This window comes from Lactobacillus sp. W8093, from assembly GCF_016100925.1.
GTDB classification, from domain to species: Bacteria; Bacillota; Bacilli; order Lactobacillales; family Lactobacillaceae; genus Lactobacillus; species Lactobacillus helsingborgensis.
Window position 1 is genome coordinate 173,015 of sequence record NZ_JACFRL010000003.1, and the last position, 57,671, is coordinate 230,685.

55 protein-coding genes, 1 other RNA gene and 1 riboswitch (2 of these 57 running past the window's edge) are annotated in these 57,671 nt (G+C 36.5%); of the genes, 30 read left to right on the top strand and 26 right to left on the bottom strand.

Features of this window, described 5'->3' with window-relative positions; translation table 11 throughout:
- The 9 genes from scpB to H3T47_RS03180 all read left to right on the top strand — a co-directional run.
- Positions 1-173, top strand: the 3' portion of a protein-coding gene (gene scpB / locus H3T47_RS03140) for an SMC-Scp complex subunit ScpB (protein ID WP_199282505.1). It extends 436 nt beyond the left edge of the window; 173 of the gene's 609 nt are visible here — the last part of the coding sequence; its start codon lies beyond the left edge, outside the window; its stop codon occupies positions 171-173.
- Positions 173-892, top strand: a complete 720-nt coding sequence (locus H3T47_RS03145; RefSeq protein WP_199282506.1) for a pseudouridine synthase — start codon at positions 173-175, stop codon at positions 890-892. Before scpB ends, H3T47_RS03145 begins: the two co-directional genes overlap by 1 nt.
- 27 nt (positions 893-919) lie before the next feature.
- Positions 920-1,034: riboswitch (FMN riboswitch) on the top strand.
- A gap of 87 nt (positions 1,035-1,121) precedes the next feature.
- Entirely contained in the window at positions 1,122-1,802 is a 681-nt protein-coding gene (locus H3T47_RS03150) for an ECF transporter S component (protein WP_046327088.1), read from the top strand.
- Positions 1,803-1,905: 103 nt separating this feature from the next.
- A complete protein-coding gene (locus H3T47_RS03155) occupies positions 1,906-2,397 on the top strand; it encodes a LysM domain-containing protein (protein ID WP_046327089.1) in 492 nt (163 codons plus the stop codon).
- A gap of 51 nt (positions 2,398-2,448) precedes the next feature.
- The gene (cmk, locus tag H3T47_RS03160; RefSeq protein WP_109918347.1) at positions 2,449-3,123 is read left to right on the top strand and encodes a (d)CMP kinase; all 675 of its coding nucleotides are present in this window, start codon (positions 2,449-2,451) and stop codon (positions 3,121-3,123) included.
- Positions 3,124-3,195: 72 nt separating this feature from the next.
- Complete coding sequence (rpsA, locus tag H3T47_RS03165) at positions 3,196-4,401, top strand: 30S ribosomal protein S1 (RefSeq protein WP_187159026.1); 1,206 nt, start codon at positions 3,196-3,198, stop codon at positions 4,399-4,401.
- A gap of 60 nt (positions 4,402-4,461) precedes the next feature.
- A complete protein-coding gene (gene der, locus H3T47_RS03170) occupies positions 4,462-5,772 on the top strand; it encodes a ribosome biogenesis GTPase Der (RefSeq protein WP_199282507.1) in 1,311 nt (436 codons plus the stop codon).
- Between the two features lie 183 nt (positions 5,773-5,955).
- Complete coding sequence (locus tag H3T47_RS03175; protein ID WP_038522511.1) at positions 5,956-6,231, top strand: HU family DNA-binding protein; 276 nt, start codon at positions 5,956-5,958, stop codon at positions 6,229-6,231.
- Between the two features lie 95 nt (positions 6,232-6,326).
- Positions 6,327-7,586, top strand: a complete 1,260-nt coding sequence (locus H3T47_RS03180) for a tetratricopeptide repeat protein (protein WP_199282508.1) — start codon at positions 6,327-6,329, stop codon at positions 7,584-7,586.
- Positions 7,587-7,652: 66 nt separating this feature from the next.
- On the opposite strand, the gene H3T47_RS03185 is transcribed toward H3T47_RS03180, so the two are convergent.
- A complete protein-coding gene (locus H3T47_RS03185) occupies positions 7,653-8,540 on the bottom strand; it encodes a YitT family protein (protein WP_199282509.1) in 888 nt (295 codons plus the stop codon).
- A gap of 86 nt (positions 8,541-8,626) precedes the next feature.
- Here H3T47_RS03185 and H3T47_RS03190 point away from each other — a divergent pair, with 86 nt between their 5' ends.
- Positions 8,627-9,826 carry a CCA tRNA nucleotidyltransferase gene (locus H3T47_RS03190; protein WP_199282510.1) on the top strand — a complete coding sequence of 400 codons (1,200 nt, stop codon included), beginning with the start codon at positions 8,627-8,629 and terminating at the stop codon, positions 9,824-9,826.
- Between the two features lies 1 nt (position 9,827).
- Here H3T47_RS03190 and H3T47_RS03195 read toward each other — a convergent pair whose 3' ends face one another.
- Positions 9,828-10,493 (bottom strand): hemolysin III family protein, encoded by a 666-nt coding sequence (locus H3T47_RS03195; RefSeq protein ID WP_187159021.1) that lies wholly within the window; start codon positions 10,491-10,493, stop codon positions 9,828-9,830.
- Positions 10,494-10,613: 120 nt separating this feature from the next.
- Here H3T47_RS03195 and H3T47_RS03200 point away from each other — a divergent pair, with 120 nt between their 5' ends.
- The 11 genes from H3T47_RS03200 to H3T47_RS03250 all read left to right on the top strand — a co-directional run bounded on the left by H3T47_RS03200 (position 10,614) and on the right by H3T47_RS03250 (position 21,603).
- Positions 10,614-11,474, top strand: a complete 861-nt coding sequence (locus H3T47_RS03200; RefSeq protein ID WP_199282511.1) for a DegV family protein — start codon at positions 10,614-10,616, stop codon at positions 11,472-11,474.
- A 3-nt stretch (positions 11,475-11,477) separates the two neighbouring features.
- Positions 11,478-11,708 (top strand): YozE family protein, encoded by a 231-nt coding sequence (locus H3T47_RS03205; protein ID WP_038522527.1) that lies wholly within the window; start codon positions 11,478-11,480, stop codon positions 11,706-11,708.
- Between the two features lie 46 nt (positions 11,709-11,754).
- A complete protein-coding gene (ylqF, locus tag H3T47_RS03210; RefSeq protein WP_199282559.1) occupies positions 11,755-12,594 on the top strand; it encodes a ribosome biogenesis GTPase YlqF in 840 nt (279 codons plus the stop codon).
- Positions 12,591-13,346 carry a ribonuclease HII gene (locus H3T47_RS03215; RefSeq protein ID WP_199282512.1) on the top strand — a complete coding sequence of 252 codons (756 nt, stop codon included), beginning with the start codon at positions 12,591-12,593 and terminating at the stop codon, positions 13,344-13,346. The genes ylqF and H3T47_RS03215 overlap by 4 nt, the downstream gene beginning before the upstream one ends.
- A gap of 44 nt (positions 13,347-13,390) precedes the next feature.
- On the top strand, positions 13,391-14,242 hold the full coding sequence (gene dprA / locus H3T47_RS03220; protein ID WP_199282513.1) for a DNA-processing protein DprA: 852 nt from the start codon (positions 13,391-13,393) through the stop codon (positions 14,240-14,242).
- Positions 14,243-14,302: 60 nt separating this feature from the next.
- Positions 14,303-16,414, top strand: coding sequence for a type I DNA topoisomerase (gene topA, locus H3T47_RS03225; protein ID WP_199282514.1), 2,112 nt, complete (start codon positions 14,303-14,305; stop codon positions 16,412-16,414).
- Between the two features lie 85 nt (positions 16,415-16,499).
- Positions 16,500-17,816 carry a methylenetetrahydrofolate--tRNA-(uracil(54)-C(5))-methyltransferase (FADH(2)-oxidizing) TrmFO gene (gene trmFO / locus H3T47_RS03230; protein ID WP_109919004.1) on the top strand — a complete coding sequence of 439 codons (1,317 nt, stop codon included), beginning with the start codon at positions 16,500-16,502 and terminating at the stop codon, positions 17,814-17,816.
- Positions 17,817-18,746, top strand: a complete 930-nt coding sequence (gene xerA / locus H3T47_RS03235) for a site-specific tyrosine recombinase/integron integrase (protein ID WP_199282515.1) — start codon at positions 17,817-17,819, stop codon at positions 18,744-18,746.
- The gene (gene hslV, locus H3T47_RS03240; RefSeq protein WP_038522540.1) at positions 18,743-19,267 is read left to right on the top strand and encodes an HslVU peptidase proteolytic subunit; all 525 of its coding nucleotides are present in this window, start codon (positions 18,743-18,745) and stop codon (positions 19,265-19,267) included. Before xerA ends, hslV begins: the two co-directional genes overlap by 4 nt.
- Before the next feature lie 17 nt (positions 19,268-19,284).
- A complete protein-coding gene (hslU, locus tag H3T47_RS03245; RefSeq protein ID WP_199282516.1) occupies positions 19,285-20,694 on the top strand; it encodes an ATP-dependent protease ATPase subunit HslU in 1,410 nt (469 codons plus the stop codon).
- An 18-nt stretch (positions 20,695-20,712) separates the two neighbouring features.
- Positions 20,713-21,603 (top strand): aldose 1-epimerase family protein, encoded by an 891-nt coding sequence (locus H3T47_RS03250; RefSeq protein ID WP_199282517.1) that lies wholly within the window; start codon positions 20,713-20,715, stop codon positions 21,601-21,603.
- 138 nt (positions 21,604-21,741) lie between these two features.
- Here H3T47_RS03250 and plsY read toward each other — a convergent pair whose 3' ends face one another.
- The gene (gene plsY / locus H3T47_RS03255) at positions 21,742-22,377 is read right to left on the bottom strand and encodes a glycerol-3-phosphate 1-O-acyltransferase PlsY (protein WP_199282518.1); all 636 of its coding nucleotides are present in this window, start codon (positions 22,375-22,377) and stop codon (positions 21,742-21,744) included.
- Between the two features lie 97 nt (positions 22,378-22,474).
- Here plsY and parE point away from each other — a divergent pair, with 97 nt between their 5' ends.
- The 4 genes from parE to H3T47_RS03275 all read left to right on the top strand — a co-directional run bounded on the left by parE (position 22,475) and on the right by H3T47_RS03275 (position 29,027).
- The gene (parE, locus tag H3T47_RS03260) at positions 22,475-24,433 is read left to right on the top strand and encodes a DNA topoisomerase IV subunit B (RefSeq protein WP_038522552.1); all 1,959 of its coding nucleotides are present in this window, start codon (positions 22,475-22,477) and stop codon (positions 24,431-24,433) included.
- Between the two features lie 11 nt (positions 24,434-24,444).
- Complete coding sequence (gene parC / locus H3T47_RS03265) at positions 24,445-26,898, top strand: DNA topoisomerase IV subunit A (protein ID WP_199282519.1); 2,454 nt, start codon at positions 24,445-24,447, stop codon at positions 26,896-26,898.
- A 140-nt stretch (positions 26,899-27,038) separates the two neighbouring features.
- On the top strand, positions 27,039-27,971 hold the full coding sequence (locus tag H3T47_RS03270; protein WP_199282520.1) for a LysR family transcriptional regulator: 933 nt from the start codon (positions 27,039-27,041) through the stop codon (positions 27,969-27,971).
- Positions 27,972-28,097: 126 nt separating this feature from the next.
- The gene (locus H3T47_RS03275) at positions 28,098-29,027 is read left to right on the top strand and encodes a manganese-dependent inorganic pyrophosphatase (protein WP_109918362.1); all 930 of its coding nucleotides are present in this window, start codon (positions 28,098-28,100) and stop codon (positions 29,025-29,027) included.
- A gap of 48 nt (positions 29,028-29,075) precedes the next feature.
- Here H3T47_RS03275 and H3T47_RS03280 read toward each other — a convergent pair whose 3' ends face one another.
- From H3T47_RS03280 to H3T47_RS03295, 4 genes are all read right to left on the bottom strand, one after another.
- A complete protein-coding gene (locus H3T47_RS03280; protein ID WP_034979176.1) occupies positions 29,076-29,435 on the bottom strand; it encodes a helix-turn-helix domain-containing protein in 360 nt (119 codons plus the stop codon).
- Positions 29,436-30,574: 1,139 nt separating this feature from the next.
- Positions 30,575-31,417 (bottom strand): hypothetical protein, encoded by an 843-nt coding sequence (locus H3T47_RS03285; protein WP_199282521.1) that lies wholly within the window; start codon positions 31,415-31,417, stop codon positions 30,575-30,577.
- A gap of 68 nt (positions 31,418-31,485) precedes the next feature.
- Entirely contained in the window at positions 31,486-32,769 is a 1,284-nt protein-coding gene (locus tag H3T47_RS03290) for a PTS sugar transporter (protein WP_199282522.1), read from the bottom strand.
- Positions 32,770-32,802: 33 nt separating this feature from the next.
- Entirely contained in the window at positions 32,803-33,048 is a 246-nt protein-coding gene (locus H3T47_RS03295; protein WP_199282523.1) for a hypothetical protein, read from the bottom strand.
- 249 nt (positions 33,049-33,297) lie between these two features.
- Between H3T47_RS03295 and H3T47_RS03300 the strand changes: the two genes are divergently transcribed.
- Together H3T47_RS03300 and xerS are read left to right on the top strand one after the other, a co-directional pair.
- Positions 33,298-33,813, top strand: a complete 516-nt coding sequence (locus H3T47_RS03300; protein ID WP_199282524.1) for a MurR/RpiR family transcriptional regulator — start codon at positions 33,298-33,300, stop codon at positions 33,811-33,813.
- A gap of 237 nt (positions 33,814-34,050) precedes the next feature.
- Positions 34,051-35,160, top strand: a complete 1,110-nt coding sequence (gene xerS / locus H3T47_RS03305; protein WP_199282525.1) for a tyrosine recombinase XerS — start codon at positions 34,051-34,053, stop codon at positions 35,158-35,160.
- Between the two features lie 5 nt (positions 35,161-35,165).
- On the opposite strand, the gene H3T47_RS03310 is transcribed toward xerS, so the two are convergent.
- The 3 genes from H3T47_RS03310 to H3T47_RS03320 all read right to left on the bottom strand — a co-directional run bounded on the left by H3T47_RS03310 (position 35,166) and on the right by H3T47_RS03320 (position 37,218).
- Positions 35,166-35,801, bottom strand: coding sequence for an NUDIX hydrolase N-terminal domain-containing protein (locus H3T47_RS03310; RefSeq protein WP_199282526.1), 636 nt, complete (start codon positions 35,799-35,801; stop codon positions 35,166-35,168).
- A gap of 49 nt (positions 35,802-35,850) precedes the next feature.
- On the bottom strand, positions 35,851-36,729 hold the full coding sequence (locus H3T47_RS03315) for a DegV family protein (RefSeq protein ID WP_199282527.1): 879 nt from the start codon (positions 36,727-36,729) through the stop codon (positions 35,851-35,853).
- A 75-nt stretch (positions 36,730-36,804) separates the two neighbouring features.
- On the bottom strand, positions 36,805-37,218 hold the full coding sequence (locus tag H3T47_RS03320) for a MarR family winged helix-turn-helix transcriptional regulator (protein WP_199282528.1): 414 nt from the start codon (positions 37,216-37,218) through the stop codon (positions 36,805-36,807).
- Positions 37,219-37,590: 372 nt separating this feature from the next.
- On the opposite strand from H3T47_RS03320, the gene H3T47_RS03325 reads away from it, so the two are divergent.
- The gene (locus tag H3T47_RS03325) at positions 37,591-39,279 is read left to right on the top strand and encodes an NFACT family protein (RefSeq protein WP_199282529.1); all 1,689 of its coding nucleotides are present in this window, start codon (positions 37,591-37,593) and stop codon (positions 39,277-39,279) included.
- A gap of 38 nt (positions 39,280-39,317) precedes the next feature.
- Here the strand turns inward: H3T47_RS03325 and H3T47_RS03330 are convergent, their stop codons facing one another.
- From H3T47_RS03330 to H3T47_RS03380, 11 genes are all read right to left on the bottom strand, one after another.
- Complete coding sequence (locus tag H3T47_RS03330; protein ID WP_199282530.1) at positions 39,318-42,494, bottom strand: carbamoyl phosphate synthase large subunit; 3,177 nt, start codon at positions 42,492-42,494, stop codon at positions 39,318-39,320.
- A 2-nt stretch (positions 42,495-42,496) separates the two neighbouring features.
- The gene (locus tag H3T47_RS03335; protein ID WP_038522593.1) at positions 42,497-43,552 is read right to left on the bottom strand and encodes a carbamoyl phosphate synthase small subunit; all 1,056 of its coding nucleotides are present in this window, start codon (positions 43,550-43,552) and stop codon (positions 42,497-42,499) included.
- Between the two features lie 4 nt (positions 43,553-43,556).
- Positions 43,557-44,462, bottom strand: a complete 906-nt coding sequence (locus tag H3T47_RS03340; RefSeq protein WP_199282531.1) for an RluA family pseudouridine synthase — start codon at positions 44,460-44,462, stop codon at positions 43,557-43,559.
- Positions 44,455-44,919 carry a signal peptidase II gene (gene lspA / locus H3T47_RS03345; protein ID WP_199282532.1) on the bottom strand — a complete coding sequence of 155 codons (465 nt, stop codon included), beginning with the start codon at positions 44,917-44,919 and terminating at the stop codon, positions 44,455-44,457. Before lspA ends, H3T47_RS03340 begins: the two co-directional genes overlap by 8 nt.
- 8 nt (positions 44,920-44,927) lie before the next feature.
- Entirely contained in the window at positions 44,928-46,604 is a 1,677-nt protein-coding gene (locus H3T47_RS03350) for a formate--tetrahydrofolate ligase (protein ID WP_199282533.1), read from the bottom strand.
- A gap of 210 nt (positions 46,605-46,814) precedes the next feature.
- Positions 46,815-47,147 (bottom strand): acyltransferase, encoded by a 333-nt coding sequence (locus H3T47_RS03355; protein ID WP_199282534.1) that lies wholly within the window; start codon positions 47,145-47,147, stop codon positions 46,815-46,817.
- Between the two features lie 14 nt (positions 47,148-47,161).
- Positions 47,162-48,391, bottom strand: a complete 1,230-nt coding sequence (locus H3T47_RS03360; protein ID WP_199282535.1) for a metallophosphoesterase — start codon at positions 48,389-48,391, stop codon at positions 47,162-47,164.
- The gene (locus tag H3T47_RS03365) at positions 48,378-49,511 is read right to left on the bottom strand and encodes a class I SAM-dependent RNA methyltransferase (RefSeq protein WP_199282536.1); all 1,134 of its coding nucleotides are present in this window, start codon (positions 49,509-49,511) and stop codon (positions 48,378-48,380) included. Before H3T47_RS03365 ends, H3T47_RS03360 begins: the two co-directional genes overlap by 14 nt.
- A gap of 66 nt (positions 49,512-49,577) precedes the next feature.
- Positions 49,578-49,990, bottom strand: an RNA gene (rnpB, locus tag H3T47_RS03370) — RNase P RNA component class B.
- 26 nt (positions 49,991-50,016) lie between these two features.
- Complete coding sequence (locus tag H3T47_RS03375) at positions 50,017-50,457, bottom strand: DivIVA domain-containing protein (protein WP_199282537.1); 441 nt, start codon at positions 50,455-50,457, stop codon at positions 50,017-50,019.
- Positions 50,458-50,551: 94 nt separating this feature from the next.
- The gene (locus H3T47_RS03380) at positions 50,552-51,118 is read right to left on the bottom strand and encodes a DUF1273 domain-containing protein (RefSeq protein WP_187158996.1); all 567 of its coding nucleotides are present in this window, start codon (positions 51,116-51,118) and stop codon (positions 50,552-50,554) included.
- A gap of 69 nt (positions 51,119-51,187) precedes the next feature.
- Between H3T47_RS03380 and recU the strand changes: the two genes are divergently transcribed.
- Positions 51,188-51,820 (top strand): Holliday junction resolvase RecU, encoded by a 633-nt coding sequence (recU, locus tag H3T47_RS03385; RefSeq protein ID WP_187158995.1) that lies wholly within the window; start codon positions 51,188-51,190, stop codon positions 51,818-51,820.
- The gene (locus H3T47_RS03390) at positions 51,810-54,185 is read left to right on the top strand and encodes a transglycosylase domain-containing protein (protein ID WP_199282538.1); all 2,376 of its coding nucleotides are present in this window, start codon (positions 51,810-51,812) and stop codon (positions 54,183-54,185) included. Before recU ends, H3T47_RS03390 begins: the two co-directional genes overlap by 11 nt.
- A gap of 38 nt (positions 54,186-54,223) precedes the next feature.
- Here H3T47_RS03390 and H3T47_RS03395 read toward each other — a convergent pair whose 3' ends face one another.
- The 5 genes from H3T47_RS03395 to H3T47_RS03415 all read right to left on the bottom strand — a co-directional run.
- Complete coding sequence (locus tag H3T47_RS03395) at positions 54,224-54,424, bottom strand: DUF3923 family protein (RefSeq protein ID WP_038522621.1); 201 nt, start codon at positions 54,422-54,424, stop codon at positions 54,224-54,226.
- A gap of 87 nt (positions 54,425-54,511) precedes the next feature.
- Complete coding sequence (gene nth, locus H3T47_RS03400) at positions 54,512-55,141, bottom strand: endonuclease III (RefSeq protein WP_199282539.1); 630 nt, start codon at positions 55,139-55,141, stop codon at positions 54,512-54,514.
- The gene (locus H3T47_RS03405; RefSeq protein WP_199282540.1) at positions 55,141-55,782 is read right to left on the bottom strand and encodes a DnaD domain protein; all 642 of its coding nucleotides are present in this window, start codon (positions 55,780-55,782) and stop codon (positions 55,141-55,143) included. The genes nth and H3T47_RS03405 overlap by 1 nt, the downstream gene beginning before the upstream one ends.
- Before the next feature lie 73 nt (positions 55,783-55,855).
- Entirely contained in the window at positions 55,856-57,154 is a 1,299-nt protein-coding gene (asnS, locus tag H3T47_RS03410; protein WP_199282541.1) for an asparagine--tRNA ligase, read from the bottom strand.
- Between the two features lie 66 nt (positions 57,155-57,220).
- Positions 57,221-57,671: the 3' portion of a hypothetical protein gene (locus H3T47_RS03415; RefSeq protein ID WP_199282542.1), read on the bottom strand. Its footprint extends 32 nt past the window's final position; the window shows 451 of its 483 coding nt (coding positions 33-483); its start codon lies off the right edge, out of view; its stop codon occupies positions 57,221-57,223.

The window sequence follows — 57,671 nt, forward strand, 5'->3', positions numbered from 1 at the left end:
ATGTGACCAGTGACTACTTTTTACAATATTTTGGTTATCACAGTCTGGCAGACTTGCCCTTAATTGAAGACTTTGAGGATGATAGTGTAAACGCTGAAGGCGAAATAGATTTATTTGCGGCCAAGGGACAGGCTGATAAAAATATTGCAAAAACTCAAAAAGGAGAAAAATAATGGTTTTAGAACGGTTGCAAAAAGTAATTGCGGAAGCTGGGATTGCTTCACGCCGCAAGGCTGAAAAGATGATTGTAGAAGGACGAGTAACGGTTGATGGGAAAGTCGTTACTCAGCTAGGAACTAAAGTTAACACTTTTAGTAACGTTACTGTTGATGGTGAGCCAATTGAGCGTGAGAGTCTACATACTTATTTGTTTTATAAACCACGCGGCGTAGTTTCTACTGCCAGTGACGATAAAGGCAGGAAAACAGTAGTTGATTATTTTAAAAACTTACCGTACCGGCTATATCCAATCGGAAGACTTGACTATGACACTTCAGGGTTGCTGCTGATGACTAATGATGGAGAATTAGCTAACTTGTTAATGCACCCACGTAATAATGTGGCCAAGGTTTATGTGGCAAAAATAACAGGTCAGCTTACGCCTGAAGAAATTGGTCAACTGAAAAATGGTGTCAAAATTGATCGGCATAGATGTGCACCTGCCAAAGTAAAAATCATTAAGACCGATCGCAAAAAGAATAACCAAATTGTGCAGTTAACAATTCATGAAGGACAATATCATCAAGTCAAAAGAATGTTTAAGTCTGTAAACCATCAAGTTAAAAAATTAGCCCGTGAAAAATATGCTTTTCTAACTCTTGCTTCTTTAGTTTCTGGCACATATAGAGAATTAACTCATGAAGAAGTTGACAGATTAAAGGACGTAGATTAACATATATGTGGAAATTAAAAATAAGTTTGTTGTCTTCATGGCAGGGTGAAAATCCCGACCGGTGGTGTAAGTCCACGACCCACGATAGTGGTGGAATCTAATGAGATACCGATAGTTAAAGTCTAGATGAAAGAAGACAGACTGAACTAAAAGCCAAGATCTATAGCTTACTTTTACATGGTCTGTTGCTAGGAGCAACAGACCATGTATTTTTTTGGAGGTAAGAATCTTGCATAAAAAGAAATCTAGTAATTTAGCTAACATAGTAGCCTATACTTTAATTGGAACGATTGCATATATATTAATGCTGCTTGAATTTCCACTGCTGACTAGTTTTTTAAAATTTGATTTTTCAGACGTAGTCATTACAATTGGTACATTTTTATTTGGACCAGGACCCGGTGCGTTCATTGCATTTGTGCGGATGTTAATCAATTTAATTTATAAGGGCTTTGCTTTACCAAGTATAGTTGGACAAACGGCAGCTTTTCTTGCTTCACTTTCTTTTGCTTTGCCATTTTATTATTTAACTAAAAATATTAGTAAAGATGAAAAGAATTTCTCGAAAAAATTTTTACAACCAATAGTAGGAATTGTTTTGGGAATTGTGGCGATGACTATAGTTTTATCCGTACTCAATGCTCTAGTGTTAACACCTTTTTATGCGGTGACTACAGTTCCTAACTTACCGGCAATCCATGGCTATACTGGTTTGCTTGCCTTTACAGAAAAGGTTTATTTAGGTCAATTGTTACATATTCCTTCTATGAGTGCTTATATTTTTGGCATTATTGTGCCATTTAATCTGTTAAAAGGAACAATTAATGGTGTAGTTGTTTACTTATTATTTGAAACGGTTTTACGAACATTTAAGCCTTTTGTACGCAGAAACTTTAATTTAAAAAATTAATATAGAAAAAAACCAAAATCAGTCTATTAAATGACTGATTTTTTTGTCCACTTAAATAGCAAATATGCTAAAATTAAGCAGGTTAGGTAAGGAGGTTTTCACGATGAATCATAATCAAGAGGGTCCATATCATCATTATGAACGTCCTCAGGAATCAAGGGTCAGGACATATAAGTCTGTATCAAAAGGCTGGCTTGCCCTAATAGTTTTGTTGGTTGTTGTTTTAGTAGCTCTTGTTCCTGTAGTTCATCATTTGGCTGGAAATAATAATTCTGCCAGCAAAGTTGTTGAAGTACGTAAAACAAGTAAAAAAACAATTAAGCATACCAAAGCTAAAAACTTGCCTGCTAAAAATAAAAAAGTTATAAATAAAAGTAAAACTAAGACTAAAACTGAGACAAAGTCAAAGAAAAAATCTCAGACTAAGCCTCAAAAGAAACGTGCAGTTGTAAAACAATACGTTGTAAAAAGTGGTGATTCGTTAACAAGTATTGCCAACCGATTTAATATGTCTGTAGGCTATTTAGCACAGTTAAATCAACTTGATCCCTATAGTCAAGTTGATATAGGACAAACATTAAAGATTAGACAATAATAATATAGAAAGGAATAGGGACTAATAGTCAATAGTCCCTTTTTTATTGGAATGCAAGTAGCAATTGATGGTCCAGCATCTGCTGGTAAAAGTACAGTAGCAAAAATTATCGCTCAAAAGTTAAATTTCACTTATATTGATACGGGGGCAATGTACCGCGCATCTACGTGGTTGGCGCGGGAACACAAACTTAGTTATGGTGATGAAAAGGGCATATTGGCTGCTATTGATCAGGAAAATATTGAACTGAAGTCTGTTGCGGGTCAACAAAAGGTCTTTGTGGGTACAAAAGATATTTCACAAGAAATTCGCACGCCAGATATTTCAGCTCATGTTTCTCAAGTATCAGCTCTTGCTGGGGTAAGGGAAAAGATGGTCAAATTACAAAGGCAGATGGCTGGCAAAATGAATGTGGTGATGGACGGTCGTGATATTGGTACCACTGTTTTACCAAATGCTGCTGTAAAAATCTTTTTGATTGCTTCTGCTCATTCCCGTGCTGAAAGAAGAATGAAGGACTTTAAAGAGAGAGGCATTAAAGTAGATCAATCACTTGCAGAAATTGAACATGACATTGCGGAAAGGGATTATAAAGATTCCCATCGTAAAATCTCACCATTAAAAAAAGCACAGGACGCTATCGAAATTGACACGACTGCAATGACGATTGAGCAAGTTGTTAATGCAATTTTATTTGAAATTAAAAAAAGTCAAAAAAAACTATAAAAAAGGGGATAAAACAGTAGAAAAATCTCTAACTTTCATTTAAAATTAGAGTATGATATTGGGAGGTAAATAATGTCAGAAAACAGTAATCAATTTTTAGATGCATTAAAGCAAATGCAAGGAGTTGAGGTCGGAGATATCGTAGATGTTGAAGTATTAGACGTTGAAGAAGGTCAAATTGATGTTGGTGTTGTAAATGCCGGCGTTGAAGGTGTGATTCCTCGTCGTGAATACACTTCAGATCGCAATGTTGACCTGCGTGAAGCCGTTAAGCCAGGCGACAAGTTCAAAGCTTTGGTTTTGAGAAAAGCTGGCGGTGACAAAGAAAACGGAGAATTCTTCTTCTCAGTTACCCGCTTAAAGGAAAGAGAAGCTTACGATGAATTACAAAAGGACTTCGAAGAAGGTAAGACTATCGAAGGTACTGTAACTTCATCTGTACGTGGTGGTTTGTTAGTTGATGTTGGTACAAGAGGTTTCTTGCCAGCTTCACTGATTTCTAACCGTTACGTTTCAGATCTTAAGCCTTTCATTGGCAAGACCATGAAACTTAAGATTACCGAAATTGATCCAAGTAAGAATCGCTTAATTCTTTCTCACAAGGACTTAATTGAAGAAGAACGTGAAGAAGCTTTTGATAAGGTAGCATCTCAATTAGTTGTTGGTGATGTTGTTGAAGGCAAAGTTTCTCGTTTAACTAATTTCGGAGCTTTTGTTGATGTTGGTGGTGTTGACGGTTTAGTCCACATATCCGAGATTTCATATAAGCATGTTGATAAGCCAAGCGATGTTTTGAAGGCTGGTCAAGATGTTAAAGTTAAAGTAATTGGTATTGATGATGATAGACATCGCATCTCCCTTTCGATTAAGCAAACTGAACCTTCTCCATTCGAACAAGCCACAGCTGACTTACACGAAGGAGATGTGTTTGAAGGCGAAGTAAAATCTTTAACTAACTTCGGTGCCTTTGTTGAAGTAGCTGATGGCATTCAAGGTTTGGTACATGTTTCAGAAATTTCTTATAAGCATGTTGATAAGCCAAGTGATGTGTTAAAGGTTGGTCAAACAGTTAAAGTCAAAGTTTTAAACATTGACCCTAATGAACGTCGTATTTCACTTTCGATGAAGGCCGCTGAGCCTAAGAGTTCTGAAAATGAAGGCAACCAATCACGCGGTTCATACAATCGCAACTCGGTTAACAAGAAGTACATGAACAATGATGATAATGGCTTTGCTTTAGGTGATATCATAGGTGACCAATTAAAAGATCGTCGTTAATTTTTAATGAAGAGACCGACTTTTTAAGTCGGTTTTTTTATTTATGAAGGAGGCTGAAAAATGGTTTTACCCGTTGTTGCAATAGTTGGACAGCCAAATGTTGGTAAATCAACGCTTTTCAACCGGATTATTAATCAACGTTTAGCAATAGTCGAAGATAAGCCAGGTGTAACTAGAGATCGCAATTATGCTCAAGCAGAATGGTTGGGTCATAAATTCGATTTAATTGACACTGGCGGTATAACTTGGTCAGGCAGCAATATTGAAGATGAGATTAGGGCTCAAGCAGAAATAGCGATTGAAGAAGCTGATGTAATTGTCATCTTAACTAGTGTGACCAACCACTTAACTAGTCTTGATGAACGAATTGCGCAAATGCTCTATCAAACTAAGAAGCCGGTAATCTTAGCTGTCAATAAGGCTGATAATCCTGAACAGCGCATGGATATATATGATTTTTACAGCTTAGGATTTGGTGAACCTATCCCAATTTCAAGTATTCATGGGACTGGTATTGGTGATTTGCTGGATCGCATTGTTGCTAGCTTGCCGCAGGATTTAGATCAAAACGAAAACAAACAAATATCTTTTAGTGTTATTGGTCGACCAAATGTCGGAAAATCTTCCATTGTAAATCAACTTGTGGGAGAAAAACGGGTCATCGTTAATAACGAAGAGGGTACTACCCGGGATGCAGTAGACACGCCATTTGAAACGGCTGATGGTACTAAATTTAGAATCGTAGACACAGCCGGTATCAGAAAAAGGGGCAAAGTTTACGAAAAAACTGAAAAGTACTCAGTTATGAGAGCGATGGGCGCTATTGAACATTCCGATATAGTTTGTTTGGTACTGGATGCCGATACCGGCATCAGAGAGCAAGATAAGCACGTTGCGGGTTATGCCCATGAAGCAGGACGCGGCATCATTATCGTGGTCAATAAATGGGATCTACCAAAAAAGAATAGCAATAGTGCCAAAGAGTTTGAGCAAACTATTCGAACAGAATTTCAATATTTAGATTATGCTCCAATTTTATTTGTTTCAGCTAAAACCGGACAGAATTTGGCAAAAATTCCAGAAATGGTTAAGCAAGTTTATCGCAATCAGCAGCAAAGAATTAAGTCAAGTGTCTTGAATGACTTGCTTTTAGAAGCAAGTAAGTTAGTTCCTACACCTATGATTAAGGGTAAGAGACTGCGTGTTTATTACATGACCCAAGTTGCCACTAATCCGCCCACTTTTGTTGTTTTTGTGAATGACCCTGAATTAATGCACTTTTCTTATGAGCGGTTTTTGACTAATCAGTTAAGAGCCAACTTTGACTTTTCTGGAACACCAATTAAAATTATTCCACGTAAGAGAAAATAGTTTGTATCTAGCAAATGCATAAAAAACACATTTTTAGATTAAATTGCTTGTTGTAGCAGGGCTTTTGTGCTATTTTGAATTCAAGGAAATAGTGATCTAGATAATCATTTATTCCTTGTTCCTTTGTTGAGGAACTAGTTAGGAATCTTTTTAGAGATTCATGTTTCAGGAGGTGAATTCCCAATGGCAAATAAAGCAGAATTAGTTAGTGAAGTTGCATCAAAGACAAAGTTAACAAAAAAAGACGCAGCTACAGCTGTTGATGCAATTTTTAGCTCAATCCAAGAAGATCTTTCTAAAGGTAAGAAAGTACAATTGATTGGCTTTGGAACTTTTGAAGTGCGTAAGCGTGCAGCCCGTAAAGGACGTAATCCACAAACTGGCGCTGAAATTAAAATTCCAGCAAGTGTTGTACCAGCATTTAGACCTGGTAAGGCTCTTAAAGAAGCTGTTAAATAGCTTAATAGTTTTTACTTAAAAGATGGTGGCTAATTCGCCATCATCTTTTTTGTTTGTTATTATTTTAAATGTAGATTAATCATGGAGGAATTAAAATGAGCTATTCAGAACAACTTCTTGATGCCATTGATCGGCAAGATTTTTCCCAGGAAAAAATTTTATTGAAAAAAGCCTTAGACAGCGATGAACCTGAAATTTTAGCATCATTAGCAGAAAACCTTGTAGGATTAGGTTTTACTGACTTAGCTAAGGAAGTATACCGCAGTCTGATTGCTCGTTTTCCCAAAGAGGACCTATTCAAAATCTATTTAGCTGAAATTTTATTAAATGACGGCAAAGACGAAGATGCCTTGACTTTACTTTATGGTGTTAAACCAGACTCTGCTGCATACCTTGACAGCTTATTAGTGCAGGCAGATTATTATCAAAGTAATGGTTTGCTCGAAACAGCCTATAAAAAGCTCTTAGAGGCTGCTAAAATTTCACCTGATGAAGATGTCGTCAAGTTTGGTTTAGCCGAACTGGATTATCTCAGCGGGCGTTACGAGCAGGCACTGTCTAGATACCAAGATCTATTAAAGCGCCATAAAACATTTAGCGAAGTAAATTTGAATGATCGGTTATTTCAAACTTTAGCCAAATTAGGCCGCTACGAAGAAGCTAGCAGAGTTATTTCCCAAAACGGCAACGAAATCTTGGATATTGACAGTAAATACCAGGCTGCCTTAGTAATGCTTGCTGTTCATAAAGATGAGCAGGCTATTAAATACTTGAATGAAGTAATTGATCAAAGTCCTGATTACGTAAACGCATACCGTCTGTTAGTTGACGCATACGAGCAGCAGCATAATAATGAGCAGGAACTGCGGTCAGCTCAAGCTGGAATAGCCTATAATGAGCTTGACCCAGTTTTGTATAAAAAAGGCGCCCAAGCTGCACTAAGAATGAATGATTTTAAAACTGCTGAAGAATTATTGCAAAAGGGAATAAAATTTTTACCTGAAAATATCGCATTGCGCATCCAATTATCTAATCTTTATGTAAAAGAAAATAAAGACGAAGAAAATATTGCCCTGTTTAAGCAATTGGATGATGAAGATCTTGAACCACAAGTGCACTGGAATCTGGCAATTTCCTATCAAAATTTAGATCAAAGTGCAAAGGCCAAAAGTGAATTTTTATTAGCCTATCCTGAATTTAAAGATAATAGTGCATTTTTAAAACAAATGATCCGCTTTTTCAATACAGAGCCTAATGCCAAAGAAATTGTCAAAGAACTGCTCGAAAAGTATCTGAAACTTGAACCTGAAGATACAGAAATGCAGGAAATGTATGACAACTTGAATTTTAAATAAAAAAGTATCGTAATAAAAAAGCCCGTTTAAGGGCTTTTTATGTGCTTAAATTTAAACCAGTTAAAACTATTTTCTAATTAGTAAATGGTGCCTTTTTTGCTTGTAAGTAAAGCCTTCGCCTAAAACCTCGTGTACTTCAATTACACTGACAAAAGCTTGCTGATCCTCGGCGGCTATCAGTTCTTTAACTAAAGGTATTTCTCTAGGAGAAACTACCAGGTAAATCACTGGTCTCTTTGTTTTTTTATAACCACCACGAGCTTCAAAATAAGTAAAGCCGCGATCTAATTTCAGGTCAATCATTTGGGCTATTTCTTGGTAATGATCCGAAATAATTAATAGTCCGCGAGCAGAATAGGCACCTTGTTGCACAGCATCCATTACTCTGGAAAGAATAAAGGCGGCTACCAGAGTATACATAATATGCTTAATGTCTAAATATGATAAAGATGACAGCAAAATGATGGTGTCGCAGAAAAGAAGCACTTTTCCAGAAGAAAAGCCATATTTTATTTGCATAATTCTTGCTATAATATCGGTTCCGCCCGAAGTTCCATTGTAGCGAAAAACTAGTCCTAAACCAATACCGGAAAGCGTTCCTGCTAAAATTGCCGACAAGAAGAGGTCGTGTTCTAGGTTTAATTGATATATAATAGGGATTAAGCGCCAAAACCACAGGAAAAATGATAACCATAGAGTTCCCCAAATGGTATAGGCTAGTGGCCTTTTACCCATGAAACGATAACCCAAAATTATTAAGGGGATGTTAAGTAAAAGGGATGATAATCCCATATTTATTCCCCAAAAATGTCTCAGCAGCAATGTAATACCGCTAATTCCACCGTCTGTAAGCTTGTTCGGAACAGAGATCATATCCAGACTAAGTGCGTAAATCGCGCAACCAATTGCTATCATAATCAGATCTATGACATTTTTCTTGTTGATTTTCTGCATAATACATAATCTTTCTTTGATAAATATTATCTTTAAACTAACATAAATTAAATAAAAAAAACACTAATAAATGAGTTGACTAAAAAATGAAAAAAATAAACAATTTACCACCAATTTTTACTGCGGCATTTCCCGTGCTTGATAAATTAAATGAGGCTGGATATGAAGCATATTTTGTAGGCGGTTCTATTCGTGATTTGCTTTTAAAGCGATCTATCCATGATATTGATATTGCCACCAGCGCGTATCCTGCCGAAGTGAAAAATCTTTTCCCTAAATCTATCGATACGGGTATCAAACACGGAACAGTGACGGTTTTAAATGATGGTGCCAGTTACGAAATTACTACTTTTAGAACCGAATCGGGTTACCAAGACTTTCGCAGACCTGATCACGTCACGTTTGTGCAAAATCTTGCAGAAGATTTAAAAAGGCGTGACTTTACGATTAACGCTTTAGCGATGAATACAAAAGGGGAGATAATTGATCTCTTTAACGGTTTAAGTGACTTAAAAAAGCATCTGATAAAAGCTGTTGGTGATCCAGCAACCAGATTTCATGAAGACGCCTTAAGAATGATGAGAGCCGTGCGCTTTATGAGTCAGCTGGACTTCAAGCTTGAAAGTAAAACTAAAAAAGCGGTCAGTGAATTTCATGATTTGTTGCCGAAAATTTCAGTTGAACGCATCCGTGATGAGTTTGTCAAAATGGGAACAGGGGCTAATTCACGGGCAGCCTTTCAGGTCTTTTTAGATACTGAGTTAAGTGAAGGGGTCCCAGATTTTGCCGGCAAAAAAGATTTGTTGGCAATTTATCCCCAGTTAAAGTTTAATCCCAGTATGGAAACCAGCCTGTGGGCAGTGATCATTATTCTTTTAAAAATACCTAATAACGAAATTGGGCACTTCATGCGTGACTGGAAGAATTCCAATGCGATGACGGAAAAGGTAAAAAAGATAGTAGCTCTATTTGATCTGCTCTCTGAAAAATCACCATCTGATTTTGAATTGTTTTCTGCAGGGAAAAATATTTTGCTTAACACAATTGATGTCGCTCACATATTAGGTCAGCCAGTTAATTCCGAAGCTTTGGTTGACCGCTACACTGCCTTACCAATCAAAGCGGATGCAGAATTAGCCGTTGACGGTCAATTTTTAATTGCTAATGGCATTAAACCGGGGCCAAAATTAGGTCAGATTCTTTTGTTAATTAAACAAAAAGTGATTGCGGGTGAAGTAGAAAACACTCAAGAGGCAATTCAGGACTATCTCAACCAGATAGAATAACTTAAACATAAAATAAGACAGAGAAATACATTAAAGCTGAACCTAATATCACAAACAAGTGCCAGATTACATGAATGAAGGGAATTCTTTTCATTGTGTATAAAAAAGCACCCACTGTGTAAGCCACGCCACCACCAACAAGGAGCCAGAAACCGACGGGACTGAGCCTAACGTATAGATAGTTGCCAGCTAAGATTACGAGCCAGCCCATCGCGACGTATAAAACGGTATCTAATATGACGTGTTTTCCTCTATTGAAAATGTAGTAAACAATGCCAAAAATAGCAATTAGCCAGACTAAGCTGAATAATAAAATACCCCACATGCCACCAATTGCTACCAAAGAGTAGGGGGTGTAAGAGCCGGCAATCAGGAGGTAAATTGATGAGTGGTCAAAAATTTGGAATACATTGCGCGCTCTAGTAAAAATCAGACTGTGAAAAAGCGTAGAAAAGAGATACAAAAGAAGTAGACATGAACCATAAATGATAAAGGTAACTATTCTAAGTGGACTATGTGTAGCAGCAGCTTTGATAATCAGCAGCACCAAGCCGGCTACAGCCAGACAAAAGCCAATCCCATGGGTAACTGCACTGAGTGTATTGTCTAAAATATAGTAGCTTTTCGGTCTTTGTTCAGGTTCTTGCCAAATTTTTTGCATTTTCATTATGAAACAGATTGTTCGCTTTCTTTTTTTTACTAGTTTTTTTGCTATAATGATTATAATTAATACAGTTCACATTCTATCATAAATGAGAACAGCAAAGCAGAATTGAGGGCGAGAACGTTGTCAGAAATTAAAATTTTGACAGATTCTTCCGCGCAATTAACGCCGGAAGAAATTAAAAAATATCATATTACCGTTGTGCCTTTGTCGGTTACAATTGATGGAGAGACATACTTAGATGGTGTGGAAATTACCAGGCAACAATTTGTACAAAAAATGAGCGAGTCGGAGCAATTACCGAAAACCAGTCAACCACCTATTGGCACTATGGTTGATACGATTAATGAGCTCACAAAAGATGGCAGCGAAGTTATTGGGATTTTCTTGGCAAAAGTATTAAGCGGTACGATTGATGCCGCTCGACAAGCGGTCAAACTAACTGGTAAAGCGGATCAAGTACATATAGTAGATTCAGAATTAACAGACAGGTCTGAGGGCTTTCAAGTTCTGGCGGCTGCACGAGATATTGCTGCTGGTAAGACTATCCCCGAAATTTTAAGTCATATTGAAAAAATCAAAAAAACGCAGCGTTTGCATCTTTTAATTGTTAATTTGGAAAATGTTATTAAGGGCGGACGTTTAGGACCTTTGGCAGGGAAAATCGCCAGTATGCTTAATATTAGAATTGAATTGCAAATGCCAAATGGTCAGCTGAAAATCGCTAAAAAGGGTCGAGGCAAGAAATTTTCTTTGGCTTTTGACAGACGTGTTTTAGATGATATTGAAGCAAATAAAGAAAAGATTAAAGAAGTGGGCATTTCTTATGTTGCCACTGGCGAGACACCCCAAAAACTGCTTGACTTTGCTCAAAAAATCAAAGATATTAATTCTAAAATAGACGTTTTGGTCCGCGAAACCAGTCCTATTATTGCTACACATGCTGGAATGGATGCGTATGCAATACTTTATTATACGGAGTAAAAATTGGCATACAGAGAGAGCTTTTACCGTTTTTTAATGACCCAACGTGATGCGGACTCAAAGGATGAGGTGGCTCAGTTCGCAAATAACGCACAAAATGATCAGACTTTTCCTAAGCAAGAACAAAGCTATGAAAAATTATCTGATTATCTCGAACTTAATGCTGGTTATTTACCGAGCATGAGCATTTTTGATAGGGCATATCAAATGTATCGCGATAAAATGTCGTATTAAATTGAGCTCCAATTTGGGAGCTTTTTTAGTGTTTGAAAGGCAAATTATGGTTAACATTCAGTGGTACCCCGGACATATGAACAAGGCACGCAATCAACTGGAAGATAAAATGGGATTGATTGACGTAATTGTTGAAGTTTTGGATGCACGTATTCCGCAATCGTCACGCAATCCTATGATTGAAGAATTAGTGGGCGATAAACCGCACTTAATTATTTTAAACAAAGCTGATTTGGCTGATCCAATTATGACCAAAAGGTGGCAGAAAGAATTTACCAGTCAGGGTAAATTCGTCATGGCATTAGATTCGCTTCACAATACCAACATGCAAGTATTGGTGCGCATGATTAAGAAAGCCGCGGCTGCTAAAATTAAAAAATTAACAGCTAAAGGTGCAAGTCAGCCAGTTATTAGGATTGCTTTGGCCGGCATCCCCAACTGCGGTAAATCAACTATTATCAATCGTTTAGTTGGGCGCAATGTAGCTCAAGTAGGTAATAAACCAGGAGTTACGAAAGGACAAAATTGGCTTAAAACGACTGATAACATTCAGATTTTAGACACGCCGGGTATCTTATGGCCTAAGTTTGAAGATCAAACGGTTGGGTTGAAACTAGCAGCTCTAGGTGCAATTAAGGACAGCGTGTTTAGTGCCGATGATGTTGCTTTGTTTATACTGGCAAAATTGCGCATGCATTATCTTAAAGACTTAAGTAAATTTGCACGGACCACTAAAGAAGAAATTACCAAAATTAATGATACCGATTTATTGTTGGCGCTGACAGAAGAATATGGCATGAGAGATGATTATGATCGTTTTGCTACATACATGCTGCAACGGCTACGCAAAGGAAAAATAGGAAGGATCACCCTTGACCGATTATGACCATAGGCGAAATTAAAAAATTACTGCAAAATGGCACGGTAAGCGCTGAAGACCTTGCTCTTTTGGAAAATGATTCTCGGGTTGGTGTTCAAAAACTTGTACTTAGTTATCGTAACCGCCAGCAAAAATTAGCAAAGAAAAAAGCTGCTTTTTTAAAACGCTTTGCCTATGAAAAAGCCTTTTGGGCTAAAAGGCAAGTGGTAGCTGGTGTAGACGAAGTGGGCAGAGGCCCCTTGGCTGGCCCGGTAGTTACAGCTGCAGTAGTCATAGATGACAGTTTTGATTTAGTTGATGTCAATGATTCTAAAAAATTAAGTGCCAGGCGGCGTTTAGAATTATATCCGTTAATTTTACAAAAAGCGGTCAGTGTGGCAGTGGGTGTGAAAAGCGCGCAAATTATTGATCAGATCAATATATATGAAGCTGACCGGTTAGCGATGGCTGAAGCAGTGAGAAATTTAGACGTTAAACCTGATGCTTTATTGGTTGACGCCATGCAGGTGCCGGTCAACCTGCCGCAAGTGCGGTTAATTAAAGGGGATGCAAAATCGAATTCAATTGCCGCTGCCTCAATTGTTGCTAAGGTATTCAGGGATCAATTAATGGCGGATTATGGTTTAATTTACCCAGAATACCACTTTGCTGAAAATGCCGGATATGGCACTAAAGAACATCTTGCAGCAATTAAAAAATATGGCGCTACCCCGATTCACCGTAAAACTTTTGCGCCGATTAACTCTTTAACTAAATAAAAATTTTACCTCCTTTTTACGTACATGTATTTAGGAGGTTTTTTATGAAACTTACAGACTTTCTTTTGCATCTTAAATTACAAAAAGGAATGGGATATGTTAAGATATTACGAGTTGCAAGTCAATTAAATGCTGCAGATGTGACAATTCAGACTATTAAAGACTTAGATCTGCCAACTAATTTAATCAATTTGTGTATTAATGCTTATAATGATAGTAAGAGCAGTAAAATGATTGAACGGATAAAAAAACAATGTCACGTTATTAGTTTTTTTGATCCCGAATATCCTGAAAAATTGCGTCAGATTTATCAACCACCCTTGATTTTGTTTTTGCAGGGTAATACTGCTTTGTTAGGGCGTAAAATCGCGACGATTGTTGGTTCCAGACAGGCAACTAATTATAGTCAATTAGTAATCAATCAACTCGTACCCAATTTAATTAGAAAAGACTATGTTATTGCCAGCGGTCTGGCGCAGGGTGTCGATGTCATGTCGCATAAAGCAGCTTTAAGATATGCTGGACAAACGATTGCTGTGATAGGTAATGGTTTAAATCATTTTTATCCTATGACAAATTGTCATGTTCAAGAACAAATAGCACAAAATGGCTTATTAATTAGCGAATATTTACCGGATACGCCGCCGCGACCATTTCGCTTTCCGCAGAGAAATAGAATTCTGGCTGGCATTGCTGAATGTGTGATTGTCACTGAAGCTAAACAAAAGTCTGGTTCTTTGATCACTGCCAACTTGGCTTTACAGGAAAATCGCGATGTTTTTGCTATTCCTGGTCCAATTACAAGTGATCTTTCTCAAGGACCAAATAAACTGATTGAGGCTGGTGCCTTTCCCATCACTGATTTTGATTTGCAACTTGAAAGATTTGACAATTAGCAGTTAAATATTCTATTCTCAATTGAGTATTTAAAAAAGAATTAAATGAGGAGGCTTTTGATGCCTACTAAATCAAAGCCAAAGAAACGTAAGAAAACATTAGTAATAGTTGAGTCTCCGGCAAAGGCTAAAACTATTGAAAAGTATTTAGGGCGTAATTACCGTGTAATAGCATCTAAAGGTCATATTCGTGACTTGCCTAAATCGCAAATGGGGATTGATTTTGACAATAATTACAAGCCAAAATACATTTCGATTCGCGGTAAAGGTGACACCATTAAGGAATTGAAGGCGGAAGCAAAAAAAGCAAAAGATGTTTATTTAGCATCCGACCCTGATCGTGAAGGTGAAGCTATTGCCTGGCATGTTGCCCATGTGCTCAATTTAGACCAAAATGATAAAAATAGGGTGACATTTAACGAAGTCACTAAAGATGCTGTCAAAAACAGTTTTAAAAATCCTAGAACCATTGACATGGATACTGTTAATGCCCAACAAGCTCGGAGAATTTTAGATAGAATTGTCGGTTATTCTCTTTCGCCAATTTTATGGGATAAAGTCAAAAAAGGTTTGAGTGCTGGTCGAGTTCAATCGGTCGCCTTAAAGCTGGTGATTGATCGCGAAAAGGAAATTAAAAACTTCAAACCACAGGAATACTGGACAATTGATGCTGAATTTAAGAAATCCCGTCAGACTTTTAAAGGTCAATTTTGGGGCGTAGATGGCAAAAAAGTCGATTTGCCGAATAATGATGCGGTTCAAAACATTTTGGCTAAAATTGATAAGAAGAAAGACTTTCAGGTAGAAAATGTTCTAAAACGTGAGCGCAGACGGCAACCGGCGGCACCTTTTACAACTTCAACTATGCAGCAGGAAGCAAATAAACGCTTAAATTATCGCACCCGCAGAACGATGAGTATTGCGCAGCAATTGTATGAAGGGATTAGTTTAGGCAAACAGGGTATTGTTGGTTTAATTACTTATATGAGAACTGATTCCAAACGGACATCACCAGTTGCTCAAGCTGAGGCTTCAAAATTTTTAAATGAAAACTACGGTAAAGAATACGCTGCTAAGGGAGCACGGCACTTTAAGAACCAAGAAGATGCTCAAGACGCGCATGAAGCTATTCGTCCTACCAGTGTTTATCGCACGCCAGAATCACTCAAGTCAGTTTTAACGACAGAACAGTACCGTCTTTACCAATTAATCTGGTCCAGATTTTTGGCTAGTGAAATGACACCCGCCGTTTATGACACGGTCAGAGCAGATATCACTCAAAATGGGGTAGTATTTAGAACTACCGGTTCTAAAATGAAATTTGCTGGCTTTACTAAGGTTTATGATAACCAGCAGGAAAAAAATGTTGAGTTGCCTGAGTTAAATGATGGCGATAAAGTTAAATTGGCCAAGTCTGATAATAAACAGCACTTTACCATGCCACCAGCAAGATATACCGAAGCAAGTCTAGTGCATTCTTTAGAAGAAAATGGCGTGGGTCGACCTTCTACCTATGCACCTACTATTGATACAATTCAACGGCGTTATTATGTTAAGTTAGATGGTAAATCTATCGTGCCGACAGAATTAGGTGAAATAGTCGATAATCTGATTGAAAAATTCTTCCCTGATATTGTTAATATTGACTTTACCGCCCAATTGGAAAATGACTTAGACGGAATTGAAGAAGGTAAGAAAAACTGGGTAAAGGTAATTGATGATTATTATCATCCCTTTAAAAAGGAATTAGACAAGGCAGATGCCGGCATTAAAAAGGTGCAGATTAAGGATGAGCCTGCTGGCTTTAACTGTGATATCTGTGGTGCTCCCATGGTGATTAAAATGGGGCGCTACGGCAAGTTTTATGCCTGCTCACGCTTTCCTGATTGTCGCAATACCAAGGCAATTGTTAAGAAAGTTGGTGTTACTTGTCCTAAGTGCGGTAAGGGTGACGTAGTCGAAAAGAAGTCTAAGCGTAACCGCAAGTTTTACGGTTGTTCTCGTTATCCTGACTGTGACTTTGTTTCTTGGGATAAGCCGATTAATCGCAACTGCCCTAATTGTGGTCATTTCTTAGTGGAAAAGAGAAATAAAAAAGGACCTGTAATTCTTTGTCCTAATGGAGATTACAAAGAAGAACAAAGCTCTGAAAAAGAGGCTGCAGAAAGTTAAATTTATATTAATATCATCAGATCACTTTTGGTTTGATGATATTCTTATATATAAATAAATATTTTTAGTAGAGGAATATGATAATATGCCTGAAAAAGTTACTGTAATTGGCGGGGGATTAGCCGGAAGTGAAGCTGCTTGGCAGCTGGCTAAACGGGGAATTACCGTTGATTTATTTGAAATGCGCCCGCAAAAAATGACCCCAGCGCATAAAACTGACCAGTTTGCTGAATTAGTTTGTACAAATTCTATGCGTTCCAACCAATTATCTAATGCGGTGGGGTTGTTAAAAGAAGAAATGCGTCAGCTTGATTCACTGATCATGCAAGCTGCTGATCATTCTCAGGTGCCAGCTGGTGGGGCGTTGGCAGTTGACAGGGATGAATTTAGCGGTTATGTCACAGATAAGCTGCATTCAATGCCGAATATCAATTTTCATACAGAAGAAATTACTGCTATTCCCACTGATGGTATCACGATAATAGCAACCGGTCCTTTGACTAGTGACAAGTTAGCGGCAGAGATACAACAATTTTCGGGTAAGGAAAGCCTGCATTTCTTTGACGCTGCGGCCCCTATTATTGCTGCAGCTTCAATTGATATGGATATTGTTTATAAAAAATCGCGCTATGATAAAGGTGAAGCTGCTTATTTAAATTGTCCCATGACTAAAGAGCAATATGAGAATTTTACTCACGAACTAGTCAATGCGGAAACCGCAGAGGTTCATAGCTTTGAAAACAGTGACGTTTTTGAAGGGTGCATGCCAATTGAAGTAATGGCACAAAGAGGCATTAAAACAATGCTGTTTGGCCCCCTGAAACCTGTAGGGTTAGAAAACCCGGCAACAGGCAAGACACCGTATGCTGTGGTTCAGCTGAGACAAGATAATGCTGTTGCCTCAATGTACAATATTGTCGGCTTTCAAACACACCTGAAATATGGTGAACAAAAACGGGTTTTCTCAATGATTCCGGGTCTTGAAAACGCCCGCTTTATTAGATATGGTAAAATGCACCGCAATACCTATATGGCTTCTCCCGGAGTTTTGTCAGCTACATACGAGGCAAAAAAACAAGCCGGCTTATTTTTTGCTGGTCAAGTCACTGGCGTTGAAGGTTATGTTGAAAGCGCGGGTAGTGGCTTGGTAGCAGGAATTAATGCATCTCGCAGAGCTTTAGGTCTTGAACCGGCAGCTTTTCCCAAGTTAACAGCATTGGGTTCAATGGCTAACTACGTCACTACTGCAGATATCAAACACTTTCAACCAATGAATGCCAGTTTTGCATTAATTCCCGGGCTTGAAGGTCCTAAAGTGCGTAATAAAAAAGAACGTCATCTTAAAATTAGTCAGCGCGGTTTGGATTGTTTAAAAGAATTTCAAGAGAAAGTGCTAAATTAAATGGCTCCCAATCAAGACGATTTATTAAAGCTTTTTATTTCTTATTTACAAAATGAGAGGCATTACAGTCCAAAAACAATTCTGTCTTATCAAACAGACCTAACCGAAGCAAAAAAATTTTGGCTAGAAAATGGCGGCTTTAATGGGTGGAATAACATAGACAGAAGGGATGTAGAAATTTACCTTCAAAACCTGTCAGATCGAAAACTAGCGCGCACCACTCAATCTCGCAAAATGTCCAGTTTGAGATCTTTTTATCACTTTTTAACTAAAAGAAATATTGTTAAAATAGATCCAACGCAGACGATAGTTCTGCGGGCAAGGGAACGTAAACTGCCACAATTTTTTTACGCACCTGAAATTAAGCAGGTTTTTGATTCATTAACCGGAAATGACCCTTTGACCTTGCGTAACTTAGCTTTATTTGAATTGTTTTATACCACCGGTATGAGGGTGAGTGAGGTAAGAAACCTCAAAATTAAGCAAATTGATTTAGATTTAAAAATAATTCTGGTTCATGGTAAGGGCAACAAAGATCGTTATGTTGCTTTTGATGAGCAAACAAAATCTGCTTTAACTCGTTATTTTGATAATAGTCGTCAAAAACTCTTGGGCAATCAAGAGGATTTAAACTATGTTTTTCTCAATAATGCGGGTAAACAGTTATCTGACCGCGGTATCGAATATATCATGCAAAAAGTTTTTAATGGTGCTGGTATTAATGGTAAGGTACATCCACATGAGTTGCGGCATTCCTTTGCGACTGCAATGTTAAATAATGGTGCTGATTTACGTAGTGTACAGGAATTATTAGGACACGATAATTTATCCACTACTCAAATCTATACTCACGTAACAATGAGTCATTTACAGGCAAACTACGAAAAATATTTTACCCGTAATGACAAGAAAGACGAGGCAAAAAAATGACAACAATTTGTTCAGTAAAATTCAATGGTAAAACAGCAATAGCTGGTGATGGTCAAGTTACTCTTGGTGAAAAAGTAATTGCCAAAGCCACTGCTAAGAAAATTAGACGCATTTACCACGACAAAGTAGTTATTGGCTTTGCTGGTGGCGTAGCTGACGCTGTCAGTTTGCAGGACATGCTTGAAGGTAAATTAGAAGCTTTTGGCGGCGACTTGCGCAGAGCTGCTGTTGAAATGGCACAAGCTTGGAGAAAAGATGCTACTTTGCAAAAGCTTGAGGCAATGCTCATTGCTTTTAATGAAAAAGACTTGTTACTTATTTCAGGTAATGGTGAAGTGCTCGAGCCTGACGAAAATGTTGTAGCAATTGGTTCTGGTGGTAATTTCGCTCAGGCGGCAGCGATCGCGTTGACTAGACATTCAGCCAACATGTCTGCTAGTGAAATTGCCCATGAAGCTGTGGAAATCGCATCTGGAATTGATATCTTTACTGATGACCAGATAATTACAGATGAATTGTAAAAACGGAGCGGAAAGAAATGGAAACAAAAACACCGAAACAAATAGTTAGCCTGCTTAATGAATATATTATTGGGCAGGATGAAGCCAAAAAAGCCGTTGCTGTGGCTTTGTATAACCGCTACCGGAGAATGCAGCTGCCTAAAAAAATGCAAGAAGATATCACACCTAAGAACCTCTTAATGGCTGGTCCTACTGGTGTCGGTAAAACTGAAATTGCGAGAAGACTGGCAGCAATTGTTAATGCTCCGTTTGTTAAAGTAGAGGCGACTAAATTTACCGAAGTTGGTTACGTTGGTCGTGATGTAGAATCAATGGTGCGGGATCTGGTGAATGAAGCTGTCCGCATGGAAGAAAAAGACCAATTTGACCGCGTTCGCGCCCAAGCGACAAAAGAAGCCAATAAAATTTTGGTTCGTTTGCTGGTCCCTGGTGTTAAGCGTGATCGCAGGAAAAATCAAATGCAGGAATGGCAAGACATGATGTCAATGTTAATGGCTGGGGGCCAGGGAGATAACCAGTCTGCAGATTCTGATCAAGAAGAGATCACTGATGATGTCCGCAATGAACGATTGAGTGTAGCCGAACAATTAGGTAAAGGTTTGCTTGAAAATCGTGAAGTCACAATCGAAGTTGAACAAGCGCCAAAAGTTAATCCTATGGGTGATATGATGGGGCAAATGGGGATTGATATGAGCTCCATGCTTAACGGTTTAGTACCTAAGAAAAAAATCAAGCGTACATTGCCGGTAAAAGATGCCCGAGAAATTTTGATACAGCAAGAATCGCGCAAAATGGTCGACTATGACTCCCTTTACCAAAAGGCAATTGAACGTACAGCCAATAACGGCATCATTTTTATCGACGAAATTGATAAAATTACTGCGGGCAATAAAAATACTTCCGGTGAAGTCTCGCGTGAAGGTGTGCAAAGAGATATTCTGCCAATTGTTGAGGGTTCTACCGTTCAAACTAAATACGGACCTGTAGCAACAGACCATATTCTCTTTATTGCTGCTGGTGCCTTTTCTGAATCTAAGCCGAGTGACCTGATTCCTGAACTGCAAGGACGTTTTCCGATTAGGGTAGAGCTTAATGCACTGACTAAAGATGACTTTGTCAAAATTTTGAAGGATCCTGAAGATTCCCTTTTAGAGCAATATGTTGCTTTGATGAAAGCCGATGGGATCAAGTTAATTTTTACACAAGAAGCTGTCGATCGCATAGCTCAAATTGCTTATGATGTAAACCAAGGCACAGACAATATTGGTGCCAGACGTTTATCAACTATTTTGGAAAAACTGCTCGAAGATGTCCTGTATGAAGGCCCTGATATGACAATGGGCGAAATTACAGTGACTGAAGCATACGTTAATGAAAAACTTAGTGATATAATTACAAATAAGGATTTAACTAAGTTCATTCTTTAACAAAGGTGATGATCAAACATGGACTACATTATCAAAAACAGCTTTTTACAGGTTAAAATTGCCAGTAAAGGTGCTGAGGTCCAAAGTGTTAAAAGTTTACATAGCGGGTATGAATACATTTGGCAGGCTGATCCAAAGATATGGCAGAGGCATGCGCCTATTCTCTTTCCCATTGTAGGTAGACTGAAAAATGATGAATATACTTATCAAGGTAAAACCTATCATTTAACTCAGCATGGTTTTGCCCGAGACTCGGAATTTTCCGTTGAGCAGCAAACTGCTGAAAGTATCACTTTTTTGCTGACAGATAATGAGCAAACCAGAAAAATGTATCCGTTTAGTTTTGAATTACGGGTAAATTACAATCTGCTTAATAACTTACTGGAAGAAAATTTTAGCGTGCATAACAGGTCTGACGGAGAAATGATTTTTGGTATTGGGGGGCATCCTGGTTTTAATATTCCAACGAGCGCAGATTTGACTAAGGAAGATTTTTATTTCAGTACCAAACCTTCAAGAGCTCGCGTGCGGATACCTCTTAACGGTCAGTTCTTAGATTGGGCTAATAGATCGCTAGCTTCAACCAATAGTTTGATTACTCTGAGCGATCATCTGTTTAAAGATGACGCATTGATTTTTCAAATGCGCGGCCATGATAACCGTATCTCATTAAAAACAGATGCGAATAATTTTCACGTCAATGTGTGGCTAAGGGATGCTCCGTTTGTGGGAGTCTGGTCACAATATCCTCAAACAGCTGACTTCGTGTGTATTGAGCCTTGGTGGGGGATTGCTGACCGCACTGACACTAATCAAAAGCTCGAAGAAAAATACGGCATGAATCATCTTGAAGCTGGAGCTACTTTTACCGCTAGGTTTAGTATGGCATTCCATGATCAAGATGAATGAAAAAGTTTCAATATGATGAAAGAGAAAGCATGAGCTTTCTTTTTTTATGACATAAATCAGATGTGGCGAACTAATGTTCTAACAATTATAATAAAATAGCTAGCAGTTGAGCTAGCTAAAAATACTAATAAATAGGAGTTATAACTTATTGTGCTTTTTCTTGTACCAATACCATAGACCAAAGGGGATGATATTTTCTTGATGGTGCAGCAAGCGAACGATATTTGTTCTATGGCGGATAAATAAGATGACCATGATGCAGCCGACGATGATTTCAAGAAAAACATCATGAAAAAAGAAAGTAACAATAAATATTAATACTACCGCAATTAAACTGGCTAAACTGACATAAGATGTTATGAAAACCAGTGGCAAAAATATTAGGGCGCAAACACCAAAGAATTTTAAATTATAGCCCAAGAATAGGCCGGCACTGGTAGCTACTGCCTTACCACCTTTGAATTTAAGAAAAATAGAAAAAGTGTGCCCTAAGATAGCCAACCCACCGGAAATTAATAGTAAGTATTTAGGACCATTAATATGAAATAGCCGCGGCAGGTTGGTTGCTAATGTGCCCTTGAGAACATCAATCACTAACACTACGCTTCCTGCAACGGGACCAAAAACGCGAAAAGAATTAGTAGTGCCGATATTGCCGGAACCATAATTTCTAATGTCCTCAGAAAAAAATATCTTGCCTACGATAACACCAGTAGGAAACGATCCTATTAAATATGCTAGAATAAATATCAGAATTAAATTTAGATTTATCATTTATATCCTACTCTCTTAACATCTAAGGCTATTTTATCAGAGATTACTAAGTATGAGGATGAAAATAAATAAATGATTTTAAACTGGAGGAGTCTATTTGACTAAAACAAGTAAAAAAACGAATTCTTATGATGATTCAGCGATTCAGATTCTTCACGGTTTGGAAGCTGTGCGGAAAAGGCCGGGGATGTATATCGGCTCAACCGATGTACACGGACTGAATCAGTTAGTCTACGAAATCGTAGACAATTCAGTTGATGAAGCAATGGCCGGATTCGGTAAAGAAATTGACGTGACAATTCATCAAGACAATAGCGTCACCGTACGCGATTTTGGTCGCGGTATGCCAACTGGGATGCATAAATCAGGTAAACCGACAATTGAAGTTATTTTAACTGTCTTGCATGCCGGGGGTAAATTTACCGAGCAAAATTATAAAACATCCGGTGGTCTACACGGTGTCGGCTCTTCCGTTGTTAATGCTCTTTCCAGTTACATGGATGTGAAAGTCGTGCGTGATGGTATAGAGTACGAAGAAGAATTTAAAGATGGCGGTCATCCCATTGGGACTTTAAAACGTTTAGGAAAGACTAAAGAAAAAACAGGTACGACCATCACATTCAAGCCTGATGAAAAGATATTTTCAACCATTAAATATAAATATGAAACTATTCAAGAACGTATTCGTGAATCGGCTTTTTTGCTTAAAGGTGTCAGGTTCGTTTTAACCGATGAACGTGAGCCGGAACATCACGATGACTTCAAGTATGACGATGGTATTAAAGCCTTCGTCTCCTACCTTAATGAAGGTAAAGATACTCTGAATGATGTTTTTTATTTTGCCGGCAAACAAGATGAAATTGAAGTTGAATTTAGCGGTCAATACAGCGACAGTTATTCTGAAAATCTGGTTTCTTTTGTAAATAATGTTCGTACAGCAGACGGCGGTACCCATGAGGTGGGTGCAAGAAGCGGTTTTACCCGCGCTTTTAACGATTATGCCAAAAAACAAGGTTTGCTTAGTAAAAAAGACAAAAATATTGACGGTTCTGATTACCGGGAAGGTTTAAGTGCTGTCTTATCAGTTAAAATTCCAGAAGAATTATTGGAATTTGAGGGTCAGACCAAAGGCAAGCTGGGTACCCCTCAAGCTAGGTCAGTAGTTGATGCTATTGTCTATGAAAAAATGTCTTATTACTTAATGGAAAAAGGCGAACTGGCGCAGGAACTGGTTAAAAAAGCCCAAAGAGCCAGGGATGCCCGTGAAGCTGCCAAAAAAGCCCGTAACGAAAGTAGAAACGGTAAAAAAAGACGCAAAAAAGAGGTCCTTTCCGGTAAATTAACACCAGCGCAATCACGCAACCCTAAGAAAAATGAATTATTCTTAGTTGAGGGTGACTCTGCCGGTGGTTCAGCAAAACAGGGCCGTGACCGTAGATTTCAAGCTATTTTGCCTTTACGGGGTAAAGTTTTAAATACCCAAAAGGCTAAATTACAAGACATTTTTAAAAACGAAGAAATTAATACTATGATCTACACGATTGGTGCGGGTGTTGGGACTGAGTTTAAAGTGGCAGATTCAAATTACGATAAAGTAATTATTATGACGGACGCTGATGACGATGGTGCCCATATTCAGATACTTCTGCTTACCTTTTTCTATCGTTACATGAGACCAATGATTGAACACGGTAAGGTTTATATTGCGTTGCCGCCCCTTTACCGCTTGCAAAAAGGGCGAGGCAAAAAAGCACAGGTCAAATATTCCTGGACCGATGAAGAATTAGCAGCTGATGAAAAGAAAATGGGCCGGGGATATACCCTGCAAAGGTTTAAAGGACTTGGTGAAATGAATGCTGAACAGTTATGGCAAACGACCATGGATCCTGAAACCAGATTACTGATCCGCGTTAAGATTGATGATGCTGCTTTAGCAGAACGCCGTGTGACTACATTAATGGGTGACAAGGCGGGAGCGCGTAGAAAATGGATTGAAGAAAACGTTAAATTCAGAATGGGCGAAAATGCTTCAATTTTAGAGGAAGAAAATGAATAGGGGTTTGATTAATGGCAACTAAAGAGCGAATTCGTGAAATGCCGCTTGAACAAGTTATGGGTGAGCGCTTTGGCAGATATTCTAAATATATAATTCAAGAACGTGCCTTACCGGATATTCGTGATGGCTTAAAACCTGTGCAGCGCAGAATTTTATATGCTATGTATCAGGATAATAACACTTATGATAAACCGTTTAAAAAGGCAGCTAAGGCTGTGGGTAATATCATGGGTAATTTTCATCCTCATGGTGACAGTTCAATTTATGGTGCTTTAGTTCACCTTTCTCAAGATTGGAAAATGCGTGAGCCGTTAATAGAAATGCACGGTAATAATGGTTCTATGGACGGGGATGGTCCTGCAGCTATGCGTTATACCGAGTCGCGCTTAAGCAAGATTTCAAACATGTTGCTGCAAGATATTGATAAAGACACCGTCAGCATGGTACTTAATTTTGATGATACCGAGTACGAGCCTACAGTATTACCAGTTCGTTTTCCTAATTTGTTAGTTAATGGTTCTACCGGTATTTCAGCAGGATATGCTACCGAAATTCCACCTCACAATCTCTCTGAGGTTATCGACGCTACTATTTATTTGCTGAAAAATCCGGCTGCGACTTTAGATGACCTGATGAAATTTGTCAAAGGTCCTGACTTTCCGACAGGGGCTATTGTCTTAGGAGAAAAAGGATTACGTGAAGCTTATGAAACTGGCCGCGGTCGCATTCAGGTACGCGCAAAGTCGACTATTCAAGAAATAAGGGGTCACCGCGAAGAAATAGTAATTACGGAAATTCCTTTTGCTGTTAACAAAGCTCTTTTGGTTAAAAAAATGGATGAAATCCGCTTAAACAAAGAGATTGACGGCATTGCAGAAGTGCGTGATGAAACTGATAGACATGGATTATCTATTGTAGTCGAACTTAAAAAGGGTGCTGATGCACAAAATATCTTAAATTATCTCTTTAAAAATACTGAACTGCAGGTATCATACAATTTCAATATGGTTGCTATTGATCACATGACACCAATGCAGGTTGGTCTGAAACACATCTTGTCTTCATACTTAGAACATGAAAAAGATGTTGTAACTAAGAGGACAAAGTATGATCTAAATAAAGCTGAAGAACGGCTTGAGATAATTCAAGGCTTAATTCACGCAATGGATATTTTGGATCAAGTTATCAAGGTAATTAGGGCTTCTAAAAATAAAGCAGAAGCTAAGACCAACTTGTCTGAAAAATTTAAGTTTTCTGCTAGACAGGCAGAAGCAATTGTATCTCTCCAGTTATATCGGTTAACTAATACAGACGTTGATGCGTTAGTTAAAGAACAGACAGAATTAAACGATAAAATTGCGCGTTTTAAGGAGTTACTCTCTAATCAGAAGACACTGGAAAAAGAAATAGTTAAAGAATTATCTGTCGTGAAAAGAGAATTTGGCAATCCTCGCCGGACAGAAATTTCTTCAGAAAACGCCAAAATTCAAATTGACGAAAAAGCACTGGTTGCTGATGAACAAGTGCGGGTGTTAATAAGTAGGGATGGCTATTTAAAGAGGTCTTCTCTGCGTTCATGGCAGTCAAGCGATGATGAAGATAATGGTTTGCCGGGTGGGGATGATGTAGTGTTTGAAAAAACACTCTCTACTTTGACTAATTTATATCTTTTTACTAGTCGTGGAAATGTGATTTATCGTCCAGTAAGTGAATTGGTTGAAGCTAAGTGGAAAGAAACAGGGCAGCATCTTTCTCAAGAAATAGGGCTGAATGATGATGAAAACATCATTCGCGTGTTTGATTTTGCTGAGCTGGACCAAAATATTAATTTCTTGCTGGCTACTAATGATGGTTATATTAAACAGCTGAGTTTAAGTAACCTTCAACCTACAAGAACTTACCGTTCACGAGCTATCACAGCTATGAAAATGAAAAAAGCCGATAGTAAAGTTATTCGTGTTGATTTAGTTAAACCTGATAGTGCAGCAGAAATCATTTTATTTACCCATAATGCTTATGCAATTCGTTTTGATATTAGCGAAGTACCTGAATCTGGTGCTAAATCTTTTGGAGTTAAATCAGTCAATCTTAAAGCTGAAGACTTTGTAGTTTCCTATGTTTTAGTAAATCCAGAATTTATTGATCTGCTGCGTATTGGTTTAATTACACAAAGAGGTGCCTTTAAACAGTTTAAAGCTGATCTGATCAATAAGGTAACACGGGCTAAACGGGGTGTTTTAGTACTAAGAGAATTAAAGACTAAACCACATCGTATTGCAGCAGTTACAGCTTATGGTCAGGATCATACCTTATTTGTTACTACTACAAGCAAGAGAAAAATTAAAGTGTTAACTAATGAGTATCCGGTTAGTGATAGATATTCAAATGGTTCATTTGTAATTGATACAACGAGTGATGGGGTACCAGTCAATATACGATTGGGAAAGCCGTTAAGTGCAGAATAAATTTTAATTTATTTAATGATATAAATAAATTATGAAAGCACTTTGATAAAATTTAATATTACTTTGACACAAAGGGGTTTTTGATTAATAATAGCATATAAATAGAGCTATATAATTGTTAAGATAGAAGGAATAATTTTATGCCTAAAACAGAAACAATACTATCAACCAAGTCCTTACATTATTTCTTGCAATTAATCGATACCATGAATTATACTCAAGCTGCCCAAATACTTGGTATTACTCAACCTGCATTAACTCAACAAATAAAAAAGATAGAGCATGCAATCGGAACTCCTTTGTTTGGTCAAATGGGCAAAAAACTTTACCTTACTGAAGCTGGGAAGCAATTACAAACCGGTGCAATCAAGCTTCTTGGAACTGTAAATTCTGTTGTTAGCGATATTCAAGAATTTACCCAAGAAGATAAAGGGCATATTGCTATTGGAGTTTTGGAAAGTGTTAATTCTGACATTCTGCGACATTTTTTGGTTAAATTTAACCAAAAATTTCCAGATATTACTATTAATGTTTCCTACTATAATCGTAAAGACCTTTGGTATAATCTCGACAATAATTTAATTGATTTAGCTTTGTTGTATGTGCCTGAAACAACTAAGAAAAGCCAAGCAAACATTCAGAATCAATACGAACAAATGAAAATTGTTCAGGATAAATTGACAATCTTAACCCACGATAATCATGTAGAAGTAGGGAAGGCCTATCCTGTTTCTAAATTTTTAGGCAAAAAGTGGGTTCTTTATCCTGACGACTTTTATTTAACTCAATTATTAAAAGGAAAGTTGGGTAGTAAATTAAACACCAGAAATGGTTTAAAAGTACCCCTAACTTTTACTTCCACTCAGCAGTTAGTGGCGACTGCACAAGAAACTAAATATGATACAGTTGTGAGCGATTCATATTTTCAATTACACAAAAATGAAATTACTCTGACCCCAGTCTTTTTAAAGGGGGTTCAAAAGTTTTCAATTTCGTTTATTTACCGTAAGGGTAAAAAAGACGTTCCCAGAATCAAGAACTTTTTAGTCGAATTGAAGAACTTTTTAAGCTAATATCTAGTATAGAGTATAATTTTTAAATGAATTAAACCGTGTAAAAATACTCTTGGTTACTTAAGCATTATTGGGTAAACTATGATATAAGTATATTTTTATAAAAGAGGAAATAGAGGAGAATAAATGGAAAAAGAATTAGTCTTTGGTCATCAAAATCCAGACACAGATGCAATTGGTACAGCGATAGCTTACTCTTATTTACAAAATAAATTAGGGTATAACACAGAAGCTGTTGCTTTAGGTGAAGCTAATGACGAAACTGCTTTTGCTTTAAATAAGTTTGGCTTTGAGGCACCTAGAGTGATAAAAACAGCAGCAAATGAAGTTAAAAAAGTAATGCTTGTTGACCATAATGAACCTCAACAAAGTGTTGCGGATATTGATCAAGTTACTGTTACTCATGTGGTTGATCACCATAGAATTATGAATTTTGATACCAGTATGCCGTTATTCTATTTGGCTGAACCAGTAGGTTGCACAAGTACAATTATGCTGGGACTGTACAAGCATTTCGGTGTTGAAATTCCCCAAAATATAGCTGGAATTATGTTATCTGCGATAATTTCAGATACTTTGCTATTGAAATCTCCTACTACAACGGAAAAGGATAGGGAAGCAGTAAAAGAATTAGCCAAGATTGCTGACGTTGACTATGAAAAATATGGTTTGGAAGAACTTAAAGCTGGTACTAATATTGCAAGTAAATCAGAAGAAGAACTAATTGATTTGGACGCCAAATCTTTTGACCTTAATGGTAAAAATGTTCGCGTTGCCCAGATCAATGTAGTTGATTTACCAGAAGCCTTAGAACGTAAAGATGCGTTCTTGAAAGCCATGAGCGATTCAGCAAATTCTGCTGGTTACGATTTATTTATGCTGCTTATAACTAATGTACTCGACTCAGATTCAACTGCATTAGTTATAGGTTCAAATGATGCACTAGCTTCATTTGAAAAAGCATTTGGTTCTGTCAAAGATTCAGAAATCAGTTTGCCAGGAGTAGTTTCAAGAAAGAAACAAGTAGTGCCGCCATTGACAGACGCATTCAAGTAATTTAAATTTAAAAAAGCACGAAATAGAAATTCTATTTCGTGCTTTTTTTTAATCTTTATTGATTTCTTTAGCCAAAATAATGAATGATTTACATACTCTTTCGGCCTTGTCAGGTGACATTTTTCTAAGTTCATTAAGAACCTTCTTAATAAATACAGGAGTATTATCTTGATGGTTTTCAACTTTAACTTCCTTAAAGCGATAAGCATTCATGATAATATCTGGTGTAGTAGTATTTAAGGCTCTGGCAATTGAGTCAAGCTTTTGAATACTAATATTTTGGTTTTTTGTACGTTCAAGACGTGAAATAAAGTTGACTGATAAATCACTTAATTCAGCGAGATCCTCCTGAGTCAACTTTTGTTCACGCCGCCTACGGCATATTTCTTTTCCTAAATTTATACTCATGGAATAAATTCAACCCTTTCAAAAAAATAATTCCATATTCTATAATAACAGATTAATTATAGAAGTGAACAATAAAACAAAATAATAATGAATAAAACACTTGCTTTTGACAAATTTCTACTCAAACTAAATGTTTTAAACTATACCCCACATAGTATTGTAAGCTATTTTTTGGTAAATTAAAATAAAAAAGCACCAATTAATTAAAACTAAAATGAAAAAGGAAATAACGTTAAATATTCTATCAAAGCGTGTATTTGCTTGTCGTAGTTGCATATACGAGATTACTTAAAAAGTTATCTAAAAAAATCTGTGGTTCATATAGTTAGTTATTATAGAAAGCGCTTTTATTTATATTTTTACATTTTTTGAGGGTTATTTTAAATAAGTAAATAAAAGAGCAAACCTTAAAAGACTATAATTTAACAGCAAGATTTTATTTTTTAAGCACAACAGTTCAATTATATTTTGAATACAACTTTTGTCAAAGGATTACATTTAGGCTTTATTCTATTAAAAATAGTTTGATTACCAAAGAAATATAAATTTTTATTTTTGTATTTCTATGGTAAAAGTAATCGAAGAATAATACAAGCGGGGCAGCAAATCTGATAAGCTCTAAGGTGTGATATAACTTCGTATAATATATATTATGTAAAGTAATATTAAACTTTTAGATAGACTTCAAATAGAGGTACTTATTTCAAAGTTGTTGACGACGAAGTTTTAAACGATTTTAAATTAGTTTTACGTATGACTAATCACATAATGAACTTAATTCTTCATCTCGTGTTTCTTAAATTACAAGTGCCTATTTTTGATATGCCTGGAACCTAAATTAAATTTTTTATTTTTTAGGTTAATGCGACTAAAAAATTTAGAGTTTGATAAACAATACTGTGTAAAACAGATCATGATAATGATGTAGTTTAGTTTTTGTCTTTACTAAATCGTGCTTAAAGGTGATATATGAAAGCAGAATAAATTTAATTGCTGAAAAGCCTTTTTACTAGATATTTTTGAAGTATGCTTTCATTAAAACTATAATTTTAATGAAAGATAATTTGATTTATATTTTAAATACCAAAAATGCACCTCAACTTAACAAGGTGCATGTCAATTAAAAATATTCTTTAATTTTATTGGTGATTAATAAATTTTGCTACCGCTGATTTAATCGCCCCTTCTGCATAGTCATCCATTGCTGTCCCCACTGTCACCACATTTACTCCAGTATTTTTAAAGGCTTTCACATTGACTTCATTTATTCCCCCTTCAGCGAATGTAGGAACTGAAACCGTCTCAATCAATGCTTGCAAACGGTCTTTAATTTCCTGAGGTATCTCTCCTGCAGCGACGCCTTCATAACTCATTCCTGTCATCATACCAATAAAGTCGGCGCCAATTTCTTGCATTGCTAAAGCAACTTTTTTCACTTCTGTAATATCTTCGGCACCAATACCAAATTGGTGTAGATCTGATTTTTTACCGATATAAGAATCAACCAGTAAACCGTTCTCATGTGCTAAGGTAACAACATCTTTTAAATCGGCTAAACTAGATTTGTGACAATGAACACCATCCGCACCTGCTAAAGCCAATTGACGAAAATCTTCACTTGTTAGCGGAATAGGTTCTCTTTCTGTAAAGCTTCCAGGAAAACCAACGGTTAAATAAATATCCGGTCCGACAACTGCACGCACTCCCCTCACACATTCGAGCATACTTTTTAATGGCAGTTCATGCCGCACATATTCGGCGTCTCCCATAGTTGAAACACCCTCGAGGCCTCTTGCTAAAGTAACTGCGGGATGGTTTGCTTCTAAAATTTTTGCTCCCCCTGCAACCGCTGCTTTAGCTAGTCGTGCGTCATCACCTGTCATGCCAGTACTCATTAATGTGGTACCATTGTCTTTTTCGATAGCCTTTTCAACCTTTTGCCGTGCTATCGCCATTTTGTTTTTCATGTCCTGTTTTATCATAAGTTCCTCCTAAATATTTGCAAATTTGAATAATAAACACCATGCGATTTTGAGTTCAATCTTTTTGGCTAAGAGAGTTTGCCTTTTTCGAGTTTGTTAATTAACAAAACCATTATGAATGCAGATACAATACCCGTTAGCATTGCAAGTAAAAAGCCCAACCAATTATTCGACATTGCGGGTCCTAAAAACGATGGCACATAAGCGGTACCACTCACGTTAAATAGGCCTACGACGCACCCTGCAAGAGTTGAACAAATTAACGTGCCAATCATTTCCAATTTATTTGAAAGAATAAAAGGATAAACTGATTCGGCATATGTTCCAAAAAGTAGATTTATAAATAAACCCGGAACGGCCAAAGCTCTATCACTTGGTTTTTGGGGATAGAGGACGTTTGCCAGATTTATTCCTGTAGCAACCATTATTAAAGAGCACATGTCAATTGCACCTAAGAAACTGTTACCATATTTAGACATTTGCAACATAATTAAAGGTAGAAAAATTGCGTGGTAACAGCCTGTCAATATGGCTGGGAAAATGATGAAACCTGCAACCGCCCCTGCTAAAATAGGGTTAATTGCAATCGCGGTATTTAAAATAAATTGTAAAAAATCGCCCAATTTTGCCGATAAATGAGCAATTAAATAGTAACCTGTTAAACCAGAAATTAACCCAGCAAATGAGCCTGCACAAATATTTGCTGTTGTTCCCGGAAAATGCCATTGTAAACATTTTTTAAAAATGACACTGACCAAAATTCCGGCCATAATACCACAAATTATTCCACCGATCAGCCCACCTTTTGTTGAAAAGAGTCCAGCGATCACGCCAGCGCAGATAGCAATATCATTCAAACCAGATATTTGTTTGGCGGCAACTGCTGATATTATTACTGGTAAACCGTTCAGCATAATGTCAAAAAGCGCATTGGTCGACTTGGGAATACCGGGTATCTTCGATATTAAAAGTGTAATTGCCATAGTAATAAAAGCTGGCAAACACGCCATTAAAATTCCGCGTAAGCTAATATTTTGCCAAATATTTTGACTAGCTCCGTGATTGTCGTTATCAGTTCCACCAATTAAAGGAGAATATTTAATTTGCCATTTTTTGGTTAAAGCAAACATTGCGCTTACTGCCCTAGTTTCATTAGTAGTACCTGTAGTTCCAGATACGGCAACTACATCCAGCCCCATTTTCTGCGCATTAGACATAGATGTGCCGCCAGTTCCAGCAGCAATAATATGATGTTTAATTGCCGTAGTGATCGCCTTTTTATTCGTTCCTTCGGGATCAGCGCTCATTAGTATTAAGCCATCAACCTGATTAGAATCTATTAAATCTGACATTTTTTGATCATGCTCTTGGGCAACTTTATCAATTTATTTTAAAGTGCCCTCAGCAATAATTACTGGTTCTTGTCCATTCCATGACCATAAATGTGCTGCAGTGGTCGGTTTAGCGAAATCTAATGAAGCATCTACAGCAACGAATTGTATTGCTGCTATTTCCGTTTCTGTGGTTGATTGCACCTGTCTAACTACGGCTTCTAAAAGACTTTTTGGGTCTTTTCCTCCAAGATTGTATAAATTGCCCCCACTGCTTCCTAAAATCAAAATTCTTTTCATAACATACCCTTCCTGTTTGTTAATTAAAAACTTTAACTTGGTAACCTTATTTTTTTGAGCTCAAAACCTATGAAATCAATCAAATATATTATTTTTATTGATTTCATTTTTATCTTAATACGAATTTTGAAAGCGATTGCTTTTCTGTTAAAAGTGCAACCTTTTTATTTTTTCTCCTTGACCCAATGTGTAAATTTACACATAATTGAATTAAGATGCATAAAGTTTCTTGAGAAAGGAGTTGTAAAAATGCTAAGTTTTAAAGAAGTTTATCAGGCTCATGAAGATGAATTAACAGATTCAGAGGAATATATTTGCGACTATATTCTGGCGCATAGTAGTCAGGTCAAGAACATGTCCATAACCTGTTTGGCATCTAATACTTCAGTAGTACCTAATACTATTACTAGGTTGTGTAAAAAGCTTAATTATAAAGGATATACCGAACTGAAATATAATTTAGATACATTTTCTGAAGACAGTCAGGCTTTATCTCAAAGAATTCTCTTTGAAAATACGGTTAAGCTAATTAACAAGAAAAAAGAAGTACAGATAATCAACTTATTCAGTAAAGCTAAAAAAGTTGTTTTCTGTGCTTCTGGTGAAACCGGCAATGTCGGGCGTTATTTTACTTATGCGTTTAACGCTGTATATAATAATTCGGTTTTTTGCAGTTATACAGAAGAAATTTGGGATATTCTTAATCACTATTCCAATTTAATAGTTTGTATGCTTAGTTTTTCCGGCGATTCAGAGCAAACTTAAAAATTGCCAAGTTAGTTAAAGAAAAAAACATCAAACTAATAACTGTCAGTGATGTCAGCCATTTCTCCCCTTTGGCAAAAATGGCTGATATACCCTTATTTTGTTATTCACCTAACATTTTTTATAAAGGTTATAACTTAACTAACAAAATGCCAATGTTTGTTGTGCTTAATTCTTTATTGGAACAAGCTATTAACTACCAAAAATGATTTATTTTTAGGAGGAGAATTTTATTACGTGGAAACCAAAAAATATTTAAACTTAATTGATGATGAATTAAATAAGATGCCAGATTTTGTGAAAGAATATAACTTTGGCACTACCCATTCCTTGGCCACTTCTTACCAGTATTTAACAGAAATAAGACGTTTTTTTAATTGGCTTCGCCAAGAGGGAATTTCAGATGCTAAGGATAACCAACATGTGACAACAGAAACTCTGGCAAATCTTCACCGAAATGATATTATGCTTTACATTAATTACCTTGGTCACGTCAAAAACAAGCAGGGCAATTTAAGCTCCCCCACCACTATTAATCGTTCAATTAATGCACTTAGATCTCTTTTTAAATTCTTAACTATAACTGCAGATAATATCAACGGACAGCCTTATTTTGAGCGCAATGTGATGCTTAAGATTGATTCGCTCAATAATACAGAAACTTTAAATTATCGTGCACACGTGCTTGAATCACATATGTATACTGGAAAGTTAAAATACCAATTTTTAGACTTTATCGAGAACGACTATCAGAATATTTGTAACAAACATGCCCTACCAAGCTTCAAAATTAATAAAGAACGAGATATGGCAATCATTGCTTTAATACTTGGTACTGGAATAAGGGTTTCTGAATGTGCTGGTGTAGACCTTTCAGATATTAATTTCAAGAAGGCTACACTCGATGTTACCCGCAAAGGCGGTCAAAAAGACAGTGTGCCAATTGCTGAGTGGACTCTAAGCTATATCACAGCATATAAAAAAATTCGTAGACAGAGCTATTCTGCTACGAAAAATACGAATGCTTTCTTCCTCACTCGTTGGCATAATAAAACTGGACGGATTACGGCAAGTGCAATTGAGAAAATGGTTAGTAAATATTCGGCTGCCTTTGGGCACCCGCTTACGCCCCATAAGTTACGTCACACCCTGGCCTCTGAACTATATGGTGTAACCAAAGATCAGGTTTTAGTAGCCCAGCAATTAGGGCAAAAAGGTACTACTGCAACAGACTTATACACGCATGTCGATCAGAAAAAACAACGTGCAGCCTTAAATAAAATAGCAAATGCAGACCAAAATATGGCTACTAACGAAAAGGATATTAAAAATAAAATTCAACCTTAAAATTTTTATTCAAATTTGGTTTGCCATTGTGGATCATTGTTAGCTGCAAAACACATTTTAACTTCTTCTAGGGTATTACGTGGTAAAGATAAGGCAGGTAGATTGGTTAATGAAAAGTACTTGCATTCTTTAGTTTCAGTGTTTTGAGCAAATTTACCTCCAAGATCATGACAAAGAAATATTACGTTGCAAACATTGATCACTCGTTCTACTTGTTCTTTATTATGAATATTAGTTGAGTGATTATTAACCGCAATGATGCGTTCTACAGTAATTTGATGACCAGCTTCTTCTTTTGTTTCTTTAATACAATTTTCTTTGACTGTTAAATTTGGTTCACACCAGCCACCTGGCATTGACCATAAGTTATCTGTACTTTCTTTTACCAGCATTATTTTTTGATCTTGAAAAATTGCTGCTCTGGTAGATACCTTGGGCGTTTGATAACCATCCTCGCTGCTAAACAGACCCTTAACTACCTTAAGCGGCAAATCTGTCTTAGCAGCCATTATTTTGGTGGCAATCTCTCTTATTTGCTCATACCTTTCCCTGTCAAAGCGGTCATGACCATATTCCAAACCATTTTGGGCTATACTTTGCAATTCTACTGCCCATTTTGTAAGTTGATCTAATTTTTTCATTAGTAACCTCATAATTTCATAGCAAAAAAGCAGCTCTTAGCAGCTGCTTTTATTTTGTTAAGTCAATTTTGTCAATATCAATCATCCAACCGATTGCAAATGATTTTTCACCTAGGTGAGTAGCAATTACCGGGCTAAATTTAGTGACTGAAATACTTTGCTCAGGAAATTTCTCCTTTAAGAAAGTTTTCGCTTCAGCAACTTGACTACTGTCATTGGAATCGATGATAAATAGCTTGATTTTATCCTTATACGGTAGTTGATCAATTTTTTTCACAGTTAACTTCTTGATTTTAAGAAATGCTCGCTTCATTGAACGTATCTTATCAAAAGCAACTATGTTACCATCTTTAAACGTAAGTAGTGGCTTAATATTCAGCATTGAGCCGATAAAAGCACCGGCATTGCTTAACCGTCCTCCACGACTTAGATTATTCAGATCATTGACAACAAATATTTCATCAATCGTTGACCGAATTTCATCAAGATGAGCTAGAATACTATCTAATTTAACACCATTTTTGATCATTTTTGCTGCTGCTAAAACCAAGTTTCCCTGCAAACGCACAGTCATTCGGGTGTCTATAGGATGTAAATTATATTTAGGATTATTATCTGCGATATTGCATAGTGTCTGATAAAAGCCCGAGATACCACTTGAAAGTGTAATAGCGATGATTGCTTCATAACCTTGGTCAAGCAAGTGGTCAAAAAGGCGAATTAAACTTCCTGTACTTGGTTGAGAGGTTTTGGGGAAGTCTGCTCCCTCACGTTGCATTTTAAAAAGCTGGTCAGAGGTAATGTCAACATTTTCCAAATATTCTTTTTTACCTATGATAATGGGAATTGAAACAACAATGATATTGTTTTCTTCTGCCTCTTGTTTTGTTATGGCGCTAGTACTATCAGTTACTAATGCAATTTTCATCTAACTTACCTTCCGCTTTTGTCTGTACAATATAAAAGAATTATAGCATAAAAAAGTAGGCGTTTCGACTATCAGCTATATAGAAGTTGATTTTTCAGTTTTCTGAACTAACTTAGTGAAAACATTATTTAAAAGTTTAATTTCGTCATCTGAAAGTCCATTTAATAAAGACTTCTCAATTTCTTTTAAAGCTTTCCTTAATTCTTCAATTTTTGCCAGGCCATGTTGATTTAACCAAACAGTTTTACTTGAATCTGTTTCAGAACGTTTAATAGTCACCAGACTCATAGTTTTTTTCTGCTGTAATTGTCTGCTTAAAGTTGATAACGAAATTTTTAGTTTGTTAGCCAAATCTCCCATTTTTAAAGCTGTGTTGTTATTTCGGTAAAAATAAAGTAATATTCTTGTTTGTGACAAATTCAACCCACATTTTCTGCTGATTTCATTTTTGATATTGCCCGCAATTGTACTAAATGATAAAACGTCCATTTAACTACCTTTTCTGATTAAAATAAATCATAAAAAAATTTTATAAACTAAATTAAAGCAATATTATGCTCACTAAGTAGATATTAGAATAGCAGTTAAAAATTGTGAAACAATTGTGCTTAACTTTTATAGTAATATTTGTAACTATTAATTTTAGCTTATAAACATTCGCTGTGATAACTTTAAATCTATATTACCAGTATATCAAGTTTTTGCAATGTTTTCTTTTTTGATGCGTTATAAATTAATATATTAATAGCAGTACGCTATTTTAAGTTTAAGGCAATTTTGTAGTTTACAAAATGTAATTTGTCCCTTATACATATCAGCAAATAATTGGTATAATAGAAAACGTGTTTTGAGGTGATAATTATGGCTTATGATGGCTTATTCATACATAGTCTGTTAAATAGTGTTAGACCTTTAGTTGTAAACGGCAGGCTTTCAAAAATATACCAGCCATTTGCACAGGATTTAATATTAACTTTTAGAAAAGAACGCAAAAACATTCAACTCCTGCTTTCTGCTAATGCGCAATATCCACGTTTTTATGTGACGAAGCAGGCTATAGTTAATCCTGACAAGGCCCCTACTTTCGTAATGGTCTTACGCAAATACTTAGAAGGCTCTGTCTTGCAATCGATTGATCAGGTTGGCGTTGACCGTATCGTCAATTTTAATTTTAGTAATCGTAACGAACTTGGTGATCAAGTTCAACTGGTTTTATCGTTAGAGCTAATGGGTCGTCACAGCAATGTTATTTTGTATGACAAAAAAAGTGGACAGATAATAGATTTGCTAAAACGGGTTAATCCTGATGAAAATCGGGTGCGCTTATTGCTGCCTAAAGCAAAATATGAATTACCTCCTCTTATCCCTGGAATTAATGGTTTTAAGATTACCGAGGCAGAATTTAATTTAAAAGCGACTGATACAGCTCCTGCAACATTAGCCAAGCAATTTGGTGGCCTTGATCGTGATGATCGCCAAGAGCTTGAGGGCTATTTAGAAGATGATTTATCATTTTCATCTTTTAAAACTTTTATGGACCAGTTCGATAAAAAAGGTGCTTTTATATTAAAAACGCCGAAAAATAAACGAAAAATTTTCCCTTATTTGCCGTATCATTTGGACTTAATAAAAGAAGCTTCTGATCCTGATTTCAACCACGCGCTAGACGAGTTTTATCAGTATCAGTCAAATCAGGACTGGGTCAAACAAAAATCTAGTCAAATTGAACGTGTCATTAAAAATGAGCATAATAAACTGACCAAAAAAATTGGTAAGCTAAAAAAGCAGCTGGATCAAGCAGAAAATTCCGAAGGCTATAGGATTCGGGGTGAGATTCTTAATGCGAATTTAGCTCAAGTGAAACCAGGAATGAGTCACATAGAATTACCTAATTATTACGACAATAATAGACCAATTAAAATCAAACTTGATACTGCACTCTCTCCTGCTCGTAATGGTCAAAAGTACTTTACTAGGTATAAAAAGTTACGTGATTCAATCAAGCATGTTAAAGAACAAATCAGCATTGCCCAAACTAATTTAAACTATTTTGATACAATTCAAACAGCTATTGACAACGCTGAACCCCAAGATATTGACCAAATTACTGATGAATTAACGAGTCAAGGCTATTTGAAAAAGCCACAAAAACCGAAGCGCAAAAAGAAAATTACGGAAAAAAATCTTAATAAATTCCGCATTTCATCGGGCAAGACCGTTTTGGTCGGTAAAAATAATTTACAAAATGATTGGTTAACTTTGAAGAAAGCTAATAAAACTGATATTTGGTTCCATGTCAAAAATATTCCAGGGTCACATGTCATATTACAATCTAGTGAAGCAACTGATGAAGACATTAAAGAAACTGCAGAGATTGCGGCCTATTTCTCTAAAGCTAAGCATTCAGCCCACGTTCAAGTAGATTACGTGGCCGACAAACGAGTTAAAAAACCTAATGGCGCAAAGCCAGGTTTTGTAATTTATACTGGGCAAAATTCAATCGAAGTTACTCCTGAAAAAGAACGTGTTTTAAGTAAAAGAATCAAATAAAAACGAGGATGAACAGATCATCCTCGTTTCTTTTTCTGTTAAATCGGTTGCGTTGTTAAAGACAGTGATTCTAAAACAGATAAAATGAGTTCGGAAGTCTCAATACTAGAAAATACAGGGATATTTTGATTGAGAGCTTCATCTCTTATTCTAATGGCATCATCACTGGCAGAATCTGATAAATTAGTAATGTTAATAACCATGTCAATTTTATGCTGTCTTATTTTACTTAATAGACTACTTGAACCACAGTTAATTTTTGATGCAATTCCCGTTGTGATACCAGCTTCAGCTAAGCAATTAGCCGTCCCCTCCGTCGCAATTATTTTAAAACCTAAACGGTAAAATCGTTGGGCCAATTCTGTTGCTTTTTTCTTATCCTCGTCTCGTACTGAAATAAAGATCGTGCCAAAACTGGGAATACGTAAACCACTGGCTTCATAGCCTTTATACAAAGCTTTCGCTAGCTCAGTGTCTCGGCCCATAACTGATCCCGAAGACTTCATCTTTGAATCGAAGGTATTTTCACTTTGGTAGTCAATATATGAGAAAACAGGCATTTTGACAAAAATAAAATTATTTGAATGCCACAAGCTATTCTTAAATCCTAATTCGGGCAAATTACCACCAATAAGCACCTCTGTGGCACACTCAGTTATGTCTTGACCAAGTGCTTTAGAGAGAAAAGCGATGTTATGTCCCGCATAGGGCTTGATTTGAAGTAGATAAATTTTCTTTTCTACAATCAAAAAATGAAGTGTAAAAATGCCCCGCATTTTCATACGTTTAATTAGCGCAATGGTAAAGTCGGTTAAGTGCTTTTTACCAGTTTTTGCTAGATTTTGTGGTTTAAAAACTGCAATGGAATCAGATGCATGAGATCCAGTTTGTTCTAAATGCTCAATAATACCGGGAATAGTTACATTCTGTCCATCGGATATAGCAGTAATCTCATATTTATTGCCTTCAATAAAATGGGATAAACTAACTTTAGAAAGCTGATTTTCGTGCAAATACTTTTTAAGAGCAGGTAAATCATAAACTACAGCAGACTTTTGTTTAACTCCCATATTGTTAAAACCGCCAATTAAGATTGGAAAACCATGCTCATTAATAAATTTTTTAGCCTCAGACTTATCTACTGTGGTTAAAAGCTTATTTTGGTTTAAGTTCTTTAACGGCTTATTAAGTATCTGTTCAATTCGATCTTTAGGATTAATATCACCGCTACCTATGATGTTCAATCCATTTTCAATCAATTTTTTACATAAAGCGTTAATTTCTTTTCCCGAAAATTGAATTAACACGTCTTGGATATGCTCTTTTTCGGCGATATGGAGAATACTTTCAACTGTAATTGGTTCAAAATAGACCTTGTCTGTCCTTTTATAACTAATAGCAACAGATTCGTCGTTATTTGATAGTAAAACAGTGTCATAATTATTTTTATGTAAAGTATCTAGAGCATGACTAATCATATAGTCGAATTCACTCGTAACTGAAACTTGTGAAGGCAGCATACCGACCACTAGCACCTTCTTGCGTGCTGTGAGAGGAATGCTTTCGTCTTGAACGCCAAAAGCACCGTAATATGCGTTTACCAAAGGCTTAATGGTTCCTGCTGTACCATCTATTTGCTGGTAGGCTGGCTTTAAATGCAGTTTTTCCAGTCGTTTTTTAATGGCACTAACACTGATATGAGCCACTTGAGAAATTAAGACGTTGCGAAAACCCCTTTTTTTCGCTTCAAGCAATAAATTATCCGTTAATGCCTCATCGGCCAGTTTCTGAGCAATTTTAACTATATTTTCAAGCTTCTGAAAATATACTGGATGAATATGGATAATGTCCTGCAATTCATTGTAATTAAAGCCTTTAGCTATCGCGGCTAACAACTTAATTAAATGTAATTCATCGGGATGTCTTAAATCATCTATGATTTCTGACTTGTCTTTAGCTTTTTCACTGCGAAAGACGTTAATTGACATCTTGACGTTAACAGTTGAAGCTAAGCCTTTTAAAAAAGCTGATTCAAAGTTAGTACCTATTCCAATTGCTTCACCGCTGGCCTGCATCTTTGTGCCTAAAAGATAGTGATTACTACCTGATTGTGTTAGTGACCAAAAAGGCATTCTAATGGCTACTTTATCTAAAGTAGGTTCTACTGCAGCATTTAATCCTGATAACGGATCTGTAATTTCATCTAACCGATAACCCAGTGCGATTTTGCAGACAATGTAGCCTAAACTATATAGTCCTACTCTTTTGGACCAAATTGCACTGCGCGTTAATCTGGGTTTGATTGACAAAATTTTGACCGCAAACTTGGTACCCTCATGTTTAACAGCAAAATGAATATTTAAAATTCCCATGATTTGAAGATTGTTAGCAATTTTTTTAGCAATTGTGCGGATTTGTTGTACTTGATCATTGTTGAGTGTCAAAGCCGGCATTACTGTTGCCGAGTCGCCAGCATTAATGCCTACAGATTCAATAGTATCTGCTAAATTAGTAAAAAGAACATTTCCGGAACTGTCACGAATGACATTGGCAATGACTTCGCCCCAAGTAGAAAGGTCTTCAGATAAATGATAATTGCTATATGAAAAACGCTCTTTTTGTTGCTCTTTCTTCAGGTAATTCAGCAAATCAGCCAGATTTTCAAAAACAATTTGCTCATTATGAGATGACTGATTTTCTTTGATTAGCATAAGCGGGAATTGAACTTGTTCAGAAATTTGTTTTTCTAAGTTATCAACTCTAAAGTCAGTTAAATTCCAATATTTGTTAACTTCAATATTATTAGCTGTTAAAAAAGCATTCATTTTCTGATGGTTGTCCATCATCAGAGTTTGGTTATTGAGAGTCAGCAACTTAACTCCCATTTGTTGTAATATACCGTCTTTAACCAATTCACGTGTTATTTTTAAACCTGTTGTAGAACCGTATGCCGAAATTATAGCATTAGGTTCTTCCATACGGATTATGCGCTTAAGAAATTCCAACGTCATTGGTTCAAGATAAACGGTTAATCCCGACTTTTTGTCAGTAGAAACAGTTGCCGGATTGGGATTAACTAAAACAATCTGAATGTCTTCTTCAAAAAGTGCTTTGATTGCGTCATTAACTAACAAGTCAGTTTCGGAAACCTTGCCAACTAAGGTTGGACCAGATCCAATAATTAACACTTTATCTAAATCATTTGCTAAAGGCATAATTACACCATCATCTTTACGAAGTTATCAAATATTGGTAGAGCATCAAGACTGCCTGGAGCTCCTTCCGCATTAAAAGCAGTTCCAATCACCTTATTTGCCTTATTGCTAAAACCTGCCAGCAGTTCACTGTGGAGATCATAAAATTCGTTTTCCATGGCAAATTGAACACTACTAGGTAAAACTAACTGGTCAATATTCATAGCAACCTGCCAAATTTGATTTGAATTTTGCTCTATCACGGGAAAGTTAATTCCGTTATATACTTGCGGTAAATCAACTAATTCGAATTTCAAAAAATCACTTAATGCCAAGAAACCCAAGCCAATTCCCCATATAGGGATTTGACCATAAAAAGCATTCAAGATCGGTTCAAGGTCTTCTCTAAGCTCGTCTACTCTGCCGGGTCCACCAGAAATGATTATACCCTGTGGGCGTAAATTTTTAATGTCAGGAACTGACACATTATAAGGCAAGACGGTGGCGTTAACTTTACGCAAAGACAGCTCTCTGAGCATTGAATGTTTTAAACCCAAGTCAATAATAGCCACAGTTTTGCCCACATTAGGGACAGCATAAGCATTTTTAGTGGAAACACTAGCTGATTTATTTTTCGGTAAAACCAATGCTCTTATTTGATCAAAGGCATGCTCATCATTGGTATCCATAATTGAAGCTTTGATAGTTTTCTCTTTATTTAAAAGATGAACTAGAGCTCTCGTATCCACGTTATAAATAGCAGGGATATTTTTTTCTTTTAAAAATGAGTCCAAATCTTGAAAATTTTCGCTATCAGAAATATTTTGAGCAACATCATTAGCAATGATACCTTTCACGGTCGGGTTAATGCTTTCATAATCAATTGCATTAATGCCGTTTCCCCCAATCATTGGAGCAGTGTACACTAAAATCTTTCCGGTATTGGTTGGATCTGTTAAAGCTTCCTGATAGCCAAAATTACCTGTTTGAATGGCTAATTCGCCGGTTGAAATAATCGAAGCTCCTAACCCTTCTCCAGGGAAATAATTGCCATCTTCAAGAATTAAATATCTTTTCATTTAGTCACTTTTTTCTTAATTCCGTCAATCTTTCTAAAAAGATTTGCGGAGGCTCAACCTTAAATTCGAGCCATTTACCTGAATGTGGTTGCATAAAACCTAAAATTTGAGCATGCAAAAATTGACCGTGGCCTTTTAAACTATGCTGGGGACCATATAATGGATCACCAGCAACTGGATGACCAATATATGAAAGATGTACCCTGATTTGATGGGTACGGCCAGTCTCAAGGCGACACTCAATTAGACTATAATTTTGAAATTGTTCTAGAACAGTGAAATGTGTGACAGCCTCTTTACCACTTTCAACAACTGCCATCTTTTTACGGTTAAAATGATCGCGTCCAATAGGAGCGTTTATTACCCCAGATTTTTCAGAAAAATTACCGTGAACAATTGCCAAATATAACCTTTTATTAGTTTTATGTGCTAATTGATTTTCTAAACTCTCACGTGCAAAACTATTTTTGGCTACCATTAATAAACCAGAAGTATCTTTATCAATGCGATGAACAATTCCAGGACGAAAGCCTTCGGGACTCTGTGCTAAATTTTTGGTGTGAAATAGCAGCGCATTAACAAGCGTATGGTCTGGATGTCCAGCCGCAGGATGAACCACCATTCCCTGAGGTTTGTTAACCACAAGAACATCTTGATCTTCATATATAATATCGAGCGGTATATCCTCCGGTGTCATAGTTAGTGGTTTTAGTTGCGGAATAGTGACCGCAATTAAGTCATTTTTTTGTACTTTATAAGACGGTTTAACTACCTTATCATTTACCAGAATATTTTTATCACGCAATAATTCCTGGATTCTTGTCCGCGATAAGTTTGGAATTTTACTTGCAAGTAAACTGTCTAATCTACCCTGTTCGTCTTGGATTATGAATTGGTATTTATCAGGCATTATTTTTTTCACTTTCATCCAAAAATAGCAGATAAACAAACACCATAATTATTCCAATTGTGATGGCAGAGTCTGCAATATTAAAAATGTTGAAATGAATAAAGTCGACTTGGATCATATCAATGACATACTTTAAGTGAATACGGTCAATTAGATTCCCGACAATACCACCTAAAACTAAGGCTACTCCAGAGCTGAAAATCCTGCTGTTAAAGTTTTTTCTTAGCAGATAATATAAACAAACCACAATAGCAATTGCACTAATCAGGTAAAAAAGTCCCATTTGACCAGGTAAAATATTCCAGGCTGCTCCCTCATTTTGAATATAAGTCAATGAAAAAACGTGCGGAATAACCTGATGAGTTTCTCCCAGTTGATAGTTATTGACTATAAAAAACTTTAAAGCTTGATCTGAAGCAACAATTAGTAATGAAATTAATAAATAAAAAAATTGCATTGATAAAATTAAAATAAACCGCTGATTTTACCATTATTGTCTACATCAATATCTAAAGCAGCTGGGTGTTTTGGTAAACCTGGCATGTCTAAAACATGCCCTGTCGTTATAACTATAAAACCAGCACCATTTTTCAAACTGGCTCCTTTGACATGCAAAGTAAAATCAGTTGGTGCACCCAACAATTTTTGGTTGTCAGTAAATGAATATTGAGTTTTGGCAATAATTACGGGTAATTTATCCTTTCCCATTTTTTCAAGCTCTTGAATATCTTTTTCTGCCTTTTCACTATATTCGACCTTTGAGGCATGATAGATTTTTTGAGCTATTTTTTCAATTTTAGTTTTTACATCATCATCTTTTTGATATGTAGGTATCAGTTTTCCAACGCCAGAATTTGCCAGGTTAACTACAGCTTTTGCTGCCTCTACTCCACCTTTTGAACCTTGTTCGTGGTAATCAACAACAACAGAATCAATTCCTTCATCTTTAATCAATTGCTGTAAGAGTGAAATTTCATTTTCAGTATCTGTCGCAAAATGGTTAATTAGAACAATAACGGGAATGCCATAATTTCGCATATTATTCATATGTCTCTTGAGATTTGCAAAACCGCTACGTAAAGCAGACAGATTTTCAGTACTTAAGCTATCTGTAGTACCTTCAGCTTGGTATTTTAAGGCACGTACGGTGGCAACCACTACACTGGCATCGGGCTTTTTATCTAAATGACCCGAAACAAAGTCCATGAACTTTTGACCGCCCAAGTCGCTGCCAAATCCTGCTTCGGTCAATACATAATCACTTAAGTGCAAAGCCAAGTTAGTGGCAATGACAGTATTAGCGCCATGAGCAATATTAGCAAAAGGACCGCCGTGAACCAAAGCCGGTGTATGTTCAATAGTTTGCACAAGATTAGGTTTAAGGGCATTGGCAAGTAAAGCGGCAATCGCACCTTCAAAGCCAAGGTCACTAACGTAAACTGGTTTATCTTCTTTGGTATAACCAACCAACATCAAACCAATTCTCTTTTTCAAATCATCAATATCGGTGGCCAAACATAAAATAGCCATTAACTCGTTAGCAACAGTAATTGCAAAACTTGATTTGTGCTCCACGCCGTTAAATTTGGAACCTTGACCGACAGTGATGTTTCTTAAACTACGGTCATTAACGTCAATTCCGCGCTTTAACAAGATTCTATCAGGATCAAGACCGATTGCATTTCCTTGATAAATGTAGTTATCAACTAAAGCAGCCAATGTGTCAATAGCAGCTGTCAAAGCATGCATATCACCAGTAAAGTGGAGGTTAATATCTTCCATAGGAATTACTTGCGCTTGTCCGCCGCCTGTTGCTCCGCCTTTTAAGCCGAAAACCGGTCCCATGGATGGTTCTCTTAAAGCAATCATGGTCTTTTCATGTAACTGGTTGTTAATGGCATCTGCTAGACCAATTGTCATAGTCGACTTACCTTCTCCTGCAGGAGTAGGTGAAATTGAAGTAACCAAAACAAGTTTCCCCAAGTGCTTAGTCGCTAATGTCTTTTTAATTGCCTGCCAATTAATCTTAGCTTTATCATTGCCGTATGGCTCAATATCTGTGCTACTTAAACCAACTTTAGCAGCAATTTCGTTAATGGGTAATGCGTGTGCTTCTTGTGCAATTTGAATATCTGTTTTCATTGCGCATGCCTCTTTCTGTATATTTAAATTTTAAAATTATTTTTCCATTTTAAGTAATACTCTTTTCATATTAGAATTTAGGTCCCACCTTTTAATTAATCATTTCAATTATAACAAATATTGCATGATTTTTATTCAATACTAGCCATAAATTAAGAATAACGCTAACTTTCCTCTTAGAAAGTAAAAAAGCGGGCTAAAGCCCACTTTTTATTTTTCACATCTTAATAAATAATATTGCCCTACTTCTGCAACTTTTATTTTATAAATTTTGAAACAATGCCATTGCAGCACAATCTGTGGTGTTGCCACCTTTTTTATCCGTGTGCGAAATGGTAATTTCAAAATGTTCTCATTCCAATAAGAATAAAAATATGTATAAAAAAGCAACATAACAAAGACTAAGGCACAAATTAGTGCTGGCCAATTAAAGACTTTAGTGCTTTCATATAGCAAGATTAGGCTTAAAAGCAGCACAATAAATACCCAACTGAAATAAATCAAACCGCACCGTCCTAAAATGACAAAATGTTTCTTTTTCATACGATCTTCTTTCCTCAATATTTAATTTTAGCTTTTAAGTTACTATGATCAGTAGTATCAAATAATGTCTTCATATACTTAGTAAATCTTGGTCTTTGACTGACTAAAATTTTAAACTCAGGAGAATTGTAAAGCTTTTTAAGCTGCTTTTTTTCAATATGATTATGTCCAGTAAAGTACTGGTAGTTCATTTCAATAAAAAGATGGTTAACTTTTTGCAATAGCTGAGATTCTTCAGTCTTTAAATGATCTTTTTTATTCGTGTTACCAGCTAAATTCCTAATCTGAATTTCTTTTAAATACGAATGAAAATGGGTTAACTCTTTATTTTGCCTCTCCTCTGCGGTCAAATAAGGACTCATATCAAAAGTTTTGCGTTCATAGCTAACACAATCGGGACTGACTTTTACATTGCCATAAGCCTGATCATAAGAACAAAAACTTGAAGTAACTATTTCGGTTGCCGGAACTTTTTCCTTAGGACCAACAATGTTTTGCGCGTGAATATGCCCGGAAAAGACAATCTTAACATCATAGTCTCGACACAAACGGCCTAATAATTGGGCATTGTTTAAAACAAATCCGCGATTAACCGCTGGATTATGAACGTAAAGATTATGGTGCAAAAATAACAGTGGCCGCAAGTCCTCTTTTTTTGCCTGCTCCAATTGTCTTTGTAACCATAAAATCTGTTCCTCTCCTAATTGCCCTTCTGTAGTTGGGGCACCACTTGCTTCGTGGGTACCATAAATATTGGAATCGAGTAAAAGCAAAAGATATTGGCTATTTAACTTAACGCTGTATGCTAATGAATTGGCGTCTTTACTAAGTGCACAATCATAAGATTTTTTGAAAATATTTCGCCAATCTTCTGGACTTATTTGATGAGCATATAATTGATTATTCCCACGAAAAGATCTGGCCCAACCATCATAAATATCATGGTTACCAGGTAGCACCAGTAATTTTGTCTCTTTTAGCCTGTCAAATATTTCGGCAAACTTTTGCGCAGAAATAAGTTCACCATTGAATGTGACATCACCTGTGACAATGATAGCAGCAGGCTTTTTTTCGTTGGCAAAATCAGAAAAAGCCCGCAAGGCAGTTTCTTGGTAATTTAAATCCTTACCTTGGCTGGTATCTTGGATAAGCTGAAATGCTTTACCATCATCATGTAAACTGTTAGCAATCAGATGTGTATCGGTAATGACCCAGAATTCCGTATTTGCTTTATTTGTGATCATTTTTCTTAGTCCAGTATTGGTAAAAGTCAACTCTTAAATTACCGTTGAATAATTTCCGCTTTTTAGTTGCCTTTTTACCAAAAAAATCTTCAAACTTTGGATCTCCAACTAAATAATATTGACTGAAACTATCGTATTTTAAAAGCGTTTCTCCCATTTGTTGATAAAGATCTTCTGCTGATTTGCGGTCCTTTAATCTTTTTCCATAAGGTGGGTTGGCAATTATGACTCCATTTTCCAAATCAGTAGCAAAATCTTTTACAGCAACTTGCTTAAAATAAATATCTTGTAAAACACCGGCATTATTGGCATTTAATTTTGCTATTTCTAAGATAGATTGGTCAATATCACAAGCCCAAATTGGCTGTTCAAGAGGCTTGATTTGGCTTTTAGCTTCATTCACCATGTCTTGGTGCAGCGAATGATTAAACCAGTCAAAGCCATCAAATGCAAATTGGCGCCACATTCCAGGTGCGATATTCTTGCCAATTAAAGCCGCTTCAATTGCTAAAGTCCCAGAACCTGTCATAGGATCAATCAATGGATGAGTACCGTCATAAGGAGTAAGTTTGAGCAAACCAGCTGCGAAGTTTTCTTTAAGCGGAGCGCCGCCGTGTTCTATTCTATAGCCTCTTTTAAATAGACTTGAACCGGTCGTATCAAGCGAAATTCTGGCAGTATCCTTATATATATGTATATCAAGAGGATACTCATTGCCACTTTCAGGCAAAAAGCCGCGCCGATGATATTGATCAGACATTTTATTGACAATTGCTTTTTTTACAATTGACTGTATTCCGGGCTCAGAATGCAATTTTGATCTAACGGAACGACCGCTAACGGGGAATTTAGCGTCAACTGGCAGCAATTCAGCCCAATCAATATCATAGACCTGGTTATAAAGCGTATCAAAGTCAGTGGCAGAAAATTCTTTAAGCAGAATTTTAACGCGGTCTGCTGCTCTCAACCACAAATTTGTCTTAACGATATCACTTTGATCACCATTAAAGAAAACACGACCATTTTCAGTTCGCGTTTTATAACCCAGTGCTTGCAGTTCTTTAGCAACAACGCTCTCGAATCCAACACCCATTGTTGTATAAAGTTGATATTTTCCCATCTTCGACTCTTTCTTTTTAAAAAAAGCGTTGAGCCCTTTGAAAAGCTCAACGCTGCCAATGCAAATTTCTATAAGCCACGTTCTGTTCAGGTATTTGCGGCATAAATACCTTTAGCAGCCATCTATCTTTGTTAAATAATAACAATCCAATCTTTAGTTCAATTTCTTAGATTGAAACGCCCCCACCAAGTTTGGGTTGCACGCTCGCAGGGTTTACCTCGTTCCACCAAAAATGTTTTCATCTTTGCTTCGTCACTGTGGCACTTTTCAGAATATTCATGCATATCCTTAGTAGGACTTAGCATTTTTTTCGCCGTAATCTAAATTTTTTAAGCTGTTAAATTTGTTATTTCTGCTCAAAATTGTAGATTCTTTAGCTTATTGGGCTAAATACGATCACTACAAGCATCGCAGCTTGTGCGTGCGTGGACTTTCCTCAGCTTGATCATTTACATGTCAAACCGCGACTGCTCAAAATTTGCACCATTAAAAATTATAACAAAGCTTATTCTTTTTGTAACCCATAAACTCGTTGTTCAAGGTTATAAACTTTGCGCTCAAGTGTAGAAATTCTCTGAATAATAGCCATGTTAGTGGAATTTTCAGCTTGAGAATTTTCTTCATTCATTGAACCGAAGTTTTGACTTACTCGTTGCTGACTAGGTGTATATGTACGTATATTTTCAGAAGTGGAAGAAAGACTTTCTGTTCTTGTTCTTTGATTCTGAAGGGAGTTTTCTTTATGTTGGTCTTCCATCAGTTCACCCTGAAGTTTACCAATTTGGCCATAAAGATCTTCAATTATTTGTTCAAAGGTATCATAATCAGCGATCACTTTATCTAAAAAAGCATCTACTTCATCTGGGTCTAAACCTTTAACTTTAGTTCTAAATTGTTTTTTTAATATATCCTTCGTGGATAGTTGAATATCATTTAAATCTGCCATGATAATATACAACTCCTTTTCCAATCCCCCTTATTCTAGCAAAAACTAATCACGCTTAAAACTAAAATGTTAACTTTTAAACAAAGTTATTTTTTTATTCATCGAATTTGTCTTCTTGATTTGCTTGATATTCTTCAGCTTCATCTTGCAGATCATAAAAATCAATTAATTCGAGGGGATAATCTGTCGTTTTTTGATAATCTCTGATTAAATTATAGTCAAACTTAGGTTTACCAGGATTTTCCGTATCATATATCATTAGGGCACCGTCTGTATGCATTAACATGAAGTTTTGATAATTTCGTAGTTGCACTGGACTATGATACGGTTCTTTGGAAGTTGAGGCAAAGAAATCAACTTGACTTTTTAAGGTCAAAAACTTTTCTTGATTGCTTTCATTCCATCTGCTGGCAAATTCTTCATAGGGAATGATGATAGAAACACGCACAGGAAATTTATCACGTAATTCAATAGCAACTTCACTTGCCCATTGCTCAACTCCTAAATTTGCCCCAGTAATTATCCAATCAAGCTGACCATTTTCCAGCAAGTTAATCATATGCTTTTTTAAAACTAATTTAATGATTTTAATTTTAGGATCTTTATCACTATATGTATTTAATTCGTAATTGCGGTATCCAGTAATCCATAGTCTTTGCATAATGAAACAAATGGCTCCTTGTTCAAAAACTTTTTCTTTATTGCTATAATGCTAGCAGGAGTGAGATTGATGGTCAAATATCCAACCGGCAGCTCAGCTGCTTTTCGCAAAACAGATTATAAGTCTCAAAGTAAACGTCAAAAAAGAAAACATAAGAATATTAATTTTTCTGATCGAGGAATGAACCTTGAGCAAATGATTAATGAATCTAATAAGTATTACCGTGTTAAAGAAATAGCTGTAGTACACAAAAAGCCGACACCAGTTCAAATTGTGAAAGTTGATTATCCTAAAAGGTCACGGGCAGTGATCAAAGAAGCTTACTTTCGTCAAGAATCAACGACTGATTATAATGGTGTTTATAATGGCTACTATCTAGATTTTGAGGCTAAAGAAACTAAGAATAAGACCAACTTTCCTTTAAAAAACTTTCATGAACATCAAATAGTCCATTTAGCAGAATGCTTGAAGCAAAAAGGAATTTGCTTTACAATAATTGGATTTACGAGCTTAAATCGCTATTTTGTTACTCCGGCAAGTGCAATTATCAAAGCCTGGTGGACAAAAGATAAGAGCTCATTAACATTAAAAGAAGTTGAGGAATGGTCAGTAGAGATTAAGAGCGGCTTTCAACCAACCCTTCCCTATTTGCAAGCTGTAGATCACTTTATCTCGGATAGGAAAATGAAAGATGACGAATAAAAACTTTAACTCAAATAATGGTCGTGAATCACGGAAGAATTATCGCCAGAATTTACCTAAACCATTATGGCGCAGAATACTCAAATGGGCTTTTTTAGGAATTTTTCTCCTATTAATTGCTGGTGTCGGGCTCTTTGCTTTCTATGCAAAAGATGCTCCTAATATCAGTAGAGCTGATTTAGAAAGTGGTGGTTCATCGGGTATTTATAATACTAATGGCAAATTCATCATGTCGCTTGGGACTGAAAAAAGGCTTTATGTTAAAGACAGCAAAGACTTACAGTTGTTAAAAGATGCTATTGTTTCAGTTGAAGACAAGCGCTTTTATAGGGATAACTTGGGTATCGACCCTATCCGTATAGTCGGATCGATGCTTACTAATGCTAGAAGTAAAAGTATATCGGCTGGTGGTTCGACTATTACGCAGCAACTCGTTAAGCTGACCAAATTTTCAACTTCCGCATCACAGCGTACCCTGCGGCGCAAAGCACAGGAAGCTTGGCTGGCTATGAGAGTACAACGTGAATACAGCCATGATGAAATCTTAGAGTTTTATATTAACAAGGTTTATATGAATTACGGCAATACTGGTATTGGTACAGCTGCTAATTTCTATTATGGTAAAAAAATTGGCGATTTAGACTTGGCGCAAACAGCAATGTTAGCGGGAATGCCTAATAGACCAACCGTTTATAATCCTTATACTTATCCGCAATATGCTAAGTATCGCCGGGACATAGTCTTAAAGGCAATGTTAAACAATAAAAAGATTACCCAGGAGCAATACGATCAGGCAGTTAAAGAAAGCGTAAAAAAGGGGTTAAAACCTCATAACAAGCGTAAACAATCGAATTTACGTAAAATTAATGATCCTTATGTTAAGGAAGCAATTGCTGAAGTCAGGGCCAAAGGTTTTGATCCGTTTCGTGATAATTTAAAAATTACTATTAATATGGATCAAAAAGCGCAGAAAAAACTTTACGAATTGGCCAATAATGGTGCTATTCCTTTCACTAATGATAAAATGCAAATTGGTGCGTCAGTAGTTGACCCAAGCAATGGTCACGTAATTGCGATCTTAGGTGGTAGACACTTGCCTTCTTCAGTTCAGTTAGGTTTGGATCGTGCCGTACAAACTTCGCGCTCAACGGGATCATCAATCAAGCCTGTGTTAGATTATGGCCCCGCAATTGAATATCTTAATTGGTCTACTGCTAAAATGCTGGACGACAGCAAATATGTCTATCCGGGCACTAATATTCAGTTATATGACTGGGACAATAAATATGATGGCGTCATGACTATGAGACACGCTTTGGAACAATCACGTAATGTTCCGGCAGTTAAAACTTTGAGGGATGTCGGTATTAAGCGCGCAGCTAAATTTGCCGGTAAAATGGATATTAATATTCCTAAAGACTCTGGTCTTTCTGTTGCCATCGGTGCTAATGCTTCCAGTCTACAAATGGCAGGTGCATTCAGTGCTTTCTCTACAATGGGCGTCTACCATAAGCCGCAATTTGTTTCGAAAATTGAAACGCCAGATGGTTTAACAAGAAATTACGATTCCGAAGGAATTCGAGTAATGAGTAAAGCCACAGCCTACATGATTACAGATATGCTTAAAGGAGTCATAAAGAACGGTTCTGGAAAGAATGCGCAAATTAAAGGATTGCACCAAGCTGGTAAAACCGGTTCTGTTAAATATTCTGAAGAAGAATTAGCCCGTTACCCTAATTACAGGTCAACTCCGAAAGATTCATGGTTTGTTGGTTACACTCAAAGCTATTCAATAGGCGTTTGGACTGGTTATGATAACTTAAAGGACGGTACAATTTCTGGTATCGGTCAACAATCTGCTCAATTGTTTTATAAGAATATGATGTCTTATTTAATGAGAAATAAAGAAAATGTTGACTGGCAAAAACCTGATTCTGTCATCAGAGCTAGAATTGCTCGCAATTCCAATCCGCCTGAAGTATCATCAACTGGCGACTGGCAATTGTTCGTGCGGGGGCACTCTCCTATTGGTATTGTTGATGACAGTAGTGATTATGATGAAGATGATGAAAAAGCCGATAATAATAATTCTTCATCGACTACAAATACCCAAGAAAATAATTCAACTCTAAATGAGCAAAATGGTACCGCTAGACAATCAAATAAAAACCAAAGAAAGTCTAAAAGTAAGAAGGAAAATCAACAGTCTACTAACGGAAATGAAAATAACTCCGAGGACTCTGGTCAGAATAATAATCAAAATGATTCTAATTCTGGCAATTCCACCGAAAATGAGCAAAAGCGTAATAAACCAGGTGGTGACAATTCAAATTCATCTAATGGCGAAGGTAGCCATCATCACTGAGTAAAAAAGAAACGTCGAAAAATTCCGACGTTTCTTTTTTATTTTCTTACTATCAAATAAACTAATAGTTCTACTAAAAGAATAAATATAAAGAAGACAATTAAAACAGCTAAGGAAACTAATTTAACATTCATGGTATTAACAGCGCCAGTTCCGTCATAAGGACGTAGCCAGAGAAATATTGCTGTGATTATGAAAAGGATTGTTAGAACTACGTTAGTTATGTGCCACTTATTCATCAAGTTTACCTCTCAAGCAAATTGTATTTGCTTAAAATAATATTATATTTTTCATAAAATTATACCATTATTTTCTAACAATTAATATTATTTACACTTTAAATATGAATAAGGATCGTTTTTATCGCGGGCTGTCATAGAATAACGTCCAAATAAAATCATCGCATGATGAGTATGAATCCATTCATCGCGAGGAAGAATTTCCTCCAGTCTTTTTTCAACCTGCAGCGGCTTAGCATTCTGCGGTACAATATGAAAACGTTTGGAAATACGAGACACATGAGTATCAACTGCAATAGCTGGAATGCCAAAGCCTTCAGCTAAAACAACATTAGCCGTTTTCTCTCCTACTCCTGGCAAAGAAATTAATTCATCTTTATCTTGAGGGATTTGGCTATGGTATTTTGTTACTAAGATTTCGGCAGTAGCTTTTAAATGCTTTGCTTTCGAATGGTACAACCCGATCTGTGAAATATGCTTCTCAATTGCACCAATAGTCGCTTGAGCTAAATCTTTAGGTTCAGGGTAGTCTGCCATAAATTTGGGCATGACTTTATTAACCATTTTATCAGTAGTTTGCGCGCTCATTAACACGGCACACAGCAAATGAAAATTATTATCCCAAACTAATTCACCCTTGGCATCCGGATACATGTGGTTAATACATTCCAAAACTTTTCGTGCTTCTTTTGTAGTTAAAATTTTTTCTTGCGTCATTAGTGATTCCTTCTTAAAAATTTTTGCACTTCACTACTTGTTTTTAAATTATGTCTTTGCCAATTAAGCAAAACGCGATCAACGTATTTTAAGCTATATGCTTGAGCTAGAACTGCTTCTCTCAAAGCCATTTTGATAAGTACCGGATCATAATGATCAACGTTTAGCCAAGATGCAATTTCTTCACGTTCAATTGGACTTAAATAACGCCCAAATTCAATTTCAAATTGACGCACCAATTGTGTTAGTGGGCTATTATCAATGCTGGAAGTAAAGTTATTATTGCCGGTTTTTTTATTACCCGATTTTATTTTATTTTTCAGCAGCACGTCTAACTGATTATACAATTGGTTTAAATTATATTTATTGCCAATCTTGTCACTTTTGTCGAAAATTTGATCAATACTAAGAAAATTCTGTTCAATTAGCTTTTGAATTAGGGCCGTAATTTCGGAAACTGATAAATTAGTATTTGCCGCCAGTTGCTCATCAGTTGGGAAAAAATTCCCTTTTTGAGCAAACATTTCCAGTTGAATAATAACTATCATCTCAGCATCATCGATTTTAAGTTGCGGATAATATGCAAGCAGGCCATTTGAAAAAGTAGTCGTACCTAAAGCGCGGTAATCATTGTACTGCATGATAAATTCTCCTTTAAAAAAGTTGAACTAAATTAACTTTAGTTCAACTTTTAACTGTTTTATTAACTTTGAATTAAGGTTGCAAGCGATTAATCATTCTTGGAAATGGAATAGCTTCGCGGACGTGGTCTAATTTACAGATCCAGGCAATCACCCGTTCAAAGCCCATGCCGAAACCAGAATGAGGAACACTGCCATACTTACGCAAGTCTAGATACCAACCGTAATCTTCTTTGTTTAAGCCAGCTTCTTCTATCTGTTTAAGTATGGTATCGTAGTCGCTTTCTCTTTCAGAACCGCCCATAATTTCGCCGTATCCTTCTGGAGCTAAAACATCTGCACAGAGATATTCTTTTGGATTATCAGGGTTTTTCTTCATGTAAAATGGCTTAATTGCAGTTGGGTAGTTAACAATGAAGAAAGGACGGTCAAATTTTTCTGAGATAAAGGCTTCATCAGGTGCGCCAAAATCGTCGCCCCACTTGAAATCACGTCCGTCATCCTGCAACATTTTTACTGCATCGTCGTAAGACAAACGAGTATAGTTTCCTTGAGCGGCAGGTTCTAATTTCTTAGGATCGCGTCCTAATATTTCTAATTCATATTGGCAATTTTGTAGAACTTGACCAGTAACGTAGGATAAAAACCGTTCTTGCAGATCAAGAGATTCATCTTGATGCATCCAAGCCATTTCAGGTTCCATCATCCAAAATTCAGTCAAGTGACGTCTTGTTTTAGATTCTTCAGCTCTGAAAGTTGGACCAAAGGTAAAAATTTTACCGAATGCGGCGGCTCCTACTTCACCATAAAGTTGACCAGATTGTGAGAGGTAGGCGTCACCACCAAAATATTCTGTATGGAATAATTCTGTGGTTCCTTCTGGAGCAGAATGCATAAAGATAGGGGCATCAAACTTTATAAAGCCTTCTTTTTCAAAAAAGTCAACAGTCGCCTTAAAAATTGTGTTTCTAATACGCATAATTGCAAAAGGACGTTTGCTTCTTAACCATAAATGGCGGTGGTCAAGTAAAAACTCAATTCCGTGTTCCTTGTTGCCAATTGGGTAGCCTTCATTATTGGTAATAAGCTTTAGATCTGAGATTTGAATTTCATAACCAAAATGGGAACGTTCATCTTGGTGAACAGTACCGGTTATGTAAAAACTGGCTTCCTGATGTAACGATTTTGCAATCTCAAAAACTTCATTAGAAACTGCATTTTTACGCACTACACCCTGAAAAAATGCAGTACCATCACGTAATTGCAAGAACACAATTTTACCACTTGAACGCTTGTGAGTAAGCCAAACATGCATTTGGACTTCTTCGTCAACGTGTTTGCGGCAATCTTCAATTGAAATTAATTCTGTCATAAACTTTTATTCCACTTTCCTTATCATATCAAATTAATAATACCAAAGTTTTATCGATTTAGCGACTTAACCCACTAATTTTCCATTTTTAAATTCATATAGTTGGTAATGATATTCACCTGCTATGTTTTTAGAACTGACTTCCCAAACCGCTTTTCCTTGATACCAGCCTAAGTTAACTTCGGTAATTTTCTCATCTGGTCTTTTAGATTCGTATTTATGACGAATCACTTCTTCGTTCACACCTTTATTTGCCGGATACAAGTAAGCTTTTTTGGAGCCTGGAAGATAAATAAAATAGAAAGTTTTACGCTTTTTATCTAGACCTTTAAGCGCGTAGCTGTTTATACCGCGATCTAAGTGGTAGTTTTTTTCGGTATACTTAATTGGCGTTTTTTGTAAAGCAATTCTATTAAGTTCACGTGTTTGTGTTCTTTCGGGATTTCCAGCTTTATAAAAAATTATAATGAAAGCAAAGTATAAAAATACTATCAATATTAAAATGTAGGTTAAAAAC

Excerpts from the sequence above, each read along its gene's own strand:
- H3T47_RS03375 (WP_199282537.1), bottom strand. The coding sequence starts at position 50,457 with ATGGCAGATTTAAATGATATTCAACTATCCACGAAGGATATATTAAAA.
- H3T47_RS03320 (WP_199282528.1), bottom strand. The coding sequence starts at position 37,218 with ATGGACGTTTTATCATTTAGTACAATTGCGGGCAATATCAAAAATGAA.
- dprA (WP_199282513.1), top strand. The coding sequence starts at position 13,391 with ATGAAACTTACAGACTTTCTTTTGCATCTTAAATTACAAAAAGGAATG.
- H3T47_RS03145 (WP_199282506.1), top strand. The coding sequence starts at position 173 with ATGGTTTTAGAACGGTTGCAAAAAGTAATTGCGGAAGCTGGGATTGCT.
- recU (WP_187158995.1), top strand. The coding sequence starts at position 51,188 with ATGGTCAAATATCCAACCGGCAGCTCAGCTGCTTTTCGCAAAACAGAT.
- H3T47_RS03285 (WP_199282521.1), bottom strand. The coding sequence starts at position 31,417 with ATGATAAAACAGGACATGAAAAACAAAATGGCGATAGCACGGCAAAAG.
- ylqF (WP_199282559.1), top strand. The coding sequence starts at position 11,755 with ATGGTTAACATTCAGTGGTACCCCGGACATATGAACAAGGCACGCAAT.
- lspA (WP_199282532.1), bottom strand. The coding sequence starts at position 44,919 with ATGCAATTTTTTTATTTATTAATTTCATTACTAATTGTTGCTTCAGAT.
- H3T47_RS03250 (WP_199282517.1), top strand. The coding sequence starts at position 20,713 with ATGGACTACATTATCAAAAACAGCTTTTTACAGGTTAAAATTGCCAGT.
- H3T47_RS03290 (WP_199282522.1), bottom strand. The coding sequence starts at position 32,769 with ATGTCAGATTTAATAGATTCTAATCAGGTTGATGGCTTAATACTAATG.
- H3T47_RS03390 (WP_199282538.1), top strand. The coding sequence starts at position 51,810 with ATGACGAATAAAAACTTTAACTCAAATAATGGTCGTGAATCACGGAAG.
- H3T47_RS03280 (WP_034979176.1), bottom strand. The coding sequence starts at position 29,435 with ATGAGTATAAATTTAGGAAAAGAAATATGCCGTAGGCGGCGTGAACAA.
- xerA (WP_199282515.1), top strand. The coding sequence starts at position 17,817 with ATGGCTCCCAATCAAGACGATTTATTAAAGCTTTTTATTTCTTATTTA.
- H3T47_RS03310 (WP_199282526.1), bottom strand. The coding sequence starts at position 35,801 with ATGAAAAAATTAGATCAACTTACAAAATGGGCAGTAGAATTGCAAAGT.
- H3T47_RS03380 (WP_187158996.1), bottom strand. The coding sequence starts at position 51,118 with ATGCAAAGACTATGGATTACTGGATACCGCAATTACGAATTAAATACA.
- topA (WP_199282514.1), top strand. The coding sequence starts at position 14,303 with ATGCCTACTAAATCAAAGCCAAAGAAACGTAAGAAAACATTAGTAATA.
- H3T47_RS03295 (WP_199282523.1), bottom strand. The coding sequence starts at position 33,048 with ATGAAAAGAATTTTGATTTTAGGAAGCAGTGGGGGCAATTTATACAAT.
- H3T47_RS03155 (WP_046327089.1), top strand. The coding sequence starts at position 1,906 with ATGAATCATAATCAAGAGGGTCCATATCATCATTATGAACGTCCTCAG.
- H3T47_RS03335 (WP_038522593.1), bottom strand. The coding sequence starts at position 43,552 with ATGAAAAGATATTTAATTCTTGAAGATGGCAATTATTTCCCTGGAGAA.
- H3T47_RS03215 (WP_199282512.1), top strand. The coding sequence starts at position 12,591 with ATGACCATAGGCGAAATTAAAAAATTACTGCAAAATGGCACGGTAAGC.
- H3T47_RS03325 (WP_199282529.1), top strand. The coding sequence starts at position 37,591 with ATGGCTTATGATGGCTTATTCATACATAGTCTGTTAAATAGTGTTAGA.
- H3T47_RS03275 (WP_109918362.1), top strand. The coding sequence starts at position 28,098 with ATGGAAAAAGAATTAGTCTTTGGTCATCAAAATCCAGACACAGATGCA.
- H3T47_RS03405 (WP_199282540.1), bottom strand. The coding sequence starts at position 55,782 with ATGCAGTACAATGATTACCGCGCTTTAGGTACGACTACTTTTTCAAAT.
- H3T47_RS03350 (WP_199282533.1), bottom strand. The coding sequence starts at position 46,604 with ATGAAAACAGATATTCAAATTGCACAAGAAGCACACGCATTACCCATT.
- H3T47_RS03360 (WP_199282535.1), bottom strand. The coding sequence starts at position 48,391 with ATGATCACAAATAAAGCAAATACGGAATTCTGGGTCATTACCGATACA.
- H3T47_RS03180 (WP_199282508.1), top strand. The coding sequence starts at position 6,327 with ATGAGCTATTCAGAACAACTTCTTGATGCCATTGATCGGCAAGATTTT.
- asnS (WP_199282541.1), bottom strand. The coding sequence starts at position 57,154 with ATGACAGAATTAATTTCAATTGAAGATTGCCGCAAACACGTTGACGAA.
- H3T47_RS03340 (WP_199282531.1), bottom strand. The coding sequence starts at position 44,462 with ATGCCTGATAAATACCAATTCATAATCCAAGACGAACAGGGTAGATTA.
- rpsA (WP_187159026.1), top strand. The coding sequence starts at position 3,196 with ATGTCAGAAAACAGTAATCAATTTTTAGATGCATTAAAGCAAATGCAA.
- H3T47_RS03190 (WP_199282510.1), top strand. The coding sequence starts at position 8,627 with ATGAAAAAAATAAACAATTTACCACCAATTTTTACTGCGGCATTTCCC.
- H3T47_RS03315 (WP_199282527.1), bottom strand. The coding sequence starts at position 36,729 with ATGAAAATTGCATTAGTAACTGATAGTACTAGCGCCATAACAAAACAA.
- H3T47_RS03175 (WP_038522511.1), top strand. The coding sequence starts at position 5,956 with ATGGCAAATAAAGCAGAATTAGTTAGTGAAGTTGCATCAAAGACAAAG.
- H3T47_RS03270 (WP_199282520.1), top strand. The coding sequence starts at position 27,039 with ATGCCTAAAACAGAAACAATACTATCAACCAAGTCCTTACATTATTTC.
- H3T47_RS03355 (WP_199282534.1), bottom strand. The coding sequence starts at position 47,147 with ATGAAAAAGAAACATTTTGTCATTTTAGGACGGTGCGGTTTGATTTAT.
- nth (WP_199282539.1), bottom strand. The coding sequence starts at position 55,141 with ATGACGCAAGAAAAAATTTTAACTACAAAAGAAGCACGAAAAGTTTTG.
- H3T47_RS03365 (WP_199282536.1), bottom strand. The coding sequence starts at position 49,511 with ATGGGAAAATATCAACTTTATACAACAATGGGTGTTGGATTCGAGAGC.
- H3T47_RS03330 (WP_199282530.1), bottom strand. The coding sequence starts at position 42,494 with ATGCCTTTAGCAAATGATTTAGATAAAGTGTTAATTATTGGATCTGGT.
- hslU (WP_199282516.1), top strand. The coding sequence starts at position 19,285 with ATGGAAACAAAAACACCGAAACAAATAGTTAGCCTGCTTAATGAATAT.
- trmFO (WP_109919004.1), top strand. The coding sequence starts at position 16,500 with ATGCCTGAAAAAGTTACTGTAATTGGCGGGGGATTAGCCGGAAGTGAA.
- parC (WP_199282519.1), top strand. The coding sequence starts at position 24,445 with ATGGCAACTAAAGAGCGAATTCGTGAAATGCCGCTTGAACAAGTTATG.
- H3T47_RS03185 (WP_199282509.1), bottom strand. The coding sequence starts at position 8,540 with ATGCAGAAAATCAACAAGAAAAATGTCATAGATCTGATTATGATAGCA.
- cmk (WP_109918347.1), top strand. The coding sequence starts at position 2,449 with ATGCAAGTAGCAATTGATGGTCCAGCATCTGCTGGTAAAAGTACAGTA.
- H3T47_RS03300 (WP_199282524.1), top strand. The coding sequence starts at position 33,298 with ATGCTAAGTTTTAAAGAAGTTTATCAGGCTCATGAAGATGAATTAACA.
- H3T47_RS03195 (WP_187159021.1), bottom strand. The coding sequence starts at position 10,493 with ATGAAAATGCAAAAAATTTGGCAAGAACCTGAACAAAGACCGAAAAGC.
- plsY (WP_199282518.1), bottom strand. The coding sequence starts at position 22,377 with ATGATAAATCTAAATTTAATTCTGATATTTATTCTAGCATATTTAATA.
- H3T47_RS03395 (WP_038522621.1), bottom strand. The coding sequence starts at position 54,424 with ATGAATAAGTGGCACATAACTAACGTAGTTCTAACAATCCTTTTCATA.
- hslV (WP_038522540.1), top strand. The coding sequence starts at position 18,743 with ATGACAACAATTTGTTCAGTAAAATTCAATGGTAAAACAGCAATAGCT.
- der (WP_199282507.1), top strand. The coding sequence starts at position 4,462 with ATGGTTTTACCCGTTGTTGCAATAGTTGGACAGCCAAATGTTGGTAAA.